Source organism: Shimazuella alba, from assembly GCF_009831235.1.
Lineage (GTDB): Bacteria > Bacillota > Bacilli > Thermoactinomycetales > Thermoactinomycetaceae > Shimazuella > Shimazuella alba.
In genome coordinates this window covers 115,343-173,013 of record NZ_WUUL01000004.1, presented here as the reverse complement: position 1 = coordinate 173,013, position 57,671 = coordinate 115,343, and the positions used below count along the sequence as shown (strand labels likewise).

At 39.1% G+C, this 57,671-nt stretch carries 59 protein-coding genes and 3 pseudogenes (1 of these 62 cut by a window edge); 20 read left to right on the top strand and 42 right to left on the bottom strand.

What is annotated here, in order from left to right:
- Positions 1–213 carry the 5' portion of a histidine triad nucleotide-binding protein gene (locus tag GSM42_RS07675; protein ID WP_160800967.1) on the bottom strand. 126 nt of this gene lie to the left of the window's left edge, so the window shows 213 of its 339 coding nt (coding positions 1–213); the start codon lies at positions 211–213; its stop codon lies off the left edge, out of view.
- A gap of 77 nt (positions 214–290) precedes the next feature.
- Here GSM42_RS07675 and GSM42_RS07670 point away from each other — a divergent pair, with 77 nt between their 5' ends.
- From GSM42_RS07670 to GSM42_RS07660, 3 genes are all read left to right on the top strand, one after another.
- A complete protein-coding gene (locus GSM42_RS07670) occupies positions 291–584 on the top strand; it encodes a hypothetical protein (protein WP_160800966.1) in 294 nt (97 codons plus the stop codon).
- A 100-nt stretch (positions 585–684) separates the two neighbouring features.
- Entirely contained in the window at positions 685–1,440 is a 756-nt protein-coding gene (locus GSM42_RS07665; RefSeq protein WP_160800965.1) for a P-loop NTPase family protein, read from the top strand.
- 130 nt (positions 1,441–1,570) lie between these two features.
- Complete coding sequence (locus tag GSM42_RS07660; RefSeq protein WP_160800964.1) at positions 1,571–2,494, top strand: Na/Pi cotransporter family protein; 924 nt, start codon at positions 1,571–1,573, stop codon at positions 2,492–2,494.
- A gap of 178 nt (positions 2,495–2,672) precedes the next feature.
- On the opposite strand, the gene GSM42_RS07655 is transcribed toward GSM42_RS07660, so the two are convergent.
- The 19 genes from GSM42_RS07655 to GSM42_RS07565 all read right to left on the bottom strand — a co-directional run bounded on the left by GSM42_RS07655 (position 2,673) and on the right by GSM42_RS07565 (position 20,834).
- Positions 2,673–3,104, bottom strand: a complete 432-nt coding sequence (locus tag GSM42_RS07655; protein WP_160800963.1) for an NUDIX hydrolase — start codon at positions 3,102–3,104, stop codon at positions 2,673–2,675.
- An 82-nt stretch (positions 3,105–3,186) separates the two neighbouring features.
- Positions 3,187–3,585 (bottom strand): type II toxin-antitoxin system death-on-curing family toxin, encoded by a 399-nt coding sequence (locus GSM42_RS07650; protein ID WP_160800962.1) that lies wholly within the window; start codon positions 3,583–3,585, stop codon positions 3,187–3,189.
- Complete coding sequence (locus GSM42_RS07645; protein WP_160800961.1) at positions 3,586–3,837, bottom strand: AbrB/MazE/SpoVT family DNA-binding domain-containing protein; 252 nt, start codon at positions 3,835–3,837, stop codon at positions 3,586–3,588.
- A 93-nt stretch (positions 3,838–3,930) separates the two neighbouring features.
- Entirely contained in the window at positions 3,931–5,268 is a 1,338-nt protein-coding gene (gene mtaB / locus GSM42_RS07640) for a tRNA (N(6)-L-threonylcarbamoyladenosine(37)-C(2))-methylthiotransferase MtaB (protein WP_160800960.1), read from the bottom strand.
- Positions 5,261–6,007, bottom strand: a complete 747-nt coding sequence (locus tag GSM42_RS07635; RefSeq protein WP_160800959.1) for an RsmE family RNA methyltransferase — start codon at positions 6,005–6,007, stop codon at positions 5,261–5,263. The genes mtaB and GSM42_RS07635 overlap by 8 nt, the downstream gene beginning before the upstream one ends.
- Positions 6,008–6,110: 103 nt before the next feature.
- Entirely contained in the window at positions 6,111–7,043 is a 933-nt protein-coding gene (gene prmA, locus GSM42_RS07630) for a 50S ribosomal protein L11 methyltransferase (protein ID WP_160800958.1), read from the bottom strand.
- A 65-nt stretch (positions 7,044–7,108) separates the two neighbouring features.
- The gene (dnaJ, locus tag GSM42_RS07625; RefSeq protein ID WP_160800957.1) at positions 7,109–8,221 is read right to left on the bottom strand and encodes a molecular chaperone DnaJ; all 1,113 of its coding nucleotides are present in this window, start codon (positions 8,219–8,221) and stop codon (positions 7,109–7,111) included.
- Between the two features lie 91 nt (positions 8,222–8,312).
- Positions 8,313–10,136: a molecular chaperone DnaK gene (dnaK, locus tag GSM42_RS07620; protein ID WP_160800956.1), complete on the bottom strand. Its 1,824-nt coding sequence runs from the start codon at positions 10,134–10,136 to the stop codon at positions 8,313–8,315.
- A 127-nt stretch (positions 10,137–10,263) separates the two neighbouring features.
- The gene (gene grpE / locus GSM42_RS07615) at positions 10,264–10,830 is read right to left on the bottom strand and encodes a nucleotide exchange factor GrpE (protein ID WP_160800955.1); all 567 of its coding nucleotides are present in this window, start codon (positions 10,828–10,830) and stop codon (positions 10,264–10,266) included.
- A gap of 14 nt (positions 10,831–10,844) precedes the next feature.
- Positions 10,845–12,380, bottom strand: a complete 1,536-nt coding sequence (locus GSM42_RS07610; protein ID WP_160800954.1) for a TCP-1/cpn60 chaperonin family protein — start codon at positions 12,378–12,380, stop codon at positions 10,845–10,847.
- Between the two features lie 129 nt (positions 12,381–12,509).
- Complete coding sequence (hrcA, locus tag GSM42_RS07605) at positions 12,510–13,520, bottom strand: heat-inducible transcriptional repressor HrcA (protein ID WP_160800953.1); 1,011 nt, start codon at positions 13,518–13,520, stop codon at positions 12,510–12,512.
- Positions 13,521–13,708: 188 nt separating this feature from the next.
- Entirely contained in the window at positions 13,709–14,851 is a 1,143-nt protein-coding gene (gene hemW, locus GSM42_RS07600; RefSeq protein ID WP_160800952.1) for a radical SAM family heme chaperone HemW, read from the bottom strand.
- Positions 14,852–16,657 carry a translation elongation factor 4 gene (lepA, locus tag GSM42_RS07595; protein WP_160800951.1) on the bottom strand — a complete coding sequence of 602 codons (1,806 nt, stop codon included), beginning with the start codon at positions 16,655–16,657 and terminating at the stop codon, positions 14,852–14,854. It abuts the gene before it with no gap.
- 220 nt (positions 16,658–16,877) lie between these two features.
- The gene (locus GSM42_RS07590) at positions 16,878–17,159 is read right to left on the bottom strand and encodes a hypothetical protein (protein WP_160800950.1); all 282 of its coding nucleotides are present in this window, start codon (positions 17,157–17,159) and stop codon (positions 16,878–16,880) included.
- A 256-nt stretch (positions 17,160–17,415) separates the two neighbouring features.
- A complete protein-coding gene (locus tag GSM42_RS07585) occupies positions 17,416–17,709 on the bottom strand; it encodes a hypothetical protein (protein ID WP_160800949.1) in 294 nt (97 codons plus the stop codon).
- 121 nt (positions 17,710–17,830) lie between these two features.
- Positions 17,831–18,553: a L,D-transpeptidase family protein gene (locus tag GSM42_RS07580; RefSeq protein ID WP_160800948.1), complete on the bottom strand. Its 723-nt coding sequence runs from the start codon at positions 18,551–18,553 to the stop codon at positions 17,831–17,833.
- Positions 18,554–18,728: 175 nt separating this feature from the next.
- Positions 18,729–19,064, bottom strand: coding sequence for a DUF3679 domain-containing protein (locus GSM42_RS07575; protein ID WP_160800947.1), 336 nt, complete (start codon positions 19,062–19,064; stop codon positions 18,729–18,731).
- A 12-nt stretch (positions 19,065–19,076) separates the two neighbouring features.
- Entirely contained in the window at positions 19,077–20,207 is a 1,131-nt protein-coding gene (gene spoIIP / locus GSM42_RS07570) for a stage II sporulation protein P (protein WP_160800946.1), read from the bottom strand.
- Positions 20,208–20,513: 306 nt separating this feature from the next.
- Positions 20,514–20,834 carry a hypothetical protein gene (locus GSM42_RS07565; protein ID WP_160800945.1) on the bottom strand — a complete coding sequence of 107 codons (321 nt, stop codon included), beginning with the start codon at positions 20,832–20,834 and terminating at the stop codon, positions 20,514–20,516.
- Positions 20,835–21,064: 230 nt separating this feature from the next.
- Here GSM42_RS07565 and GSM42_RS07560 point away from each other — a divergent pair, with 230 nt between their 5' ends.
- Complete coding sequence (locus GSM42_RS07560) at positions 21,065–21,685, top strand: hypothetical protein (protein WP_160800944.1); 621 nt, start codon at positions 21,065–21,067, stop codon at positions 21,683–21,685.
- Positions 21,686–21,945: 260 nt separating this feature from the next.
- On the top strand, positions 21,946–22,311 hold the full coding sequence (locus GSM42_RS07555) for a hypothetical protein (protein WP_160800943.1): 366 nt from the start codon (positions 21,946–21,948) through the stop codon (positions 22,309–22,311).
- Between the two features lie 81 nt (positions 22,312–22,392).
- Here GSM42_RS07555 and GSM42_RS07550 read toward each other — a convergent pair whose 3' ends face one another.
- The 4 genes from GSM42_RS07550 to GSM42_RS07535 all read right to left on the bottom strand — a co-directional run bounded on the left by GSM42_RS07550 (position 22,393) and on the right by GSM42_RS07535 (position 25,393).
- Complete coding sequence (locus GSM42_RS07550; RefSeq protein WP_160800942.1) at positions 22,393–22,776, bottom strand: GPR endopeptidase; 384 nt, start codon at positions 22,774–22,776, stop codon at positions 22,393–22,395.
- Positions 22,754–24,535, bottom strand: coding sequence for a recombinase family protein (locus tag GSM42_RS07545; RefSeq protein ID WP_160800941.1), 1,782 nt, complete (start codon positions 24,533–24,535; stop codon positions 22,754–22,756). The genes GSM42_RS07550 and GSM42_RS07545 overlap by 23 nt, the downstream gene beginning before the upstream one ends.
- 101 nt (positions 24,536–24,636) lie before the next feature.
- Complete coding sequence (locus GSM42_RS07540; RefSeq protein ID WP_160800940.1) at positions 24,637–24,807, bottom strand: hypothetical protein; 171 nt, start codon at positions 24,805–24,807, stop codon at positions 24,637–24,639.
- Positions 24,808–24,898: 91 nt separating this feature from the next.
- A complete protein-coding gene (locus GSM42_RS07535) occupies positions 24,899–25,393 on the bottom strand; it encodes a CAP domain-containing protein (protein ID WP_202404835.1) in 495 nt (164 codons plus the stop codon).
- A 611-nt stretch (positions 25,394–26,004) separates the two neighbouring features.
- Between GSM42_RS07535 and GSM42_RS07530 the strand changes: the two genes are divergently transcribed.
- The gene (locus GSM42_RS07530; protein WP_160800939.1) at positions 26,005–26,955 is read left to right on the top strand and encodes a hypothetical protein; all 951 of its coding nucleotides are present in this window, start codon (positions 26,005–26,007) and stop codon (positions 26,953–26,955) included.
- Positions 26,956–27,119: 164 nt separating this feature from the next.
- Here GSM42_RS07530 and GSM42_RS07525 read toward each other — a convergent pair whose 3' ends face one another.
- From GSM42_RS07525 to gpr, 5 genes and pseudogenes are all read right to left on the bottom strand, one after another.
- Positions 27,120–30,290, bottom strand: coding sequence for an ATP-binding cassette domain-containing protein (locus tag GSM42_RS07525; RefSeq protein ID WP_160800938.1), 3,171 nt, complete (start codon positions 30,288–30,290; stop codon positions 27,120–27,122).
- Between the two features lie 225 nt (positions 30,291–30,515).
- Positions 30,516–31,603: pseudogene (gene tnpB / locus GSM42_RS07520) on the bottom strand (IS200/IS605 family element RNA-guided endonuclease TnpB).
- A 368-nt stretch (positions 31,604–31,971) separates the two neighbouring features.
- Positions 31,972–32,364 (bottom strand): SRPBCC family protein, encoded by a 393-nt coding sequence (locus GSM42_RS07515; RefSeq protein WP_160800937.1) that lies wholly within the window; start codon positions 32,362–32,364, stop codon positions 31,972–31,974.
- Entirely contained in the window at positions 32,361–32,681 is a 321-nt protein-coding gene (locus tag GSM42_RS07510) for an ArsR/SmtB family transcription factor (protein ID WP_202404833.1), read from the bottom strand. The genes GSM42_RS07515 and GSM42_RS07510 overlap by 4 nt, the downstream gene beginning before the upstream one ends.
- Before the next feature lie 410 nt (positions 32,682–33,091).
- Positions 33,092–33,820: pseudogene (gpr, locus tag GSM42_RS07505) on the bottom strand (GPR endopeptidase); the annotation flags it as partial.
- Positions 33,821–33,959: 139 nt separating this feature from the next.
- On the opposite strand from gpr, the gene rpsT reads away from it, so the two are divergent.
- The 6 genes from rpsT to GSM42_RS07475 all read left to right on the top strand — a co-directional run bounded on the left by rpsT (position 33,960) and on the right by GSM42_RS07475 (position 38,438).
- The gene (gene rpsT, locus GSM42_RS07500; protein WP_160800934.1) at positions 33,960–34,220 is read left to right on the top strand and encodes a 30S ribosomal protein S20; all 261 of its coding nucleotides are present in this window, start codon (positions 33,960–33,962) and stop codon (positions 34,218–34,220) included.
- A 100-nt stretch (positions 34,221–34,320) separates the two neighbouring features.
- On the top strand, positions 34,321–34,827 hold the full coding sequence (locus GSM42_RS07495; protein ID WP_160800933.1) for a CcdC family protein: 507 nt from the start codon (positions 34,321–34,323) through the stop codon (positions 34,825–34,827).
- Positions 34,828–35,413: 586 nt separating this feature from the next.
- Complete coding sequence (locus GSM42_RS07490; RefSeq protein WP_160800932.1) at positions 35,414–35,953, top strand: RNA polymerase sigma factor; 540 nt, start codon at positions 35,414–35,416, stop codon at positions 35,951–35,953.
- Complete coding sequence (locus tag GSM42_RS07485) at positions 35,950–36,756, top strand: hypothetical protein (protein WP_160800931.1); 807 nt, start codon at positions 35,950–35,952, stop codon at positions 36,754–36,756. Before GSM42_RS07490 ends, GSM42_RS07485 begins: the two co-directional genes overlap by 4 nt.
- Before the next feature lie 61 nt (positions 36,757–36,817).
- The gene (locus GSM42_RS07480) at positions 36,818–37,804 is read left to right on the top strand and encodes a 2-hydroxyacid dehydrogenase (protein WP_160800930.1); all 987 of its coding nucleotides are present in this window, start codon (positions 36,818–36,820) and stop codon (positions 37,802–37,804) included.
- Positions 37,782–38,438, top strand: a complete 657-nt coding sequence (locus GSM42_RS07475) for a hypothetical protein (protein WP_160800929.1) — start codon at positions 37,782–37,784, stop codon at positions 38,436–38,438. Before GSM42_RS07480 ends, GSM42_RS07475 begins: the two co-directional genes overlap by 23 nt.
- A gap of 124 nt (positions 38,439–38,562) precedes the next feature.
- On the opposite strand, the gene GSM42_RS07470 is transcribed toward GSM42_RS07475, so the two are convergent.
- Together GSM42_RS07470 and GSM42_RS07465 are read right to left on the bottom strand one after the other, a co-directional pair.
- A complete protein-coding gene (locus GSM42_RS07470) occupies positions 38,563–39,246 on the bottom strand; it encodes a GHKL domain-containing protein (RefSeq protein WP_160800928.1) in 684 nt (227 codons plus the stop codon).
- A gap of 330 nt (positions 39,247–39,576) precedes the next feature.
- A pseudogene (locus GSM42_RS07465) lies at positions 39,577–40,280 on the bottom strand (LytR/AlgR family response regulator transcription factor).
- Positions 40,281–40,456: 176 nt separating this feature from the next.
- Between GSM42_RS07465 and GSM42_RS07460 the strand changes: the two are divergent.
- Positions 40,457–41,185, top strand: a complete 729-nt coding sequence (locus tag GSM42_RS07460; RefSeq protein ID WP_160800927.1) for an ATP-binding cassette domain-containing protein — start codon at positions 40,457–40,459, stop codon at positions 41,183–41,185.
- Positions 41,182–42,345, top strand: a complete 1,164-nt coding sequence (locus tag GSM42_RS07455; protein WP_160800926.1) for an ABC transporter permease — start codon at positions 41,182–41,184, stop codon at positions 42,343–42,345. Before GSM42_RS07460 ends, GSM42_RS07455 begins: the two co-directional genes overlap by 4 nt.
- Before the next feature lie 58 nt (positions 42,346–42,403).
- Here the strand turns inward: GSM42_RS07455 and GSM42_RS07450 are convergent, their stop codons facing one another.
- Positions 42,404–42,844 carry a 2-thiouracil desulfurase family protein gene (locus GSM42_RS07450; RefSeq protein ID WP_160800925.1) on the bottom strand — a complete coding sequence of 147 codons (441 nt, stop codon included), beginning with the start codon at positions 42,842–42,844 and terminating at the stop codon, positions 42,404–42,406.
- Between the two features lie 193 nt (positions 42,845–43,037).
- On the opposite strand from GSM42_RS07450, the gene GSM42_RS07445 reads away from it, so the two are divergent.
- Positions 43,038–44,321 carry a phytoene desaturase family protein gene (locus GSM42_RS07445; RefSeq protein ID WP_160800924.1) on the top strand — a complete coding sequence of 428 codons (1,284 nt, stop codon included), beginning with the start codon at positions 43,038–43,040 and terminating at the stop codon, positions 44,319–44,321.
- Here GSM42_RS07445 and GSM42_RS07440 read toward each other — a convergent pair.
- The gene (locus GSM42_RS07440; RefSeq protein WP_160800923.1) at positions 44,318–45,712 is read right to left on the bottom strand and encodes an alanine/glycine:cation symporter family protein; all 1,395 of its coding nucleotides are present in this window, start codon (positions 45,710–45,712) and stop codon (positions 44,318–44,320) included. The two genes, GSM42_RS07445 and GSM42_RS07440, sit on opposite strands and share 4 nt — an antisense overlap.
- A gap of 169 nt (positions 45,713–45,881) precedes the next feature.
- Between GSM42_RS07440 and GSM42_RS07435 the strand changes: the two genes are divergently transcribed.
- The 4 genes from GSM42_RS07435 (at position 45,882) to GSM42_RS07420 (ending at position 48,705) form a co-directional block, all read left to right on the top strand.
- The gene (locus GSM42_RS07435) at positions 45,882–46,517 is read left to right on the top strand and encodes a LysE family translocator (RefSeq protein ID WP_160800922.1); all 636 of its coding nucleotides are present in this window, start codon (positions 45,882–45,884) and stop codon (positions 46,515–46,517) included.
- Positions 46,518–46,687: 170 nt separating this feature from the next.
- Positions 46,688–47,743, top strand: coding sequence for a glycoside hydrolase family 6 protein (locus GSM42_RS07430; protein WP_160800921.1), 1,056 nt, complete (start codon positions 46,688–46,690; stop codon positions 47,741–47,743).
- A 204-nt stretch (positions 47,744–47,947) separates the two neighbouring features.
- Entirely contained in the window at positions 47,948–48,253 is a 306-nt protein-coding gene (locus GSM42_RS07425) for a hypothetical protein (protein WP_160800920.1), read from the top strand.
- A gap of 77 nt (positions 48,254–48,330) precedes the next feature.
- The gene (locus GSM42_RS07420; protein ID WP_160800919.1) at positions 48,331–48,705 is read left to right on the top strand and encodes a hypothetical protein; all 375 of its coding nucleotides are present in this window, start codon (positions 48,331–48,333) and stop codon (positions 48,703–48,705) included.
- Positions 48,706–48,875: 170 nt separating this feature from the next.
- On the opposite strand, the gene GSM42_RS07415 is transcribed toward GSM42_RS07420, so the two are convergent.
- The 6 genes from GSM42_RS07415 to dcd all read right to left on the bottom strand — a co-directional run bounded on the left by GSM42_RS07415 (position 48,876) and on the right by dcd (position 54,551).
- On the bottom strand, positions 48,876–49,334 hold the full coding sequence (locus GSM42_RS07415) for a hypothetical protein (RefSeq protein WP_160800918.1): 459 nt from the start codon (positions 49,332–49,334) through the stop codon (positions 48,876–48,878).
- A 258-nt stretch (positions 49,335–49,592) separates the two neighbouring features.
- Positions 49,593–49,853: a hypothetical protein gene (locus tag GSM42_RS07410; protein WP_160800917.1), complete on the bottom strand. Its 261-nt coding sequence runs from the start codon at positions 49,851–49,853 to the stop codon at positions 49,593–49,595.
- 70 nt (positions 49,854–49,923) lie between these two features.
- Positions 49,924–50,508 carry a hypothetical protein gene (locus GSM42_RS07405; protein WP_160800916.1) on the bottom strand — a complete coding sequence of 195 codons (585 nt, stop codon included), beginning with the start codon at positions 50,506–50,508 and terminating at the stop codon, positions 49,924–49,926.
- A 14-nt stretch (positions 50,509–50,522) separates the two neighbouring features.
- Positions 50,523–51,518 carry a DNA polymerase III subunit delta gene (gene holA, locus GSM42_RS07400; protein WP_160800915.1) on the bottom strand — a complete coding sequence of 332 codons (996 nt, stop codon included), beginning with the start codon at positions 51,516–51,518 and terminating at the stop codon, positions 50,523–50,525.
- 11 nt (positions 51,519–51,529) lie between these two features.
- Positions 51,530–53,917 carry a DNA internalization-related competence protein ComEC/Rec2 gene (locus tag GSM42_RS07395; protein ID WP_160800914.1) on the bottom strand — a complete coding sequence of 796 codons (2,388 nt, stop codon included), beginning with the start codon at positions 53,915–53,917 and terminating at the stop codon, positions 51,530–51,532.
- Between the two features lie 76 nt (positions 53,918–53,993).
- Positions 53,994–54,551 carry a dCTP deaminase gene (dcd, locus tag GSM42_RS07390; RefSeq protein ID WP_160800913.1) on the bottom strand — a complete coding sequence of 186 codons (558 nt, stop codon included), beginning with the start codon at positions 54,549–54,551 and terminating at the stop codon, positions 53,994–53,996.
- A gap of 600 nt (positions 54,552–55,151) precedes the next feature.
- Between dcd and GSM42_RS07385 the strand changes: the two genes are divergently transcribed.
- Positions 55,152–56,342: an ornithine--oxo-acid transaminase gene (locus tag GSM42_RS07385; RefSeq protein ID WP_160800912.1), complete on the top strand. Its 1,191-nt coding sequence runs from the start codon at positions 55,152–55,154 to the stop codon at positions 56,340–56,342.
- 85 nt (positions 56,343–56,427) lie between these two features.
- Here GSM42_RS07385 and GSM42_RS07380 read toward each other — a convergent pair whose 3' ends face one another.
- From GSM42_RS07380 to GSM42_RS07370, 3 genes are all read right to left on the bottom strand, one after another.
- Entirely contained in the window at positions 56,428–57,039 is a 612-nt protein-coding gene (locus tag GSM42_RS07380; RefSeq protein WP_160800911.1) for a helix-hairpin-helix domain-containing protein, read from the bottom strand.
- Positions 57,040–57,166: 127 nt separating this feature from the next.
- Positions 57,167–57,406 (bottom strand): hypothetical protein, encoded by a 240-nt coding sequence (locus GSM42_RS07375; protein WP_160800910.1) that lies wholly within the window; start codon positions 57,404–57,406, stop codon positions 57,167–57,169.
- A gap of 54 nt (positions 57,407–57,460) precedes the next feature.
- On the bottom strand, positions 57,461–57,616 hold the full coding sequence (locus GSM42_RS07370) for a hypothetical protein (protein ID WP_237446511.1): 156 nt from the start codon (positions 57,614–57,616) through the stop codon (positions 57,461–57,463).
- Between the last annotated feature and the right edge of the window lie 55 nt (positions 57,617–57,671).

Here is a 57,671-nt window from a genome sequence, read left to right as displayed (position 1 = left end):
AGCGATTTTTTTGATCCCAAGCATGATTTTTCCCATTAATGGAGCATCATCTGGTGTTATGTCTAAAATGGATGCAATATGTTTCTTGGGTACCACCAGAACATGTGTTGGAGCAGTTGGTTCAATATCATAAAAAGCATATAGATTTTCATCTTCATACACCTTTTTTGATGGTATTTCTCCTTTAATAATTTTACAAAAAATACAGTCCATTGTTACCCTCCACTATTCACCTTTACATCTTAACAGCATACACTATACCACGATTTTAACAAAGGGGAGAGTAACTTTTGGCTAAAAAATATACAGTAAGTGAAGCTGCATTACGTAAATTGGTCAAACAGATGGTATCTGAAGAAGTAGAAAAACAATGGAATCAACCGAACGGACCATTTATCGATGAAATTCAAGAAGATCCTTGGTTTTATCTCGGTGAACCAACACCTGCCGAAGAGAAAAAAGAGAAATATTTCAAGCAACAGCAAGTCCCTACAGAATTTCCTGGTTGGCAAGAACCATTCCATCCCGATTTTAATGAGTTTGATACCGCACCTTTTTTAAACAAACAGCCAAAAAAGAAATAACCCCTTTTTTCTAAACGATTCCTATTTTAGGAGTCGATTTTTTATTTAAATTTTTGTACAATCAGTTTAGTAACAGTTCCCAGAAGAAAGAGAGAAACAAATGGAACTCGGTACAAAGAGCAAGGTGAAAATCCTGCCCCCATTTATCACAGATCGATGGGTGATCTTCACTAGTGGAAATATTGCCGCTGGCAAGGACCAAGCAGGTATGATGATTCGGAACGACTTGTGGTACCGGTTTGGTCTCACTTCCATCGAGATCGACCCCGATGGACAGTTCCCTGAGGGATGGGATACTACTAGTAATCCGATGGATCATTTTACTAGCAATCGGGAACGGACGAGAGAACTGTTCCTCTTTGCACTCGATAACCCTGTCTCAGGACGAGTTATCATCTTTCAAAGTGGCGGCGCCACGCTGGACGGCGAGTTTGGTCGTCGGACGATGGTCGAAGAAGCTCTCAAGCGAGGCTATCGCGTACTCCACCTCCTGCTCGATACCCCGGCTGATGTATGTCGCGAGCGCAATGAAAATCGCAGGCTTGCAGGGAAGCGATACACACCACAGGAAGAGTTCGACCGTTGCGTGGAAAATGTAACAAAGAATTTCGAACTGCTTAGTCCTGATCGCTTTGGCGATGGGTCTAACTTCCCCAAGGGTGAGCTCTACAACACAGGTATGCGTCTTCGCTATATCAACGTGAAGAAGTATCAGATTGTTCGCCATACAGGTCGTGTGGTAACAGTTCACTACCACTGGGATCGAGCAACCAATGATCCCTATCTGACAAGGTGGAATTACTTCAAGGAGTTTTGGACATATCTGAAAAGGATGTTCAAGAAAACCAATAAGTAGTTCCCATGTGAGTCCGACAGCTCGTCGGACTCACCAAACATACATAACCTAAGCCTTGAGAAGGCTTTTTTGCGTTTCTCTAGCATGAGCCCGTCCTTTTCTCCATAAGATGGAGAGAGGAGGAAGATATATGATTACTATTTTACTTCCCTTTTGTGCGGGACTCAGCATCTTTCTGGTTGGAATGAAAGTAATGCGAAACGGTCTGGAAAGTTTAGCAGAGAAACATCTGAAAACCATCTTGCTCCGCTTTACGAAAACTCCTTGGCGTGGGATGCTATGTGGAACCATTTTAACAGCATTACTCCAAAGCAGCACTGCTGTTACCGTATTTACAATTGGACTTGTCGATACAGGGTTACTTACCTTCACCCAATCATTAGGTATTATCCTAGGAACGAATATTGGTACAACGGTTACCACACAATTACTTGCATTAAAACTCGATGATTTTGCATGGCCATTAATAGCGATTGGATTCATTCTAATCTTGATTAAGCAAAGAACTGGTCCCATTTGGCTTGGACTTGGGTTTATTTTCGCAGGAGTAAAATGGATGCAAAGTGTTGCTGCACCACTGGAAAAGGAAGGTTGGATCGATTGGTTGATGTCTGGAACGGATTACCCAATCCTGATGGGTTTCCTCACTGGTATGGTTATTACTGCACTGATTCATAGCAGTAGTGCGATGGTTGCGATCGCGATGGGTTTCTATGCATCTGGAGTCATTTCTCTCCCATTTGCCATCGCTGTTGTCATCGGAAGTAATGTCGGGACTTGTGCAACTGGACTTATTGCAGCATTACAGACCAAACCATCCGCTAAACGAGTTGCCATTGCTCATTTAGTGCTCAATGTCGGTGGAGCTTTCCTCTTCCTACCACTGATTCCGTTGCTCCTTGAAGTAGTATCAACTTTTTCTGCTGATCCTTCTATCCAAGTAGCTCATACACAAACTATCTATAATGTCGTTTGCTCCCTAATGGTGTTACCTGTTTGTGCTGGCTTTGCACGATTGGTGGAATGGATGGTTCCAGAGAGGCTTTATGATTGAAATCTGCAAAAAAGTAATGGTACTGATAAAGCACTATCCCCTTGTAACCACTTACAATTGCAAAACAAAACTATTAGTTCGATCCGTTTTAAACCAGCAACCATCGTTTACCTCGCATTATTGCTATTTAATTTCGACAGTTAAAGTAAGATCAATAAAAAAGTTAGGGTTTAAGTCATCATGTTAATTCTTTGTTGATGTATTGAATGGCGGCTTCCAAAATTGATTTGTTGTTTCCATAGCCTTTTTCAGCATGAAGCTCTTTCGCCTTATCTATCGAATACCAAGCTACTTCATTGATCTCCTCTAGTTGAGGGATGATGGTGCTTGTATTTGTTTGTAATACATAATATGTAACTTCTTTCTCTATCTTGCCGTGCTCAGGGTGTGTGAATACATAAGAAATAGTATCAATTTTGGTTACAATCTCCCCAACCACCCCCGTCTCCTCTTCGACCTCACGAATCGCTGTTTGTTCGATGGTTTCACCTGCTTCTTGATGGCCTTTTGGTAAAGTTATTTTTCCAAAGCGATCTTGTATGAGTAGAATTTGTATTCCTTCTGCCCCTTTACGAAATACTACGCCGCCTGCTGATCTTTCTTTTCGCATGTTCAATCCTCCTGTTACTTATACTAGCATCAAAAAAATCATCCATTTCAAGAAGGATGATTCCTATGTTTTCTCTCAAACTCTACACTATAGATTTAATTATTTCTCCTATATGTTTTGGTCCATCTTCCCCTTTTAATTGGTCGTCAGTTGCAAATCGTACCATTAATTCAACTGCATCCTCATTGGATAATCGAAGTGAATATCCATTTAATTCTAGGAAATAAATAAGTGCCAGAAATGCGGTTCGTTTGTTTCCATTTACAAATGGGTGTTCTTGAACAATTGATTGCACAAGAGCACCTGCTTTTTGCCACAGCGTTGGATGAATTTCTTCTCCAAAAACTACCGTTTTCGGGCCCTCCACCAGAGAATAAAATCGATTAGGAAATATAACTCCACGATGTTCCTTTTCGTCATATCTTTCCATTACAAGATAATGCAGAAACAACAATTGTTCAGCTGTTAAGGATCGAACCATTTATCTATCTCGTAATGCTTTAAACGCTTTGTCATAGCGTTTAAAGGCCCTTTCTGCTATCTGTAAAAACTGAGAATCTATTTCTTGAGTTTCTTGACGTTGAACCGTCAATTTCCCATCTTTTATGGAAAGTTCAACAACATCTCCTTGTTTCACATTTAGCTCTTCTAAAGCTTCTTTGGGTAGAGTAAAACCATAACTATTGCCAATTCGTCCGATTTTGCGATAGTGTTTCCTTGCTGTATTATCCATGTTAATCACCTGCTCGTTTCTTACTTTCTTTATTATATGCGTAATAACATGTTATTACAACTTTTTTAGTAATAAAAAAAATGCCCCTAATTACTAGGAGCATAACTGCTTATCTTCTAATACACGAACAAAAGAACCTTTATTCATTTCTGGTCCTACTTCGTCCAATTTAACCCGGCAAACTTTCCCAATCATTTCCTCTGTTGCTGGAAATGCCACTGGAAGATAGTTGTCTGTATAACCTGTGTACAATCCACTGTTTGGTTCTTCTTTATATGCTCTTTCGGGAATTACTTCTAATACTTCCCCAGTATACTTACTTGCATAAGTGGTAGTGAGTTTATTGGAGAGAGCAATCAAGCGGCTGACGCGGTCATTTTTCGCATCATCTGCTACTTGATCGGTCATCCGAGCAGCTGGTGTGCCTGTACGCTTGGAGTATGGGAATACATGCATTTGATACATACCAAGTTCTTCAACAAACCGGTAGCCATTTAAAAATTGTTCTTCTGTCTCACCAGGGAATCCTACAATCATATCTGTTGTGATCGCTACTCCGGGAAGTGCTTGGTGCAATTTTAAGATCGTCTCACGGTATTCTTCTACTGTATATTTACGGCGCATTCTTTTAAGGACTTCATTATCTCCAGCTTGAAGCGGGATATGAAGATGGCGACACATCTTATCTGATGAATTTAATACTTCAATCAAACGATCACCCACTTGACTCGCTTCAATCGAACTAATACGGATGCGATGCAGATCAGGGATTTTATCGAGATCGATCAAGAGATCTGCAAGTTGATAGTTTTCGAGGTCATCGCCATAGCCACCTGTATGGATACCAGTTAGTACAATTTCTTTGTAACCAGCTGCCACCAATTGTCTTGCTTGTGCCAAAACATTTTCCGGTTTACGGCTACGAGACAACCCTTTTGCCCAAGGAATGATACAAAACGTACAGAAATTGTTGCATCCTTCTTGGATTTTGAGTGATGCACGAGTACGGTCTGCAAATGTTGGAACATCTAGTTCTTCGTATTCTCGTTGTTTCATGATATTTCCTACCGCATTAATAGGTTGACGTTCCTTGCGATATTGCTCCACATAATCTATCAACTTATCTCTGCCTTGTGTACCTACTACAATATCAACACCAGGGATTGCGGCTACTTCACTTGGAGATGTTTGAGCATAGCAACCTGTAACAGCGATAACAGCATCTGGATTTTTTCGGATTGCTCTTCGTATTACTTGACGGCTTTTTTTATCTCCAGTGTTGGTAACCGTACAAGTATTGATGAGGTAAACATCTGCAGTATGATCAAATTCTACTCTTTCATATCCGGCTTGTTGAAACAATTGCCACATTGCTTCTGTTTCATAAGCATTCACTTTACATCCTAATGTATGAAAAGCAATTTTACTCATTTCGGTCACCCCCTAATTCGTTATGAACAAACATGATACATGTCAGCAGACTTATTGCTGCTGTTTCCGTACGTAAAATTCGATTTCCTAATGTGATCGGGATTGCACCTTTGTTAACTGCATCTTGGACTTCTGATTCAGAAAATCCGCCTTCCGGACCTATCATCATCAAGATTGATTTTGCTTCGGATAAGGATGGAATGGCGCTCAGAACCTGTCCACCTTTTTCGTACGCAATCATAGCCAGATCATAATTTGGTATTTCGGTTAACAACGTATTCCAATTAATTGGTAAAGAAATAGTTGGAATACGTCCACGATGAGATTGCTCTGATGCTTCTTTGACAATTTTGGACCATCTATCATGCTTCTTAGTTGATTTGGAAGCATCTATTTTAACAACTGTACGAGTGGATGAAAAAGGTAGAAAAGATGCAGCACCTAATTCTGTGCCTTTTTGAAAAATCCATTCTAACTTTTCTCCTTTTGGTAAACCCTGTGCTATCGTAACTTGTACTGTTGGTTCGCCAAGAGATTTAGATCGTTCAAGGATAAAGCATGTAATGGAATCACCTGCTATTTCCTTAATCTCCACCAAGTAATCCATCCCCATCATACAGCAAATAACTTTGTCTCCTAACTTACTTCTCATGACAGTACGAATATGGTGAACATCATCACCTGTTATATGAATGACATCTCCCATTAATTGATCAGGAGTGATAAAGTATCTTTGCATGAAAAAACCCTCACCATTTTACCATTTTTTTGGCAGGAAAGATAGAATAAATTCTATTCTCATCAACATAAAAATATGTTCACAACTAAAAACTACCTCATCTTCAAAACCTCTTTGCCGCTACAGCAACCCAGTCCTCTTCTGAAATTATTTCTATGATAGATAATCCCACTTCCTGTAATCCTTGGATAACATCATCTTTCTTATTTTCGATAATTCCCGAGCCAATAAAGATGCCTCCTGGTTCTAACACTCTGGGTAGATCATACATCATCTGTTGCAAAATTTCAGCTAGTATATTGGCCACGATGATTGGAGCGGTTGTCCCAATTCCATGTAGGAGATTGCCTTCTCTTACCACTATTTTTCTTGTTTCATTCTGTGCACAATTTTCCTCAGTATTTTTTACTGCCACAGGATCTAAATCTAAAGCAAGAACTTCGTTAGCTCCTAGCTTCTCTGCTGCGATACTTAGGATGCCACTTCCACAGCCTACATCAATAACTTTCTGATCAGCTTGTAAGTACTTTTCCATCAGCCTCATTGTCAATCTAGTTGTCGGATGAGTACCTGTACCAAACGCCATACCGGGATCTAAATAAATGGGCAACTCACCATCTTGGGGTACATATTCTTCCCATACTGGTACAACTACTAATTTCTCTGAGACTCGAGTTGGTTTGTAGTATGTTTTCCATGCATTTGCCCAGTCTTCATCATCAACCCATTTTGTTTGAATACTCCCTGGCTCCACTTGCAAACCATAGCTTTTTAACTCTATCAGGCATTTCTTGATCTGCTCAACCAACACGTCAGTTTGACTTACTTCTGAAAAATAAGATTTTAATACAACACCTGCATCAGGATAATCAGATGGATTTAAGGCGATTATTTCGCCATAATCGCCAGATTGTGTTTGAGCTAATGTAGCGGAATCCTCCATCGATACACCACCAGCTCCCATCTTATGCAACCGCTCCGTTAGAGCTTCTACGGATTCTTCATGCGTATGAATTGCGATTTCCAACCATTTCATTTCTTTATTCTCCTTTTTAAAAAACACATGCTTCATTAAAAAAGAAAACGGGCACCATTCGCCCGTTACTCTCCTTTAAACGCTTTTTTCATTTTTGTAAAGAAATTATCATTCTGCTCATGTATATATTCGCCAGAAAGGCGGTTGAAGTCACGAAGTAACTGTTTTTGTTCTTCAGTCAAATTCACTGGGGTAACAATTTTCACCTGAACACGAAGGTCTCCTTCGTATCCGCGTGCTCGTGGTACACCTTTACCTCGCAGACGAAATTCAGTACCTGTTTGAGTTCCTGCTGGTATTTTCAGCTTAGCTCTTCCATCTAAGGTAGGTACAACAATCTCATCTCCAAGAGCAGCTTGCACAAAAGTTAAAGGAATCTGACAGGTGAGATCATATCCTTCTCTTGTAAAGAAGTCATGTTTTCTAACAAAAATAGTAACATATAAGTCCCCAGGTGGCCCACCATTTACGCCAGGATTACCTTCACCTGATATTCGAATTTGTTCTCCATCATAAATACCAGCTGGTATCGTGACAGGGATTTTGAACTTTTTCTTCGTTTGTCCAGTTCCTGAACAAGAGGCACATTTATCACGAATGATTTTACCTTTACCGCGGCACTGTTGGCAGTCATGTCGATTAACAATACGGCCAAAAGGTGTATTTTGAATGGATTCTACATGTCCTTTTCCCTGACAAGTCGAACAAACTTCTGGCTTACTTCCTGGTTTCGCTCCAGTACCATGACAATTGTCACAATCAGCAGCTTTCACCATGATTATATCTTTTTGAGAACCAAAGATAGCATCTTTGAACTCAATATGCATACGAGCTTCTAAATCAGTCCCTTGTCTGGGTGCATTCGGATTTGCACGTCGACCACCGCCAAAGAACATATCAAAAATATCACCAAAACCAAAGTCTTGGCCATTAAAACCAGCTCCACCCATACCACCTGTTGGGTCTGCATGACCAAATTGATCATACTGAGCTTTCTTTTGCGGATCGCCTAATACCTCATAAGCTTCTTTCACTTCTTTAAATTTGGCTTCGGCATCGGCTTCTTTGTTTACATCAGGATGATATTTGCGAGCAAGCCTTCGATAAGCTTTGCGGATTTCTTCTTCATTAGATGTTCGAGGAACATCTAAAACATCGTAGTAATCACGTTTGCTCACAAGATCACCTCCTTCTCCCTAGAAATAGAAAACAAGCGGAGGAGGCCAGAGCCTAGTAGTTCTTCGGCTATGGCCATGAGGGCTGTGTGCTTTATTTTTCGTCTTTTACGTCTTCAAACTCAGCATCTACGACATTGTCATCATTTTTCTTATCAGCTTCACCTTCTGCAGCTGCTTCTTGTTGCATTTTCTCGTACAATTTTACAGAGAGTTGTTGTACTTTTTGCTCCAGATCTTCTATCGCTTTCTTCAATGCTTCTTCATCATTACCTTCCAGTGCTTTTTGTACTTCTTCTTTTGCAGCATTAGCAGCTTCTACTTCACTAGCATCTACTTTATCAGCCAACTCTTTTACGGTTTTTTCCGTAGTGAAAACAAGTTGTTCTGCTTTGTTGCGGAGTTCAACAGATTCTTTTTTGCGTTTATCCGCTTCTGCATTCTCTTCTGCTTCACGGATCATTTTTTCGATATCACTATCATTTAACCCGCTAGAAGATTGGATGGTGATCTTTTGGCTCTTGTTTGTTGCTTTGTCTTTTGCTGTCACATTTACAATACCGTTTACATCAATATTAAATGTAACTTCAATTTGCGGGATACCACGTGGTGCTGGTGGAATATCATGCAATTGGAAACGTCCAAGCGTTTTGTTGTCAGCTGCCATAGGACGCTCTCCTTGAAGCACATGAATATCTACTGCAGTTTGATTGTCTGCCGCGGTGGAGAAAACCTGAGTTCCATCTGTAGGAATAGCTGTATTACGATCAATAATCTTCGTAAATACACCGCCCATTGTTTCAATACCAAGAGAAAGAGGTGTTACGTCAACCAGTACAACATCTTTCACTTCCCCAGTGATAACTCCACCTTGAATAGCTGCACCCATAGCAACTACTTCATCTGGGTTCACACCTTTGGTTGGTTCTTTTCCAGTAAGGCGTTTAATTGCTTCTTGTACGGCTGGGATACGTGTAGATCCACCAACCAATACCACTTTACTGATTTCATTTGGAGATAATCCTGCATCACTCAAGGCTTGGCGTGTAGGAACCATTGTACGCTCAATTAGATTTTCACTCAATTCTTCAAATTTAGCACGTGTAAGCGTAACTTCAAGGTGTTTTGGTCCAAATTGATCCATGGTCAAAAATGGAAGTGAAATCGTTGTATTTAATACACCAGACAGATCTTTCTTCGCTTTTTCTGCTGCATCTTTTAAACGTTGTAAAGCCATTTTATCATTGGACAGGTCAATTCCATTTTCGCGGCGAAATTCTTGTACTAAATAATCAATAATGACTTGGTCGAAGTCATCTCCACCAAGATGGTTATCTCCACTTGTAGAAATAACTTGGAAGAAATTATCTTCTAATTCGAGGATAGAAACGTCAAAGGTACCACCACCAAGGTCAAATACCAAGATTTTTTCTTCATCTGTTTTTTCTAAACCATATGCCAAAGCTGCTGCAGTTGGTTCGTTTATAATACGCATTACTTCTAACCCAGCGATTTTACCTGCATCTTTTGTCGCTTGACGTTGGCTATCATTAAAATACGCAGGTACTGTGATAACTGCTTGTGTCACAGATTCACCAAGGTAGCTCTCCGCATCTTGTTTCAATCTCTGTAGGATCATTGCAGAGATTTCTTGCGGTGTATAATCTTTTCCTTCAACAGTTACTTTATAATCTGTCCCGATATGTCTTTTTACGGACATAACAGTATTTTCAGGATTGGTAATTGCTTGACGCTTGGCTGCTTCCCCTACCAATCTTTCGTTTTGTTTAGAAATTCCAACGATCGAAGGAGTTGTACGACCTCCTTCAGCATTTGGGATTACTACTGCTTCTGAACCTTCCATAAATGCCACACAAGAGTTAGTTGTTCCTAAGTCAATTCCAATAATCTTACCCAATGTTACACCCTCCTAAGATATTGCTATGTATATAATAGCTTAGATAACAGAATAGTTTATCTTAAAATTAGAGAAATAATTTGTCTATATAGGAATTTCCATTCGCGCCACGTAGAAGCTTTCGACACTACGTACTAATTTTGACCATAGTGGGGCGAATAACGCGTTCGCGGAAGCGATATCCTGATTGCAATTCCTCTACTACTATTCCAGACTCATGTTCAGTCGAATCAACTTGCATAACTGCGTTATGTACATGCGGATCAAAGGGCATTCCTACAGCTTCTACCATACTTAATCCTGAATCAGAAAGTGCTTGGAGCAATTGACGATAAACCATTTCTACTCCATCCAGTAAACCCTTTGCTTCTTCTTTATTGTCGGCTGCATCGAGGGCTCTTTCAAAGTTATCTAAAACAGGTAACAAAGATTCAATAAGAGGTACTGATGCATATTTTACCGCATCTTCTTTTTCTTTGCGAGCTCGTCGACGTGCATTTTCCAAATCGGCGACTGATCTAGCCAAATGATTTTTTGATTCTGCTAAATCTTTCTCAAGTTGTTCATTTTTCTCTTTCATAGCAACGAGTTGTGCTTGTAAGGCTTCCACGTCAACTTCTAAAGCGTCAGGCGAATCTTCAGAATGATGAACTTCATTCTGTTCGATTTCGTCTACATTTTGTTTCTCTTCCACACTATTCCCTCCTTTTATATGTTGTTCCTCATTTTCACTACAGTATGGATACGCAGAACAGCAGTAGCTACTTCGCCTGCAGCTTTTAATGCATGGTATTTTACCAACAAAGGATCAACTACACCCATTTCAATCATATCTGAAATAGTACCACGATCACAGTCGATCCCCAAGGAATCGGAATCACGTTTCACTTGATAGGCTTTCACCGTCTCAATTTTTTCCAATGGATTAAATCCAGCATTGGCTACAACTTGTGTCATCGGACGTTCTAACGCTTGAGCTACAACAGCCACACCAAAACGTTCCATCCCCTGTATACTATCTCGAAATCTCTCCACATCACGTGCTATAGACAATTCCAAAGCCCCACCGCCAGGAACAAATCCACCTTTGACAGCAGCTTGAACAGCAGAAGCAGCATCTTTACAGATGCGCTCTATTTCCCCTACCACTTCTTCTGTAGAAGCACTGACTAAAATCGTCGCAAACGGCTTCCCTCTCCCCCCACTAATAAGGACACGTTCCAAAATCCCATCATCTTCAATAATAGAAGCGTAACCTAAAATCGGTTCGATCTCTTCCATTGGTTTAAATAAGCTGCTGCGTTTGATAGGCTTAGCAAGTGTGTGATCGGAAACACGCGACACTTCATCTTGAGTGAGTCCTGAAACAACCATTACTCCAGAATCCGTAAGTATATCTTCTGCTAATGGGTCAATGTTTCCTGTAGTTAAAACAATACCTACATTTAAATGAACCATATTTTCTAGCGCTGTTAAAAATTGTTCACGAAAACGCTCCTGTTTTTTAAAACCAGCTTCTGTTCTCAGTGCTTCATCATCTACCGTTTCGGCAACCAAAGAATCTGCTAATAATAATATTCTCGCGTCTACCTTTGCTCTTGGCATTTGAGGATTTAATCTAGATCGATTGAGAAAAACGCCTGTAAAAACAGCGCTTTCCGCACGTGGATGAGCCACAACAGAACTCGACAGTCGAAAATTCTTATCCATTAATTTTTCATGTCCAATCAAATGAGCAGCTTCAATAACAGATACTGTAATATCCTCATTCTCTCGACTAGCGGTAAATGCAATACGCTGTAGCCATTCATCATCAAGATGTTGAATTTTACGAGATCGATCCTTCATTTTCTTCAGTGCAAACCGTATTCCTCGATTGATTCCTGCAATCACTTTCACCACAGGTACTCCTGAAGCTACTTGTTTTACACCTTCGCTTACAAGAGCCGCAGCCAAAAGAGTAGCTGTTGTAGTTCCATCACCCATTTCATCTTGTTGTGCACGAGCTACATTTACGATCATATGGGCAGCTGGATGCTCTACTTGCATTCGATCTAAGATTGTTACGCCATCATTGGTAACAATTACTTCTCCTCGTTCCCCAACAAGCATAGTGTCCAATCCTTTTGGCCCTAGAGTAGTCTCTACCGCAGAAGCCACTGCTCTCACAGCATTTACATTCGATTGTAACGCAGATAGGCGAGGATCTACTCGATCTGCATCAAAAAATTCACTTTCAGCCATTGAACCCTTCCTTTCCATATGGGGACCGAGGATATCTTTTATTGTAGATAAGCGAAATTTGTTTTATCTACCTGCAAACCACCAGACCTCTGTCAAGTAAAAATAGGCAAGAATACATCGCCAGCATCTTTAATTCCTATTGGATAAAGACTTCGTAAAACCTTCGATAAGAGAAATAACTTTCCCATAGTCCATTCTAGTAGGACCTAACACACCTATTGTGCCAACAGGATCATTTTCCAGTTCAAAAGATGCAGTGATTACACTACACCCTTCCACTCCCTCGACAGCGATTTCACTTCCGATACGCACTTGTACACCTGTGAACATCGGTTCTATTGGCTCTAGCAATTGGAGGACTTGTTCATTTGCCTCAACAAGATCAAGCAGACTTCGTACTTTGTCAACATCGCGAAACTCTGGTTGTTCCAACATACGTGTAGTACCGCTTAAGAACAACTGCTCTGGTTGTTCAAACATAAACAATTGCTCTAACATAGTTGAAATAAGCGGTTTTGGATATAACAAATGGTGTAGATCATCATTTATCTGTCTTAAAGCTTGTTTTCTTAATTGAGAAAGTGGAATTCCGATGGCACGGTAATTAAGCAAGTTTACTAATTCCTCAATCATAGAAGAAGATATCATCTCAGGAATAACGATTTGATGTTGTTCTACTTGTCCTTTATCACTAACAATCACAGAAACAGCGATTTGCTCTGTAATTGGTACGATGGACAAGTGTTTTAAATGACCCTCTACCAATTTTGGACTTGCTATCATCGTCATATAATTGGTTAATTGAGAAAGCCTTGCAGAGATTCGCTGCATCTCTTGCTCTAATTTTTCAGCCTGATCAAGTAGAAAAACATCATGATCTTCTTCTTTGGGGACATAAGAATGCAGAAGATGATCCACGTAAAAGCGATATCCCTTTTCTGAAGGAATACGTCCGGCAGATGTATGCGGTTGCTCCAAAAAACCCATCTCTTCTAAGTCAGCCATTTCATTCCGCACTGTTGCAGCGCTAAAACCAACGCCTTTCTTTTTGGAAACAGTACGAGATCCAACTGGTTCAGCTGATATGATGTATTCATCAACAATTGCCCAGAGAATCTTTTTTTGCCGCTCGGTTAACATCTGCCTCCCCCCCTAACTTGGTAGATAAGAAGGAATTCATATCTTATCTACATATGTGCAACTAGACCTTTGTCAGTGTCTTGTTAAAGCCAAGACACTTCGTCAAGTTTCTTTATTAGCACTCGTTTGTCATGAGTGCTAAAATCTAATCTATAAGTTATCAAAGGTCTGATACGGTGTCAATGTTATCAATAGAGAAATTGTACGAAAACATCATTTCCAAATAATAATCCCTGTTCTGTCAGCCGGATAATATCTCCTTCAACACGAAGAAACTGTTTGTTTACTAATGTTTCAATCGCATCTCCAAAAACGTGATCAGCAGGTTGGCCATATTGCTGCTTGAATTGTTGTAAACTGACTCCCTCAAGCAATCGTAACCCGAGAATAAAATAATTTTCCATCTGCTCCTGAAGGGGAATCTTTTCTTGTTGCAAAATGGGCCGTTCTCCACGGTCAATCCGACTAACGTATTCTGATATCCCTTTTACATTTACATGTCTAGTACCATGTACATACCCATGAGCACCAGCACCAAAACCATAATACGACTCATTTTTCCAGTAGGTTGAATTATGCTTGCTTTCTCTGCCTTGTTTGGAAAAATTACTCACTTCATATTGGGCATAACCTTGCTGGAGCAGATAATCACGAATAAGTTGATACATACCATATTCTACTTCTTCATCTGGTAAAGGTAATTGTCCACGCTCTTCCAGATGATAAAATAGTGTCCCTTCTTCCACTTTTAAACTGTAACAAGAAAAGTGGTCTGGTGATAAAGCTACTGCACGCTCTAACGTATCCCGCATTTGATCGAGGCTTTGATTTGGCAAGCCAAACATCAAATCCAAAGAGATATTGGAAATCCCCGCAGTCCTCGCTTCTTTTACACTTGTAGCAATCTCACTGACTCCATGCGATCTTCCAATTTCCCGCAATAAATGAGGTTCAAAGGTTTGTGCTCCAAAGCTTAGACGATTTACCCCTCCATCTCTTATTACGGCGAGTAACTCAGGAGTGGTCGTCCCAGGGTTTGCTTCCATTGTATACTCGATGGCGGGAGCTCGCTCAGGAAAATATGTTTGTATGATATCGAGCATTTTTTTCATCTGAACCGGAGTTAAAACAGTAGGAGTTCCACCACCAATAAAAATGCTTTCTAACTGCTCTGGAGGAGCATCACGAACCGTCATCTCGATCTCTTTTGCTAACGCGTCCAGATAGTCATCAACAGGCTGTCCCTCGACGACATAAGCGGTGAAATCACAGTAGTGGCATTTGGTAGCGCAAAATGGGATGTGAATATATACCGCTTTAGGAGGAGTCACTTACTTCTCCTCCATTTTTAATACTGCCATAAATGCTTCTTGTGGTACTTCTACGCTACCTACCGCTTTCATTCGTTTTTTCCCTTCTTTTTGCTTCTCAAGGAGTTTCCGTTTACGACTGATATCCCCACCATAACACTTAGCTAATACATTTTTGCGGATCGCACTGATATTTTCCCGTGCTACAACTTTGTTTCCAATCGCAGCTTGGACTGGAATTTCAAACATTTGCCTTGGGATTAATTTCTTTAATTTCTCAACTAATAAACGTCCTCGATGTTGTGCACGATCACGGTGAACGATGAAGGATAGAGCATCTACCACTTCCCCATTTAACAAAACATCCATCTTCACTAAGTTTGAAGTTTTGTTGCCGATTAACTCATAATCAAAAGAAGCATACCCTTTGGTACTCGATTTCAACAGATCAAAGAAATCATAAACGATCTCCGATAATGGTAAATCGTATTGCAAATTAACCCTATTCGTATCCAAGTACTTCATATCAATATATTGACCTCGTTTGGTTTGACACAATTCCATCACAGTACCAACGAAGTCATTAGGAACCATAATACTAGCTCGGACAAATGGTTCTTCTATATGATCGATTTTTTGTACTTCTGGCATCAATGTAGGATTTTCAATTTGCAAAACCGATCCGTCTGTTAGATATACATGGTAAACAACACTTGGTGCGGTAGTGATAAGAGATATTTGAAATTCTCTCTCGATTCTCTCTTGAATAATCTCCATATGTAGCAACCCTAAAAACCCACAACGAAATCCAAAGCCAAGCGCATTGGAAGTTTCGGGTTCATATGCCAAAGACGCATCGTTTAGCTCCAACTTCTCCAATGCTTCTCGTAAATCTTCATATTGAGATGAATCGACTGGATATAGCCCGCAAAATACCATCGGGTTTGTTTTCCGATAACCAGGCAGCGGCTCCGCAGCTGGGGTAACTGCATCTGTGATTGTATCTCCAACTCGTGTGTCTTTTACATTTTTGATACTAGCTACGACAAATCCAACTTCTCCCACTGATAATTCATCCATTGCGACAGGGTGCGGATTATATGCCCCGACTTCCAGCACTTCAAATGTCTTACCAGTTGCCATCATTTTAATTTTCATGCCTTTTCGAATGGTACCTTCGACTACTCGCATGTAGACAATGACACCTTTGTATGCATCATAAAAAGAATCAAATATCAATGCTTGAAGAGGTGCATCAGGATCTCCTTTTGGTGCAGGTACTTTTTCCACGATCTGTTCTAAAATTTCCTCGATCCCAATCCCTGCTTTTGCAGAAGCAAGTACTGCATCGCTAGCATCGAGTCCAATTACTTCCTCTACTTCATCTTTCACTCTTTCTGGATCAGCACTTGGCAAGTCAATCTTATTGATCACTGGAATAATTTCCAGATCATTTTCCAATGCCAAATAAACATTTGCTAAAGTCTGTGCTTCCACTCCTTGGGCAGCATCGACAACTAACAGTGCTCCTTCACATGCTTGTAAGCTTCTTGAGACTTCATACGAAAAATCGACATGACCAGGAGTGTCGATCAGATTCAATATGTATTCTTGTCCATCTTTTGCTTTATATGGTAAGCGAACAGATTGCAACTTAATGGTAATCCCGCGTTCCCTCTCCAAATCCATCTTATCTAAAAACTGATCTTGTTTTTCTCTTTCGGATAATGCCCCCGTAAAATCAAGGATTCGATCAGCTAATGTCGATTTTCCATGGTCAATGTGTGCAATAATTGAGAAATTACGTATTTGTGTTTGTTTACTCATCCGTTCCTAATCCTCCCTGCTAGCCAAAAAAGCAGACTGCATTGTATCATTATAGCAGTCTGCTAGGAGCGCAAGCAATGGTATTCCATTAATGGGTTTATTTAAGATCATCAAATGGAACTTCCAAAAAAAAAAACATATATATGATAGATCATTCATGGTTCCGTGTTGGAGCAGTAAACATAACACCATGCTTACCACTCCAACAGGAGTTACAGGCTTACTTAAATCGAATCACCACACCGCTAGTCGGAAGTATCTGCTTCCCGCGTGTAAAGTTCACACTATGGGTCCGACGACCATCTGCGTGTTCCTCGGCAACCACCCTATCAGGGTAAATCTGGATCTCGAATCCATTACGGAAGTTCGCGTCATACTTAGAAACCTTTTCGAGCTTCTCAGCGAAGATACCCGCTTCAGGAATTTCGATATTAATCCCATTTGGAAGCTTTTCGACAACGACACTCGCGTTCACCGTAGAGTTGTGAGTTCGATTTGCCATGCTTACTCCATTCTCTCTTTGTACTCCCTTTGAGTACTATCCAAATGATACCATTATCTTTTATAAATGCAAATAAAACATTAAACAAATAAGATTATTACTTCTTCTACTCAAAGAAAAATAGTCCAAAAATAGAAAAAACGCCACATTCGTTTTGATATCTTCCAAACAAAATCTATATGATTGAATTCAAAATTTTTCATGGGCTGAAGCAGTCAGCATTAATTGCTAACTACTCCAGCTGGAGTGATTGGCATTACCTCTTATAAATAATCTTTACCCCACACTTGAGCGTATAGGTCTCACCCGGCTTCACATAATGATCCTTGTAACCATTATGCCTTTCAGATACTCGCACTTCCCCTCTCCGCTCAGGAGCACTAGAACTCTTCACAGAAATGAGCACAATCTGAAACGTCAGAACCGCTGGATTACCCTTAAGCTCTTTAAAGTCCTCAGAGTATCCTGTATACCTATTATGAATGTATTCACGAGGAAGGTTTTCGATCGTAACCTTTTCGTTTTCTTCGCACTTATGTGGCTTACCCATGATCCACTCCAATTTTCGATAAGGACACTCCAGATGAGTGCCTCTCTTCCTTATCTTAATTTATATTAGAACAGTTGTAAAACAAAAAACGCCCTTTTATAGGAGCGTTTTTTCAGAATACTTATTTTACTACTGATTTGTGCACATAAGCATATGCGCCGCTTTTTAGCTTGATTTTGTGGAAATCGCCAGACACACCAACTTTGTTCAAAACAGTACCACGAGGTACTACTTGCAATACTTTTGCTTTTAAAGATGCAGCCGCACGAATATTAGCAGCACTTACAGATACAGTTAGTTTACTAGTACTTGGTTTAGAAGTACGGTGTCTGCCATGCCACACACCATCATGCTTATTTTTGGTAATCCATACCAAGGTGCCAGTTCCTACGGTGTTGTATAATTCGATTACTTGGTCGTTATACATACGAACACAACCACTGGAAGCATAAGTACCAATGGAAGCAGGGTTGTTGTTTCCATGGATCCCATACATACGTCCGTTATCTCCACCGACTTGCAGACCCAGCCATCTTGGACCTAGTGGATTTCTTGGATCTCCTCCAGGAATACCTTTCCATCCAGGTTGGTTGATCTTAATGATAATTTCAAACGTACCTTCAGGAGTCAAACTAGAAGTTCTCCCTGTTGCAATTTTGTACGTTTTGATTACTTTACCGTATTTGTTATACAAGTAAAGTCGATTGTTGGACTTGTTGACTTCAATTTTGTAGTCATCAGGACCTCCAGCAGCGTATGAGCGATTAACCGCTCCAAAGCTAAACAATCCGGTAAAGACCAAAGCCAAAGCGGTGAGAATACTTACCCACTTAATAGCTTTCATCTACCTCACCCATCTCTCTATAAAGAAGTAAAAACTGTGCTACTTATGTTCATCATAAATCATCTATTGTGGTCTGTATAGATATTTCACCATGGAAAAATTAAAAAAAGTTGACTTTTTCAAGAGTCAACTAGTCCAAGTTAAATACAATTTTTAAAAATCAGCATCTAATCATTTATTTATCCCATGAAAATATGGAATTCAACATCATTCGAGAGTAATAACGCATATTGGAACCAATCGAGTTGCCAATATTGGATAAGATATTCTCACTATGAACAAGCGATTTTTGCACTTTTTCTACTTTGGCTGTATCCAGCGGCTTGGTCTGAACTACTTGTCCTAAAACATTTAACTCCAACTTATTGCCTTTGGTGCTTAATTCTACAGCTCTTGGAGCGCCTTCTATCCCTTGCATCTTTTGTATATTCTTTTCCGCAGAGTCAATTCCCACAAAAATACCAATTAACAATACAAGACATAATGCCATGATCTGCATCGAGTAACGCATTTTCCAACCTCCCTATTTTTGAACCGGAACAGCATCCGAAAGTTTGTCTCTTAACACTTTTGCCAAAATATCCGTCGATCGAAACACTTCTTGGAAATTATTATCAATTCCGCCCATTTCGACAAGAAAACTCCCTTTAGATAGAGACTGGTTATATTCTCCATTTGTTCCTGTTGTCCGAGGCTTGATAAAGACACCTCTGACCAATCCTGGAGCAAGTTTATTAATCTCTTTATAGAGCGAACGTGCCAATTTTAGGTTTTCTGTATAATGTTTACTAGCTCCACCTACAACAAATGCCAGCCTTGCATAAGATTTTCCTTTTATCTTGATCGTTGTTACTTTGCGACGCTGCGAGTCTCGGTGTATATCAATCAGATAGGTTAAGTTGTCATACTTTTTCAGTGCTTGCACTACCGTTTTACGAGAGGATCGATATGCTCCTCGATACGAATATGGCACATGTGAGGCCACAGAACCTATTCCCATTTTTGCTAACTGTTCTGCCAAGTGTTTTCCAACTAGCGTAATATTTTTATTGGCGTCGTTTGCTTTCATCCCACGAGATTGATCTAATTCTGGTATATAGGATTCAGAAAAATGAGAATGATAGATAAATACGCGTTTCACTTTTGGACTGGTTATTGTTGTAGATGGAACTTTCTTTTTAGATTGTTCTTGTTTCTTTATCTGTTCCATCAATTGTTCTTCTAAGTTTGCTGGCGGCGATGATTCGATTGGAACATCGGAAAATGTCACATCTTTACTAGCTGTATCAATATCCGTATCAAATAAAGCAAATAACGGTATTTCATTGCTTAAAAAAGTTCGAGGATCATGCGGATCAAAACTCGTCATCACTTCAAAAAACAGACGAGAAATCATTTGCTCGCTTCCTGGTCTATGGATCGTTTCTTGTAAATATGGAATATTATCTCCCATCACTTGCAGGAGCGTTTTCTCGGTTAGATGAGAAGTCACTTTACTCAATTTGGAGTTACTATTTGACTCTGTTTGCAAGACAAAAATTGCTCCCAGCACTAGAAAGATAACTGCAGTACTTACCATAAAAATAACAAATATACGTCTATATCTAGGATCTGATAGGTTATATGTTTCCATGCGAAATTGCGACCGTCTCATCCTAACTCCCCCATCTGTGCACTTTCTTTTCTATCAATACCTATGTGGGAGATTGAGAGAGTAGAACGAGAAAATAGATTAACAACAGAGAAATACATTTATTGTTAGACATATTCAAAATGATAGAATAATTGCAAGTGAAAGTACGTCTATTTGAGAAGCATAGGCGATTCACTATCACCCCTCACCCTGGTAGGACTAGTATAGTAGAGATGACCGCCATCAAGAACGGCATCACCAAAATCGGGATCAACGAGCTCATCGGAGCCATCGTTTCCATGAGTATGGATTCCCTGTACAAGTGGGTCAAGGTTCAGGTGACGTTGAAACAACAGAGAGGAAAACACACATCTCCTTTATCTCGTCAAGGTACACATCGAGAAGAGGTATGCTTATCGGACAGAAATTCAGTGAAACTATGGTCACCTTTCTGTCAGGACTTGCTCCAGTGGAAATCCCAGATATTTGGTAGCAGCAGCTGAAAGACTGCTCCAGTGTGGCGAACTCCAGCAAGAGGGGCTCGAAGGAGTCGAAGCGATTCAACGAGGTCACCTCCAGAAGTGGTTCGACTGACTGAAGCATGCTGGAGCTGCTCGAGAACTTTTCTCCTTTGCGATTCAAGTTCATCGATCTGCACACCTTGCGTGAATGATGCTGTTCACCATGAGTACGATCTGACTTCGTGAGGGCGTTCGAGGGCAGTTTCTCTAGCTGCTTCCCCCGTCGAATAAAGCTTGTATGAAATATAAATAAAGGCTATCTTTCGGTAGTCTTTTTTATTTTTATTGTTTCGAATATATTCCCTGATATAATAAATGTAATGTAATCAACCACTCTGCCTAGAAAGGGCAACAGAGATGGATGACACCATGAATGACGTCACCAAGCTGAACGAGCAGGAGTTCCGTAAGTCATTCTTCGAAGTGCTGGGTTCCAAGAATCTGACTGAGATCACCGAGTGGGTCACCGCTATCCAACCGAATGAACGGACCACACTGTCTCTGGGGCAGCAGCTCGAACAGTGGCAGAGAAACCCGACGACCGAAGGACGAATCCAGTTGCTTGCTCGCTCCCTTTATGAGCAGGTCAACTACGGAACGATATACGAGTGGAGTCTCTTCCAGAACCTCTATGCCATCCGTATCCTTCTGGAAGATTCTAAAGGGGAGATGGAGGAGGTGCAGTTCTCATGCCTGATGGAATGGGTACTGCGTCTCGAAGAGATCATCTGGGATGATATCCGCTTCGTCTGGATCCCGAATCCGTACGAGTACACGTTCATCTTTCGCCGGCACAACTGGGAACTTGGTTCAGTGTTCTCACGTGCTCTGGAAGCCAAGCCGAACGACTGTGCACAGATGTTCTGGAGTGACATCTTCCAGCTCGCAGATGCGATGACCAAGGTCAAGGGTGCAAGAGTGGATGGCACCCTCGTTCCTGACTGCCAAGCTGTGCTTCTTGCCTACCAGCAGTGCTGACGGCATTCGTGTGGGTTGGCAGGTTCTACTTGCCAACCCACACGCCGAATAAAACTACTTTCCTATAGAAAAAGGAGTCTCTTTTATGAGACTCCTTTTCCACATCTACTCTAAGAACTTAAATGCCCATCATTTACTGGAATAACAGACTATAAAGTGTTACACCTCTGAATTCAAATATTTTATATTTTCATTTCAGATAATTTCCTATATACTGGTTTTACATTATCAGTCCCCTACCATAGGAAAAGGTCTATATCATGACTGTTCAGGAAAAGAGTGAAACCGAACCCCTCCCCTCACTGCCAGATGAGCTGGATGCTGAACGCATTCGACTTCGCCAGATGCTGAAGAATCAGTTGCCAGAAGTACGTATCCGCATGAAGGGCACTCCAATCCATGAAATGCGGGGAATTCTTCGCGTTGCTCCAGAGATACTTGCATGCGGGATGAAGCTGGATGAGCTGAAGGTCACGCATGATGAAGTCAAGCTGATACTCGATCATGCTAATGCTGTTTCGAATGGAGCAGCACTTCCCAAGGACAAGTTCCTCTTCAATGGAAGTCTCGAGATCATCCATCATCTTGCCAAGCTCATCAAGTACAACCAGTCGAGGGATAAGTAGGGGATGACGGGGTTTTCCTGTGGGTTCACCCACGGGAAAACCCCGCTCCTATTATAAAATAAATTTGTTCGTCCTAACTGCCTAATGCAAGTGTGTTACTACATTATCCATCGTGACAGATTCATGCAAAGCACAGTTAAGTCCTGTTGCTATCACCTTTGCCATGTCAGCAATAAAATCATCTACTTCTTTGGGTGTAACCATCAAATTTTGCCCCAATGGTGCTAATATCTCATGAATCAGCTGTCTTTTCTCATCATCTTCTAATTCACCAACTAATCCCAGCATCTTTGATTTGGTTTCGCTCGGTATTTCTTGTTGTTCCAACTCTTTTAGCTCTGGACGATTTAACGGATCAAGTGGATTTCCCTTCACTCCTGACATCTCTCGGCTCAAGTATGCTAGCAAATAATTAACTGTATCAAAGGCAATGGTAACTGCATCAACTACTGTAGGAACTCCCATAGTTGCTATATTGCAAGTTTGATTCCACCTGTGCCTCTCTTCGTTTTACTAGACTAACAGCAGTTTCTCTCGCACAACTTACTGCTTCAAAAAATTTCGGAACATCAAAATGCAGTTCTATTGTCACTTCTTCTCCAGCAACTTTCACCTCGCTGACAATACTTTTAATCATTTCTCTTTTTTCTTCTATTGTTGCCGACTCAAATAATCCTCCCCAATCTGCAAGCACATCTTGGAGTTTCAATACATCTACTTCTGATAGACCGTTGCTGTCTTTCAAAGCTTTCATCTCTTCGAATAGTCTCTTCGCTTTCTCCAACTCCGTAACAGAACGTTCATACAGCTCTTTTAATTGAGATTCAGAGAAAGATGAATCTTCACCCATTAGAATTCGAAGCAAGTGATTGTTTGCATTTTCTTTTGCCCTCTGCCATTGTTCCATGTCTTGTTTGGCTTGCTTCAATTTTGCTTCAATTTCTTTAGAAGCATGTAGAGTCTTTTGCTGAATCTCGCTTAACACATTGGAGGTTATCAATTCTTTGGTATACTCTTTTATTTTTCCAATCACTAACGCATCTAGTTTTTCAGTCTTATGGGTTCCTTTTCTAGACCCGCAAGCCTGTACACCTGATTTGAGTCTTCTCAAACATCGATAAATACCATATAAATCTCCTTTTTTTGTCCGTTTGGAATCTAACCAATCCCGTTGACTTCCATACGTCATAGCACTGCCACATTCACATGTTAGAACACCTACTAGTAACCCTTTTCCCGTCCCTTTTCTCTGTGGAGCCTTCCCTCCAAATTGATTACTTGTAACTCTTGACTGTTTCATCTTTTGTGCTTTTTCCCAAATCTCAGCTTGAATGATTTCATATTCTGGCCAAAACTTCTCAGATACAAGCTCTTCTCCTTGTTTGGTGTACTTTTGATAGGAACCAAACTCTCCTTCTACTGTCTTTGTCTTCCCATAAGACAAAAAACCCTTATAAACCGTGTTCCGCAGGATTTTGCGAATACTCTCAGATCTCCATTCTCTACCTGTCCTCGTTTGTAATCCTCTATCATTTAAAATACCTGCAATACGTAGCATCCCAAAACCTTCCGAGACATAAAGCCGATAGATTTCTTTCACCACTTCTGCCTCTTTCGGATCTATTTCCAACATGTTCGACATCTCATGATGATTCCGATACCCATAGGGAGGATTTCCGCCAGTCCAATAGCCTTCTTTGTGAATTAATCTCATCATATCTGTTACACGTACTTTGGTATCCATGGATGATTTTTTGGCAGACCAAAATTCAATGAAGTTCAAAATCTCATCTGCATCACCATTATTGGTAAACTCTCTATTTTTATCTACTACCCAGATACGGCAGTGTCTCAAAAAACGTATCGCATGGTTTAAACTCTCTGTTGATCGACGCCCAATTCTATCTAACTTATACACTAATAAAATATCAAACAAACCCTTTTTTGCATCTTCAAAAGCATGATTCAGTCCAGTTCTCTTGCTGGTATGTGTATGAAAACCGGAAACACCAGCCTCTATATATTCCAGTTCTGTAAACTCCCAATCTGGCTGATTCGCTATATATTCCATACACTTCTTCTTTTGAAGCGGGAGGTCATTTTCATCTGATGCAGGTCTAGCAGATACTTTGCCTGAACGAGAAGCCAGTTTCATTTTCCCTTGACTCGTTTGTTTATTGGTACTAGCACGCATAAATAATGCTACTCTTAATTTCCCTGCCAATGAAATCTACAACCTTTCATGTTCTACCGTTGTATTATTACAGGTATTATACACGGTTTACCATTCCATGAACAAATGTTTTATCTCACACAAAAAGAGGCTTATTTCGCCTCTGAATTACCTACTATTTTATTATCAGCTTTACTTTTGTCGTTATAATATCTGGAGGCAATGGTTGCAAAAACACTCTGAAAATCAGTAATTTTATTTTCAATATCTTTAGTAGGAAGTTTATACTCTGATACTACCACTTTGACTTTGTAATCGGACATTCCAAAAACTACATCCTTTATCATCTTTTTAAGGAGTAGTATCTTTCTAATAACCTTTCCTTATTCAAATTAAAAACTTTTCAACTATAATTTAATATTTGTCGCTGAAAAATTGTTGGGTCCAATATATGCCGTATCGTCCCCCACCTTCTGCATAACCAACTCCAATGTGTGTATACTCCTTTCTCAAAATATTTTTTTTATGTCCTTCACTCTTCATCCAAGCTTCCATGACTTCTTCTGGTGTTTTCCATTGGGCAGCAATGTTTTCCCCACAGTACTTCTTTTTCATATGTTCACAAGGCTTCCCATAGGTAGGCGATTCATGATCAAAATAATCTTTATCTCTCATATCTTCTGATTTTTCCCGTGCTGTTTTACTGACTTCTAAACTTAATTGTAACGGCTCGATATTCCGTTTTTTTCTTTCCTCATTCACTAACTCGAATACTCTTTGTTCAAATTTGGAGACGGTATACTCTTGGACAGGAACCTTATTTGTTTGTTGGGCAAAGGTAGAAGGAGCGGAGACAAATAAACAGACCGCTAGAGAAAACACAAATAATGTAAGAAAATTTTTTTTCAATTCGATAACCCCTTTCTAAATTCATGGGAGAATTATCTTTATTCTAATAAAAATAATTGCGAAATGGGATGTCAAAATAAATAACAGATTCATTTTATTTTGACATTTATTTTTATGTATATGGAAATAGTAAAATAAAAAATAGATGCTAGTTTTGAAAAACCCATTGTTTCATCCATTTGAATAATCTACCTGTTTTCTAAATAGAACCTCCTAACTTTCTAATCTGTTAGAAAAGGAATTTTCCATCTATCTTCTCCTCCATTTTAGGTTACAAAAGTATAGTTTTGTAACCTAAAATGGAGAACCCTTGATATATAAGGCCTTTTCAAATCAGAAGTTTTACACCAAACCCACTTATATTTACCATATATTATCATTTATTTATTTGATAGTTGAAAAGAAACTTATGCGTGATGTTAACTGCCATCATAATATTTGACTTATCCTTTCACTCATCCCCATCCAGTTAAAGGAGCAAAAGGAATGAACAGATCCAAGGAAAAAGTTGTCACGCTCAAGAGATTTCAATTGAATTATTATTTTCAAAAATATTCTAGTGATCTATAATAGTTATAAGCGTTTCACCTATTGGACACGAGGAGAAAACAATGTCCCTCATTTCTACGATCCGTACGCAGGTAGAGAGCAGTATCAATTCTGTTGCCTATCGTGTGTTCAGCTCCTACGGGAGTGATTCGCATGGCTACGATCACGTCAAGGAGATCGTCACGCAAAACCTCTCGCAGATCGTCGATCCTGCAAAGGTTGTAGCATTGACGAAGGAGCAGGTTTCTGGAGAAAAGCTTCAGAAGCTGGTCGAATCTTACTTCGGCTATAACGGAGAAGGGAAGGCACTTGTCTTTCAGCGCATTAAGGAGATTCTGCCTCACATCTCGGAACTCATCGACCCGGCAAAGGTCGTAGAGTACGCCAAGACAAAGCTCTCGTCGGATCACTTCCTACAGGATCTGGTCGATTCCTTCCTCCGTGAGAACAAGGAACGACTCTCCAGTCAGATCGAAGCACTTCTACCGGATTTCACTGATCTGATCGATCTGGAAAATGTAAGAGAGACCGCTAAGAAGATCATTGCTGATCGATTCACTTACTTCAGTCTCTCTGATCATCTGCGAAAAGGGGAGCCGGCTAAGCTCCTCAAGGAGCATGCTGATCGTATCTTCGCCGAACTCATCCCTGCTGTTTCCGAACTAATCAACACAGAGCAGCTGATGGAGGAGTTGAAAAAGGATGTGATTCGACAGATCAACTGGGCAGCTGGTGACTTTGTCTATGGACCTGGGAAGCAGCTGATTCGGGACCAGGTCATGAAGGTTCTGGGGCCTGAGCTGAAGAGGCAACTGACACCGGAGCGCGTCCGAGAGTCGATCGAGAATCAGCTTCCGTATGCCCTCGAAGCCGCAGCATCCACCATGCTCAAGCGTAGTGGTCAGCCCGGATACGAGGCAATTCTGCAGACTCTCTCTCCCATCATCTCGCAGATCGCCACTGAGGTGGTCACCGAGATGATCGAAGAAGATAACAGTTCAAACGAAGACTAGTTCTCTTCCTTGTGTCACCCGATCGGAACACATGGTTGCATCCATTGCACCGTTGCGTTCCGATCGGTCCCTATCGAATTAAATTTCCTTCATATAAAATAACATAAAAGCCCATTTGCATATTGCAAATGGGCTTTCTACACTAACTAACATCGTCCTCTAATTTATTTATTTTGCTCCAAGCATTGATAAATAGCCATCATATCTTGCTTATTTAATTCACGAATCCGATTGAAAATGGGAATATCAGCGACAGCTTCTGTATATAAGCTACCATCAACAACATCTCTTACTGTTCCAGTTAACCATGTTTTTACTGGTGTGCCTTCTACAAGTTCCTGAAGACCCTCATCATTGATACCACTAGCATAACAACTTACACATGGAATGGTTAATTTAAACACACCATCATGCAGATTATCTTCTGATATAACTTTCTTTCCTTTGCAGAAGGGACAAGGATGGCTTTTTTTCATTTTATTTATTCGGGTAACCAATTTTTTGTAACCAAAAGCTTCATAGACATATGTTAGTCTTTTGTATTTTCCATTCGTGAAATACTTATCGATGATTGTTTCTCTTGTCTCATTGATATTAGGAAAATCACAGATGGTCACTTTATTATTATTACTGATAGATTCGATACTGTCTTTGATGTTGTCCCAGAAGGGTAAGACATTTTGTAATACCATTTCATAACTCATAAAGCTCGCTTGTTCCAATTCATATATTTTCAGTGCAGCTTGTGTTTTTCTAGGAAGTAAAGAGACATCTTCCGTCAAAATCAGATCGCCGCCTACAATAGATCTCAGTTTGACGAGCGCAGGTACATCACCTACTATTTTTACTACTTCGTCAATCGGCAGATGGATAATTTCACGAATATCTGTATCTCCAAATTTAAGCGGTTTATGGTGGTTTAAAACAGTACCCTCACATACTGGACAGGAAATCATCTCCTTTGATGCTTTCATATGCTCTTTTATCATTGATTTCGAAATAGACATATAACGACCAATGATTAAATTAAAACCTTCCCATATCCGACGCGCCTTGCCTGCTTTATCATAAAATGACTTTTCCCAGTAGCCATATAAAAACGTATGTCGTTCTGCTTCCGTCATCTCATTGTAGCTTTTACTAATATCTTGACCCAATTCATTCTTGATCTCATCAAAAAGAAATTGTAATTTTGCATATTGATAATATTTTAATACTTCCATTACATCTGGATGTAATAAGCCATCCCAAAATGGCACTGTTTTGTCTTGTATCACAACATCTATATCAAATTTTTCAATCACCCTGCGACCAGAACAGGACGGACAATGATTTACTTGATGATAGAAATCAAAGCTTCTTGTATCTCTATTGGTTGGATGCGTAGCTACGATATGGTTAATCAAGCCGCCAATTTCATAAAGGAAACTATATTGACTATACAAATGTCTTTCCAAATCGATAGCAACGACAGGTGCAATGGTATTTGATTCGTATTCACCATAAATCAGACGCGCCATTGAAGTTAGACTTTTTAAGATCCCACCCTTATAGACATTTTCTGCATTTTTAAAATAGGCAATATGATTTTCTTCTAAAAACGTAATGCCATTTTGCGATTTCAGTGTAGATGAAATAGGCGAAGGCAGCACGGTATCTTCCGTCTTATTAGACTCATAATATTCATCATGACGAACAACATCAAGATGTGTGACAGGTTCGTTCTCTCTTTTACCAAAATCAACTATAAAATCAGAACTTTCCATCATATAGGCATTATGTTCAATCATCATGATGGAAATGGATTCATCCTGTAGAATGCTCCTAATACTATCAATAAATTGGTTTAAAATATTTTGTGATAAACCTTTTGAAGGCTCGTCAAAAATAAAAAGGGTATGAGGATTTCTTGCGTTCGAAAACAGCTCAGAAACTAAATGGACACATTGAAATTCACCGGTTGATAATGTTTGCGTCTTTCTATTTAAAGTCAAATAACCTAGTCCCAGTTTGATCAGTAAGCTCAAACGTTTATGTGCGATATCTTCATTTGGAAGTTCATCGATGATATCTTCAATGGAGCGATCAAAAATATCATCAATTTCGTCACTATATTTGGTGAGTTTCTTTTTGATATCAAGAAACGTCGCAACGGTTGACCGACTGGTAATTGATTGGTTTCGGTCTTGTCCAACCATAACGAGTTTATCTTTTTTGTAACGCTCTTGAAAATCTTTTGCAATACATTCGTTGACAAGTGTTGATTTACCACATCCAGATTCACCTGTAAAGGTTACCAATCTATTTTTGGGAATCTGAATTTCAGCCATTTGAATATTCCGGCAATACAAATCATGAAATTGATAATAATCTGTTGGCTCTTCCTCATTTCGTTTTGAGTATATTGGTTGTGGACGCGGTGATTCATTCACGATTTTTCCACCATATTTTCCACTACCAGGGCCAAAGAACAATTTTCCATCCGTTGTATCCAGCACTGTGTCTGAATGATCAATGAGCCAAATCTGATTCTTATAACCCAATTGTTTAATCTGTTCTAAAATTTTCAATAGGGTCTGGTAGTCAAGGCCAACAGAGATTTCGTCAATAATAATCACGGTATTTTCACTAGCTGTCATAAATTCTGCCAAGTAAAGTCTTGTTAATTCTCCTCCTGACAATGTACCCATGATCCGATTTAAGGTTAAGTAACCAATATTCATACTGATAATATTTTTAAGAATATGTTGTTTCTCTTCACTAATATGCAATTCCTTTGAAAGGGAAAGAATGGATTCCATGCTTAAGTTATTGATATCGGAAATACTATAGACTTGATTGCCTAATTCCATCTTATATTGCAAGACTTCTGGATTATATCGCTTGCCCTCACACTTTTTACATTCGATATTTTTAGTAGTACCGCGTCCCTTACACGCAGGACACCAGCCTAATGCATTATTAAAGGAAAAAACTTCTGGTGAAAGCTGATATTTTTCAGCAAACCGTACACGTATCTCTTTAAAAACGCCTGTATGAGTACCAATCGTCGAACGTGGATTAGAAGAAATCGATGACTTTCCTAGAAAAAGAACAAAAGGCATGTCTTCCATCTTAATGGCACTAAAATTGGTTTCCATGATATTAGAAAACAAATACTGATATTCAGCCTTGGGCAATAAAGAAACGAGACGCTTCTTCGATTCTTCACCAATAGCTTGACAAAAGGTAGATTTACCGGATCCAGATAAACCGGCAATTCCTAACGATTGATCTTCCGGCAAATCAGCATCTAAACAGTGAATATTGTTGGCAATTAATTGGTTGATCTTCATTGAATATCCTCCCATCTCCTATTTTAAATGTTGCAAGGTTGTTCAACTAGATTAACTTTCTTTGTATGTAATGCTGCTCTCCTCAATAGTAAAATAACCGAAATGATTTAAAGTTGTGTTGTTGTTATACCTTACACACGATTGAACACTCCCACCACCTGCGCTATCGCTTAGAGGTGGGGGATTCTTAGGAACTCCCATCTATGGACGGGATATTTACTAAGCTTAGACCGCAGTCCCTGCGGCAAGCAGTCTTCTACCTTCTTGCAAAATGTTCGTTGCTGCGTTGATGTCCCTGTCGTGTTCTTTGGTACATTTGGGACATGTCCATGCTCTCAAGTTTAGATTCTTCACGTCTTTGTTGAGGTAACTACAACAGGAACAAAGTTTGCTAGACGGGAATGTTTTTCCTACCTTCACCATTGTTCTTCCAAAGCACTCTGCCTTATTACGCTAACAGACTTGTGATTTCTGACCATGAAGCATCCGTAATCGATTTAGTTAACTTATGGTGGTTTTTGACCATGTTCTTCACTAGCAAATCTTCGATCTGATGACTTGGTTTTCGTGAATCAGTTTCGAAGACAATTTGTGAAGGAAGTCGTGGCGAGCGTTGACAATCTTCTCGTGATTTTTCGCTACTTTGATTCGGGCTTTGTTCCAGTTGAAACCTCCTTTGATGCGTCTAGGTAGGATGCGTTGTGCTTTTTCCAGTTTCTGTTCATATTGACAAAAAAATCGATTTGGTTTGACTTTTGTACCATCCGAGAGTATTGCGAAATCTTTTAATTCCAAGATCAATCCCTACCGTTTTTTTCTTACTGGAACATAGGATCACATAGAACAGAAACGAAATACTTTCGGATGGATTACGTTTGACTGTAGCGGAAAGAATAGTCCATCGATTTCACGAGACTTCGCAAACCTCACGCAGCCTAGTGATTTTATCCTCTTCTATTTGGATATTTTGATTTACACATGGACTCGTGTAAGACTGCACCCTATTTCTCTTGGATTTCAATTTGGGTTGCTCATTCTGTTTCTTGAAAAACCGCTTAAAAGAGTCATCCACATTTCGCAGTGCTCTTATAGAGAAGTGGAATCCACTTCTTTTAGCCATTCTATTTCCTTTTTAAAGCAGTACGTAGTTTGGAACAAGCGTGATAGGTCAATCCTTTGCCCGTTTCTTTGTACGTATCCTTCCATTTGGCTAGGAAGTGGTTGAAAACAAATCGACTACAGCCCATCGATTGGTTGATGAGAATTGCTTGGTCTTTATTCGGATAGAGTCGAAATTGGAATGCTTGGTGCATCTGCTTTTCAGCCCCCTTTTCCTGTAGTATATACTATAGAACGTATGTTCCAATATAAGGTTATACGATATCCCGTAAAAAATTCACCACAACAATAGAAGAAGAAAAACAACTGAAAAAAATGGCAATTGACCAAAATACAGATACAGGGAAGATGATTGGAATACTAGTCAAAAAATCTCTACAAAGATTATCAGACCTTACGAGAGGCGTGAATACCACCCCACCCTCGTCTGACGCTCCGATTCATCTCTCACTTATGGATGATGAGGGTATTCTCGGCTCACAAACTAATAAAAAAGAGCATTACTTCCTGCTTGCCACAGTAATGCTCTAATGAAACAAAAAATCGATTTTACATGTTCGTATTACTGCTCAGCCAACACTTTTTCTAGGTCGCCAGCCATTTTCACCCAACCATGTTTTGCACCATGGAACGCTTGATCTTCTTTTTCGAATCCTGTTTGTTCCAGATGTAAGTTAGTTGTTCCATCCTCATGCTTCAACGTCCATGTGACTATTGTGTTGATTGGACCACCCACCCAAGTGTAAGATAACTTATAAGGCTCGTCCACTACTAATACTTCACAATCTACAACTAAATTCCACTCATCATTACGAAATTGACATTTATGTCCTACAATTGGTTGAAAGTTATTTTCCATTATCCATTTCGCAAGCGTATTTGAATCCGTTAAGGCGCTCCATACCTTCTCGATAGAGCTCTTAAAATGAAAATCTTGCGCTACTGTTAAATTCATTCTTGTTCCTCCTGCAATATTTGGTTTAAAAGTAACATTCTTTCATTCCAAAATTTCTTGTAGAACGATACCCAATCCTCAATTTCCATTAATGGCGCAGCATTTAACCGGTAACGCGTTTCTCTGCCGACCTTTCGGTGGGTTACGAGTCCAGCATCTTTCAGTATTGTCAAATGTTTCGAAACCGCAGTGCGACCCATTTGAAAATGAACCGTTAACTTGTTGAGAGGCAATTCTTCGGCATCTGCCAACAATCGAAGCAATTTACGACGGGTTGGATCAGCAATGGCGTCATAAACATCTCTTGTGCCGTTCAATATCACTCTCCCCCTTTATCTTCACAACTCGAAAAGATACCAAATGGTGTCATATTCACCATTCATGATACGATACTAAATGGTGTCATGTCAAGTTTCCTCTCGCAGAACAAGAAATAACATTTAGAAATAACATTTCCGTGCGAGATCTTACTGAAAAGAAGTCACACTAGGAGGGGGAACACTTCACCTCTGTATGGAACGTTTTCGATACACTGGAATGGAAAAGCTCCCATGCATGGTATTCGAGTCTCGGTCTTTCCCTATAATATTTGTTACATATTTCATAGGGTTATTCCTTGAAACAACAGATTATCTAACTAATTTGGTATCGATCCGTTTTCTAATGGAATTAGGGAAAGTTCTTGCAATCTTTTGAAGCAAACTAGGAATCAATATACCTGCATTATTATTACAATGGGAACTCCTACTGCTATTACAGGAACACCTAGCGTTTCTTGATTCAGTTGCTTACGTTTATTTCCCACTCCTGCACCCGGACTTATTCCTGTATCGGTTACTTGGATCGTGGTGTTTACCCTAGATAGTGCTCTGGAAGCTAGGGAATCAAATGCGATCACTAAATCTGGTTTGGTTTCTTGGACAACTCCATAAATAATCTCACTTGTTTCGATACCTGTAATTCCTAATACTCCAGGGGACACAGCTGAAACGGAGCGATATCCGTCTGCTACTTGATCTGGAGCTAGTTCAAACAAATGGCGAGTGACCATAGATTGCTTGATCACATGCGGTCCTAAAGCATCAGGGGTTACATTCCAATTACCTAGACCTACAAGCAAAACTTTTGCATTTGCATCAATCCCAACATCTTGTAAAAACTGTGAAAACTCGTTGGCAAAATGCGCTGCAACTCTTTCTTGTAGGTTTGAATCTTTTGTACGAAGTGCAGGGACTTCCACAGTCAGATATGTCCCTGGCGCTTTTCCGATTTGCTCGGCACCTTCTTGGTTTTCTACCTTAATCCAACTCGTACGAATTCCGTCTGATTCTGTTTCATCTATCCTGACGCCTGGAATGCCATCGATCTGTTGCTGTTCTCTTGCCATATCATGTGCTTCTACTGCTAGATCAGTACGAATGTTATATTGGCTAAGGTCAATCTGGTGTTCTTGCATACTCGTCAACTCCCCATATATTATCCTCCTATTTTTTACTACTATCTGGCTATTATTCTTTACTTTCCTAGACGTGCATGTTACAATTGTGCATGTTGTTTTATCGGGAACAAACAGTTTTGCTTTGGAGGTGAATATCTTGGCTAACATTAAATCAGCTATCAAACGTGCAAGAACAAACGAATTACAACGTGCTCACCGTTCCGCTCAAAAATCTTCGATGCGTACTGCTGTGAAACGTTTCTTAACTGCTATCGAAAACAATGATAAAGAACAAGCATCTGGTCTTTTGAAAACTGCAACTCGCACTTTAGATAAAGCAGTAACAAAAGGACTTATTCATAAAAACGCAGCTGCTCGTAAAAAGTCTCGTTTAACTCAAAAATTACAAACGCTATAAGATCGACCCTCCATTGGGGTCGCTTTTTCATACTTACGCACTTTTTTCATATACTAAGGACAAGATATTCCATTTTCGCGTGGATTATGAGGTGTTGAATATGGAAGCTTTCTTTACCTTACATCTGCATACAATCGCATCTATTGTCTTTGTTTTAGGAGCATTGTCGATGATTTATATCCGTATCAAAGCAGCTGCAAAACCGACAAATGCTAAAAAAATCCTGATCCCTCCACTTGGAATGAGTACTGGGTTTTTTATGTTTTTCTACGAACCTACTCATATCTCTTGGACTTGGGCAGGGATTGCTTTTTTATGTGGAGCAGTATTTTTTTCCATCCCACTCATCAAGACATCAAAGTTTGAACTTCGATCAGGTCAAGTATTTCTCAAGCGCTCACCTGCGCTGATATTTATTTTGGTTGGTCTATTGACGATACGATTCGCCCTGCACAGTTATATTGAAGAATTTCTTTCCATTCCTCAAACTGGAGGACTCTTTTTCATCTTAGCTTTTGGAATGCTCTTACCTTGGCGGATTGCAATGTATCTGCAATATCAAAAACTCCTAAAAGATGAGAAAATAGAGCCTTTGCCAACGTTATAAACACCCAATCTCTATAAGAGATTGGGTGTTTTTGTAAGGAAACGTCATTATTCTTCTGAACAAAATATTGGGTTTTTATTTTAAAATTATGATATTTCAGTAAACAACTTGTTGAAGCATTTTTGTAAAAATAGTTAATCAGCCATTCTCCCGCACTCTTCTACACATTGACGACAACATTTCAGCACATTTTTGGCAGTGCTCTTCACACATTCAACGGCACATGCCCCCCAGATGCCCGCACAAAGAGGACAAATTCGCATGCATTTCGAGACATATCTCAGGTAGCGGTGGAACAAATTTCCGTTCAATCTCGAAGCATGTTAATGAATGCAACCGAATTTGTACATCAGCTTCATGTTAAATAAGATCTTCACAAACCTGTAAGCATCTATTGAAGTGTCCCTACATGCTTAAATTGTAGAGTTTGCATATTCACTACAAATACACTTGCTTCTATAAAATGATATTTCATCCATCTATAAAAAAGAAAAATGAGTACATGTAATATTCTCTAAAAAAATTCTACTCAGATGAAAACTTTTTGTGAAGTTAGCAGGTAATTTATATAGAAGGGAGGATGAAGATGAACAGTTCTGTTATACAAGAAATTCAAAAAGGCAGTCGAGAAGCTTTCAAACAACTCTATGATGAGTATTTTGAATATGCATTTCGGATTGCAAACGCTGTAATCAGAAACGAAACGTATGCTGCAGACGCAGTACAAGAAACATTCATTCGAGTTTATCAACATGTACATTTATTTGATATATCAAAACCCTTTAAGCCTTGGTTTTATCGAATACTCATTAATGAATGTAAGCGAATATTGATTCGTTCTTCAAAAGTCATCCCAATTGATTATACCTGGGAAGACCAAAAAAGTTTATCGAAGCAAGATACTTATAGGTTTGAGCAATTCAGTGACTTATATCAAGCTATTCAATCTTTGAAAGAACATCAGCGCATTCCTATTATTTTAAAATATCTACATGATCTAACGGATAAAGAAATAGCAGAAGTGCTGGATACCAACATAAATACCATTAAATCGAGGTTGTTTAAAGCAAGGAATCATTTAAAAGAAGTCCTTGAATATCTGGAGAAAAAGGAGGGATCAGTGTGAATGAGAAAAAAATAGATGATTTGGTGAGAAAGAGTTTACGAAATAATACCGAATCAGCAATAGATAGCAAGGAACATATCTGGAATAACATCCAAAACCAGCTAAACAAAGTAGAGAAACAAAACTACCAAAAGCGTAAAACCTTTTCCCAACACCATGTACGAAAAAGAAAAAAATGGATTTCCATTACTGCTACCATCGCCTGTTTATTTTTAGCCATCTTCTTTACAACCACAACCAAACAAGGTCAAGCTCTGATCACTACTGTTCGTCAATGGTTTGAACCGAAAAAATCAATTCAACAAGAACTAGAAGGTATGAAAGAAAATACAAATGTAAACCTGCAAGGAAAAGATCAACAATCGCCGCAAGAAGCCAGCTTTATCTTATACGTTGATGAACAGCGTTATCATGTCATAAAAGAAAGGGATCAATTTCTCATCACTGTCGATCTTCCTGAAAAATACCCAGAGGTTTACATGGATATCACACAAAAGACAGGCGTCAAACCACAAGATGCTATCCAACAAATACAACAGGAAATGACTGCGAAATATTCACATGTTGGAAAAATCAAACAAGTAAAAAGTCCTGTGACTGGCTATCAACTAAGAGCGGATCAAGGCAACAAAAAATGGAATGATGAAGTGGTTGTCTACTATGTAGTCAGCAACAAACAAAACGGCAGCTTTATTATTAAGCAAAAATATTTTTTAGAAGCATCGGAAGGACATGGCGTTCGTTTTGATAACATGCTAAAAGACTTTAAAGTCATCCCAAATGCAATAAAGCCCAAAAAATAATGATCCCATCCTTTCATGAAAGTATATGGATAATCAACAACAAAGAAAAAGGAGATAGATCATGTATAAAAAAACAATTGTTATTTCTGCTAAAGGCGAAGATAGTTTCACTTCTGCTCAATTAAATAAACTAAAAACAATACCAAACATATCTTTTATCGCTCAAATGGATCCTTTAACTGAAAAAGAACTCGTTTCGTTTACACACGATGCAGAAATCGTTGCTATTACTCGTCGCAGTGCAAAACATCTGCCAGCAAATGTTTTAAAACAAATGCACAAATTAAAAGGTTTAGTGGTATATTCCACAGGGTGTGAATGGATCGATCATTACTATACGAAGCAACACGATATTCCTGTCAGTTACTTAAAACATTATTCTACTAATTCAGTTGCAGAGCACACGATGGGACTTATGCTCACAATGAGTCGAAGAATTCATATCAGTTATGACAAAGTAAGAAAAATCATACCAGTGCATATCTCTAATAGAGGTTGGGAACTAAATAACAAAAAACTCGGTATCATTGGTTATGGAAGAATCGGACAAAGAGTCGCCAAACTGGCTGAAGCTTTTGGAATGAAAGTATTCTACTATGATGAATCACGGAAGAATGCAGGTGGAGCCGCCTATCTCCCACTGAATACTTTACTATCTACCTGTGATTTGATCTCCTTACATGCTTCTAGACAGTATCAAGAACCTCCGATACTAGATAAAAAGCGAATAGCAATAATAAAAAAGGGAGCTTGTATCATTAATTCAAGTCGACCTGAACTGATTCACACCCCTTCTCTTATCTCTGCTATAAATGAGGGGCAAATCATGGGTTACGCAGTAGATGAGATACTAGATCAATCTGATCTCGCTTCCCTTTCTGATTATGGAAGAGTACTCGAAACCGCACACTCTGCCTGGTACTCTAACGAAGCAATAGAACTCGGAACAGAAGAATGGACGAATAACATCTATGCAATGGCAATAGGTCAACCGGAAAACATTTTAAAAATAGGAGAGTTATTTCATGCAACCACAAAAATGGCGTAAAATAGAGATATTTTCTGCTATTTTGGTTTTTTTGTTATCTTATCTTTTTGTAGCGGTAATATTTTTTGCAAAATGGCCTAATTGGTGGGAATGGACAGTTCCAGAGCGGTCACCAATGACTTGGTTGCAGTCTCTTCTTTTGTTTTCAAATGCATTAGCAGCTTCTATATTAGTCATCTGGAATTATTTGCAAAGTGATAAATCAAAAATGTTTTGGTGGGCATTACTAGCTCTTGGTTTTGCATACCTCATGCTAGATGAAAGATTTGCTATTCACGAAAGAATACGTGATCTGTATTTAGCACCCAACCAAATAAAAATTCCAGTGTTTTTTTGGACTAGCGATGGAGATTTTATTTTACTTTTATACGGACTCATTGCTATGCTGTTTATATTTCCATATTTTAAACTTTTCCAAGTAAGAAAAGCAGCTGTTTATTGGGTTATCTCCAGTTTTTCCGTCGCTGTAATATCGATAAGTATGGACTCCATTTCTTTCAAGAGCTATCCTCGAATCGTACAGAACATACAACAATTTTCCGAAGAAATACTAGAAATATTTGTAATGAATTCTTTTCTAATCGCCTTGTTATTCGTTTTATCTTTTTCTATTCAACAAACATGGAAACGATAAGAATTTTCAAAACACAAAAATCCTCTCAACCAAATTACTAGAGGATTTTTTGTTTTGAAGTGGATAGAAAAACTAAACATCTCTTCCGTTTAAATCGCTCATCTTTTTGTGGTGTACTTACATTCTACTTACCACTTATTTTGTTAAGTTCCGCTATTATAGGTAGTTTGATTATTATCTTCAACTCATCATTTTGAAATTGGTACGTTAATATCCCATGGTGTGATTTTACCAAACTGGAGATAATATATGTACCAAGTCCTTGATGTTCACCATGTTTAGAGGTAATCTCAAATTTCTCAAATAACGAATCCAATATATGCCTATTTTTGAAAAAAGCACTATTTTCGATCTGAAGAATATAAATTCCACTATGGATTGCTGTCGAAACAGAAAGAGAAGATTGAGAATGAAGAGCATGATAACCACATATTGCATCGGTTGCATTTTCTAATAAATTTTCGAGTAATTGGACTTGATTTATTTTTTTCAAAGGTAATAACGAAACAGGAACGTCTAACTTATATGTAACGTTCGTACCGATTCGATTTAAAATTTTTTTGTATTTAAACAAAATCGAGGCAATTGGAGTACTCTCCCCTTTTAACGTACTATTTATTCCTTCATACTCTCCTACTAATTCTTCCAAATATTCCTTCGCACCTTTATTACTTTCTTGTTCCATTAAATGGCCAATCGCACTCACATGTTTTAGAAAGTCATGCCGTTGAGAACGAATGGTAAGTAAATAACGATCCATTTCTTCCATTTGCTTGGATAACTTTTCTAAATTTTTTTGGTCTTTCACTAGACCTGGAAAGTTTTTTATTCTTATTATTTCACATATGATACTCCCAGATAATGCCAGGATTTGAACAGAGTACTGAACCGATAGGAAGATCATGATCAGAAAAAGAACCTGTATCCATATGAAACCAGCTGTTTTTTCAATGACAACACGGTTAATAGAAACGGATAAAGTTTTAGAACTTTCACTTCAGAGAAAAGATAACCGATAAATCCAATCAAAGGGACATAAGCCCACAGACTAGGATGATCGTAAATGAACTTACCCCAGATAACGAAATGAATCATTACAATAAAGATCGGATAGAAATAATACTTCATAGACTGTCTCCTAGTTAAAAAACTGAGCTTGTAATACATCTAAATTAGCTTTTGTTATAATTGCTGTACTTTTTGTATGTTTAAAATGAACTGTATAGGAATTCTTTGTGTACAAAGAAAAATTTTTCACATGATGAATGTTGATAATAAATCCCCTATGAGCTCGAAAAAAGTACGATCCTGCTAACTCTTCCGCTAATTCGTTTAGCGTTTGATAAGAAGAATAATCTCCAGTAGTCGTGTAAATCGTAGTAGACCTGCCAGTCCGTTCAATATAAATAATATTCTTTTTCTCTATAAGAAAGACTTCTGACTTTGTTTTTAAAATTAACTTCGTTTTATCTCTTCCATCCCTTTTCTTTTGTAATCTGCTTATCCCCCTCAATAATCGATCTTTTGAAAAAGGCTTCATAATATAATCTAATACATCCAAGTCAAAAGCATGGACTGCATACCCGCTATGACCAGTCACAAAGATTACTTTTATTTCCATTCCATAGCTACGAATAAAATCCGCGAGTTCATAACCTGATAACATAGGCATTTCAATATCGGTAATGAGCAAATCAATTTCGTTTTCTTTAATTAATTTATATATGCTTCCTCAGAATTATTTGTTGAAAAAATGATCTTTATATTTGCTTCGTTTTCCAGTGTAATGATAAGCTTCTCCAAGTCATATTTTTGGTCATCAACTAAACCAACTCGAATCATATATTCAACTCATCTCACGAAATATGTTTATTACACTTCAACATGTTCATGAAATGCATGGGTACATTCACAACCGAAAAGGCACGATTCGCGACAAGATCGATGTATTCATGTCTGTGTATCTATATGATAAAAACAGATCAATTGAAGGAGGCACAACATGATAGACATACAGCATGTATCAAAAATTTTTCCAGATAAGAAAAAAAAACATTGAAGCAGTAAAAGATATCTCTTTTCAAATAAAAAAAGGAGATGTTGTAGGACTTCTTGGGGAAAATGGAGCGGGAAAAACAACCTTACTCCGTATGATTTCAACCATCATGCAACCGTCTGAAGGCAATATCTATATAGATGGAATCAATATTCACAAGGAGCCAATGAAGATCAAAGGAAAGATAGGGGTTTTATTTGGAAGTGAGACAGGGTTATATGATAGATTATCGACGCGAGAAAACCTTGCTTATTTTGCAAAACTTCATGGATTAAGCAAACACGAAACACAAACGCGAATTGATTATTTATCTGTCCGTTTTGGAATGAAAGAATACCTTGATCGAAGAGTTGGCGCTTTTTCCAAAGGGATGCGCCAAAAAGTAACTATTGCTAGAACATTAATCCATGACCCTGAGATCATCCTGCTAGATGAACCAACTACGGGACTTGATATTACTTCTGCTAATATGTTTCGGGAGCTTATACACCAATTACGGAAAGAAGGAAAAACAATCATTTTTTCCAGTCACATCATGGAAGAAGTAAAACAGCTTTGTCAGTCCATCGTCATGATTCATAGAGGTCAGATGATATATAACGGAACCACTGAAGATTTATATAAACAAGAAGAAAGCAATGATTTGAACTATATCTTCATGTCTTTGATTGTAAGGGGGGTTCATTCATGACTTGGTATATCTTTCAAAAGGAATTGAAAGATTCACTACGCGATAGCAAAACGATTCTATTGAGTGTCTTATTACCGATTGTATTTATTACCGGTATGTTGTTTTTCACGGAAAAAATGATGAGTGACACAGATGAGCAAATAAAAGTAGCGGTAGCGAATAGTACAGATAAAGAGATATTAAGCTGGTTAAAAGAAATCAAGGGACTAGAGTTGATCCCATCTGCCAATCCGTTAAAAATGGTGGTGGATGGGAAAGCAAATGTCGCTTTTTCCGCCGATGCTGATTTCAGTCTTCAATTAAAAGACAAAAAAATACCAAAGGTACTCTTTCAAGCAGACCCCACTAGTACGAAAGGTGGAAATGCACAAGAAAAAATAGCAAATGCATTTACACTAAAAAAAGATAAACTTGTTCAATCACGCTTATTGGAGAATAACATAGATCCAAAAGAAATTAATCCATTTCAAATCAACATGAAAAGTATCAGTAAAGGTGACGATCAATCGCTCTATATTATTTCCATTATTGCTCAACTGATTATTGTACTTGCTGTTTTAATGGGTGGAATCCCAGCAGCTAACGATTTATTTGCAGGAGAAAAAGAACGAAAAACGATGGAAACATTGTTGATGACCCCAGTCCATCGCATTCATCTTATCGTTGGTAAATGGTTGACTATTGCTGTCTTAAGTATGATAAGTGGAGTTTTCTCCGTCATATCGTTCATTTTAGGTGTAAATTTATTTACCGAAAAGCTTGCAATTGCTTTGAAATTAGATCAAAATGTCAGCTTTTTCACTATCAGTCTATTAGTTGGAATCATCTTCTTTGCCTTATTAGTTTCAAGTGTACAAATCATAATCAGTTTATTTGCGAATAATTTAAAAGAAGCACAAAACTACATTACCCCTATTACAACAGGTGCAATGATACCTTATTTCCTATTAATAGGTGTTTCTGTAAACGAGTTGACAACAACGCACTTCCTTATCCCATTTTTAAATATTTATGCTCTGATCAAGCAGCTAATCTATGGGATTTATGATATCAATAGCATACTTCTAGTCTCTGGAAGTTCTGTTGTCTTCATAGCCCTTTCCTTCTTTATCGCCTATACCATGTTTATGAAAAGCAAATGGGTGCTTGGAAAAAACTAACACAAAAACAAGTTCCAGAGATCACACTACTCTGGAACTTGTTTTAACAAAATTTCAATCATGTTTCTTCGTTGCTCACTTTGATTCCATTGCGTTCCAATAGTGCTGCTGTTACCCCATTGCCAGCCTGTTTCTTTCCTTGAAATGTTCCATCATAAATCATATGACTACCACAAGATGGACTTCTCTCTTTCAGAATCGCCTCTGTAGCACCAATTGATTTTGCTATGCGGAGTGCTTCTCTGGCTCCACGTATAAAGGCTTCTGTTACATCTTCTCCTTCGATCGTTATCACTTTGGCTTTGCCATCTAAGACGTCAAAGCCGTCCCCGCCAACTATTTCTGCTGGAAGACGCGGAGTAGAAAGTCCTCCCATCTGCTCCGGACAAACCGGAACTGCTTTCCCCTCTTTTACCAATTGCCTAATATCTTGATCTAGGCTACTCTTCCCATCAAAACGGCAATGAACACCCATCAGACAAGCGCTCACTAATTTCATTTGCCTCACTCTCCTATCTTTTGTCGTAAAATTAAAAATATGATTGGAGTCTACCGAAAATCAAAAGAACTTGTTACAATGTAGGGGATGAAGAGAACCATAAGTATATGAAATCCCTTTTTCGCACAGGAGAAGGGAAATTATCTATGTCTACGATACTGTTGAAAAATGAAATTTGTAAAGGGAGTTATCTATGTCCTCGTCAGTCGTTGTGGTTGGTGGAGGTTTGGCTGGACTTTCTGCAGCAGCCCGACTAGCATACCACGGATACCAAGTAACCCTATTGGAAAAAGCGCCCAAATTAGGTGGCCGTGCAATCTCCATCCCGATGAAAGGTTTTAACTTTAACTTTGGAGCACACGCTATCTATGCTCGTGATAAGTCTATCTTACGGAAATTCGAAAAAGAAATAAAATTAGAAGTGGATTGGCGCGATTTCTCTTCTTCTAAAGCTTTTTACGACATGGGAACTTTTACAACTCCTATGCCGGCCACTTTAGAAGGATTGTATAAAACCAAAGTACTGGATGCAGAAAACAAAGTGCGGTTTGCAGCTGAGATTTTAAAAACATTGAGTGCTATTGAACGTGGAGAAGATGGAGTACTCATTGGTGATTATTTAAAAAAGCAGCCTGAGCAAATTCGTGAGTTACTTTTAACCGTTGCATCATCTAACTTTTTTACCAATGAACCAGAAAATATTCCATCGCCTTTGTTCTTTGCTTATTACAAAAGATTGTTCTCCACCCAGCGGGCGGTTTCATACATCGGTGGTGGATGGCAAGCTATCGTTGAATCGTTTGCGAGTATTATTGAAAAGAATGGCGGTAACATTATAACCAAAGAAAAGATCGATAAAATCGAAGTGAATCATAACAAAGTAACTATGATTCACGGAAAAGAACAATCTTATCAAGCAGATGCTTTTATCTTTTGTATCCCGCCAAAAGAGCTGAGCAAACTGTTTGCAGAAACCAAACATGAATCGTTATTTACGACGTATACCAATTACCAACCAACACAAGTAGTCGTATTTGACATTGGTTTATCCGAACGAATTGCTAGTCCATATACCTATATCTATCATAAAGGTGAAAGAGTATTTGTTACCGATATCTCTCATTATGATAAAACCTGTGTACCTGAAGGCGGACAACTCTTACAAGGTGTCGCTTACTTAAATGAAGAAGAGATCAAAGAAGGCCAAGCGGATGAGAAAGTAGCTATCATCGAATCCGTTTATGATAAACACTTTGCTGGTTGGCGAGATGTACTGGTTGCAAAACGGCTTTCCAAAAAAGCAACCGTACAAGAGATTAAAAGTATCCACGACCAACAACTGATGCCTGTACAATTTTATAGTTTAAAAGATGTATACTTCGCTGGTGACTGGTGTCATGGAGAAGGGCAGCTATCTGAGCTTTCCTTTACCTCCGCCTACGAGGTTACAAGTCGGATTATGAAGCATGAAAATTAACGACTTTCAAGGGCAGTCTTATTTTGTGGGCTGTCTTTTTTTCTCTGCTCTATATATTGATCTGTTAATTGAGAAACTTTTTTTCCAAGAAACAAAATAGCTAATACATTTGGTACTAATATAATCGCAAGCATCAAATCGAGCAATTTCCACAAAAATGCAAGCGCACCAACAGCCCCTAACACGATCGCGACAAAATAAACAAATCGTATCGTCAACTGTAATTTTCGACCGGAGAGTATCGTGGCTTGTTGCTCCCCATAAAAAATAATTACATTTAACGTCGCAATCACAAAGAAAAAGAGCAATGCTGAAATAAACCAATCGCTCACGTTTTTGCCAAATACACCTTGAAATGCATGGATTACCATACTTGGTGCATCTTTAATAGGTGTTTTGGTCCAGACTCCAGAAGTGAGAACAACAAAACCGCTTAAGGTGCATATGAGAAGGGTATCAATGGAAACCGTAATGATTGCCCAAAATGCTTGTTGTGGTGGATACTTCACGGATGCAGTGGCATTTGCGATAGATGCGGTTCCAAGTCCAATCTCAGATGTATACAATCCCCTTGCAAACCCCCATCTCATAGCCAAAACCATGGAAGCACCTGCGAAAGTCCCGACAGCTGCCGATTTATGAAACGCTTGAGAAAATACCATACCAAAACTGGGAATGATACGCTCATAATGAACTCCAATCACAATCAAACAGGCCACCACATAAAGAACAACCAAAATAGGCAGCAGTTTTTCATTTACTTTACCCATTCGTTTCATTCCTCCAAAAACAATCAAAGCCGTAACGGCTGCGATCGCTAATCCAACCCAAATAGATGAAATAGAAAAAGCTCTTACAATCGGCTCTGTAACAGAATTGGCTTGTACCATGCAACTTGGGATGATTTCTAATAACAGCCCTACTCCATACACGATGCTCATCTTTTTCCAGCCAAGCCCTTTCTGCATATATGACATCGGTCCTCCTATCCACTCATCCTTTTTATTTTTTTCTCGATATGCCAATCCCAAAACAATCTCCGCATATAACAAAGACATTCCTATGAGCGCTACGACCCACATCCAAAACAATGCACCTGGTCCCCCAAGGCTTATTGCTACAGGAACACCCACAATATTGGTTGCACCCGCTGTTGCTGCCAAAGAAGACGAGAATGCCTGAAACGGCGTCAATGCACCTTTTTCCTTTGAGGCTTTTTGTTTCTGAAACAATTTTCCGATTGTTTCTTTGATGATGATGAAAAAATACCGAATAGGTAACACTTTCAGCCTAATCGTAAAATAACAGCCCGCTAAGAGTAAAAAAATGATCATGGGAAAACCCCATATAAAATCCGCGATCTTCTCTATTACATGCTCAAACTTTTGCATACTAGTAGCCCCTACTTTTTTCTTATCCTTAGTTTTTTATCAAAGCGATTTTCTTATTCTAAATTTGTCCAACTGCTCATTTACTAAATAGAGGATACAGTTAGATTTTGCACTCTAGTTGCACTTATATAAATAAGAATTCTTATCTATCAAGAAAGGATTATCAAATATGGAACTGATGTTAAGTCACTTTTTGCTGGGAATTTCCTTTGCAGTTCCCATGGGTCCAGTAAATTTTGAAATTGTGCGAAGAGGCATCGGACAAGGTTTTCTTTGCGCTTGGATGGTGTCTCTCGGAGCACTTACTGCTGATTTGGTATATTTGATCGCTATAAATCAAGGAATTTCTGAATGGATGTCCATACGCTGGATACATATCATCCTTACATGGTTAGGAGCCTTATTTTTCCTCAAACTTAGCTACTCGAGCATAAAAAGTTCCTTTGAAATATCCAATGATCCAATCTTGCAGATCGCTTCGATTGAACCAAGTAAATGGAATGCATTTTGGTCAGGCTTTCTGATTGCGATCATAAATCCTATCACTTTTCTTTTTTGGTTAGGCGTTTATGGTTCCCTCTATGTTTCACTCGTTCAAAATAACGATACAAATCTTGTTTTGATTTGCATTTTTTGTCTATTTCTCGGTATCGCTATTTGGAATATAAATGTGGCTACCACTGTACACATCAGCAGACGTTTTCTACATCAAAAAGGAATTCGGATTATTACCTTTCTAACGGGTTTGATCTTACTTGGATTTGGGATCAAATTTTTATATAAAGGAATATCGTTCTTTTTTTGAAACTACTAGCAACAGAAGGGATTCTTTGTTAGATAGACAATCAAATTAATGTTCAAATAATTCCCAATTTAAAATATTGAATCCCTTTTCTTATTCCAGTACTATTATGATTAAGCAAATTATTGCAAAATGTAAACACAACATGATTGACATGTAGGGAGGCAATGCAATTGGTAAAAACAGTACTGGGTTTGTTTATCCTTAGTAACGTTTGGTGGACTTCGCAAATTCAAACATTATTTCCCGATTTTGCTCCAATTACGGTTACAGAACAGCAGCCACACCATCAAAATAAAGTATCTGCTGAGGAACCATTTGCAACAGATAATCCAGAACAAGTAATCGAAACAAACGATCCTTATCTTCAAACAGATGGCTTGTATCAAGAAAAAGATTCCCCTGCCATTCAATGGGTGAAACAAAATCCCAAAGACAAACGTTCAGAACAAATCAATAAAAAAATAGCTACTATTCCTACCGCGAAATGGTTTGGTGAGTGGAATACAAGCGAAGTAAATGACTATGTTTCCCAAGCAGCTAAAGAAAACAAGCTTCCTATGCTAGTAGCTTATAACATTCCGTTACGTGACTGTGGTCAATACTCTGCAGGAGGAGCTAAAACACCTGAGGAATACAAAGACTGGATTCGAAAAATTGCCTCAGGGATCGGCAACCGTCCTGCAATTGTTATATTAGAACCAGATGCACTCATCCATCTCGATTGTTTATCCGACAGAGATCGCCAAACTCGATTTGCCTTGCTCCAAGATGCAACCGAAGTATTGAAAAAAGAGGCTCCACATACATGGACCTATATGGATGCTGGAGATGGAAAATGGAAATCTCCGGAAGACATGGCTGGTTGGCTAAATCAAGCTGGTGTCAAAAATACACGCGGTGTTTCGTTAAATGTCTCTAACTACAACAAAACAACTGATGTTGAAAAGTATGGCCAAACACTGATCGATCAACTAAAAAAGAAATACAACGTTTCTGCACATCTTGTCATTGATACCAGTAGAAATGGCAATGGTTCCAATGGACAATGGTGTAATCCGTCTGGTAGAAAACTCGGAGAAACACCATCAACAAAATCTACTTCCATTACAGATGCATTCTTATGGATTAAACGACCTGGCGAATCAGACGGTGATTGTGGAATAGGGAAAGGAACAAAAGCAGGTGAGTTTTCTCCCGACCTCGCAATAGCACTTATCAATGGATAAAAAATAGAGTAAAAAATCCTTGATCGATAAAACCGATTAAGGATTTTTTATGAAAATCATTTCGTTTTTTCTACTACTTTCTTTCCTAGGGGTTTTCTCGCTCACAAAGATATAAAAAAGAGCAGTCATGACTACTGCTTTTTTGGCTCTTCACTTACTTGGATGGGGCTGATTACCTAAGTAACCAGCCCTAGAACTCAGAACATGGAAAATCGCAGATCACTCATCAAACGGATTGATCTTTCCCATCCAACGGAAAATAGCAAGCCAGTCCTTATCACTCAGATTGTCAAGCACTTCATCTGTCGCATCACAGACACCCCTTCACAACCTACTGGGAAGGCTCTGATGATGCTTCTGTCGCTTCGCTGCTGGCGTCGCCCGAAGCTGACGCTTGATTTCCTCATTGCTAGGCGGCTTCTGTTCTCCCACTTTTCCTCCATTCATGAATTCCAGTTTGCAACTTTATTCTATCCTCTTTCTTGCTACTTGAAAAGAACTATCAGATAAAGGAAATCTATTAAATCCTTTTCATTTTGAGTAAATTCATATTAAAATAAAATTAACCGATCAAGAAGGAGCCGCAATTGCGCGAATTCATCCACCAGGTCCTTACCTGGGTGCTTCACCTGTTCTCTTCCAACAAGGAGGTTTCCTACAACCAATTCTACTATCCTCCGGAGACGCATCAGCCTCTCCCTGTCGATCGGAAGATCGAAGACCTTTCTGAGCTGACGTTCACAGATGTTCATTTCGTCGATGGCAAGCCAGTTCGTCTCATTCTGATGGGCTTCGCTTTCTTGTACACCGACTTCCAGCCTATCGGCAACGGGATTCACCAGTTCAGCTACGATGGCTACGTCATCCTGAGGGGAAGTGGAGGAGAAACGATTCCCGTGAAGTGTGGTGATCGATTCTACATCACTTGGGCAAGAGAGTTCCACCTTCTCCCTCGCGGTTGAGAAGGTAAACTCTACCGACCTGAGTGAGGGCCGGTATCCACATGGATACCGGCCCCTGCAATTTCGCGAATTTATTTATGTACAAATAGTTATATAAGTTTTTCGTAATATTTTTGTGGGTGGTCGAATTTGCAACCACCCTGTTGATGGTGTACACCATCAATGTTTATCTACTTTTTCACCCATACAAGGTAATCCCAGATACACCAAGGAAGGACCTCGTAAAGTGATCGGTGATCCCTGTTCCCATTCTTGGCTTCATTAAGGACTGTCAGAGCAAATCGGAAGATTACGAGAAACTCATCTACATAGTTCTTATTATTCTTCGCAATCCTAAACATATTTACTCGATCGTCCCAGACAAGAAGTTGAGTGAGTTCTCCATAGACCTTCTCTTCAAAGAAGCCACCCTTTTCCGGATCGATCTCCTTAGCTTCACAAATTACACCCCTACAGAGATAGTAATTCAGCCCCTTGATCATCTCATGAGCCTTTTGATACTTCTCAGAGTCTGTATTCCCCCGAATCTTCTTCAAGTTCTCGAAGACCTTAATTGCGTCTTCTACACCTCGGATAGCGAGACGAATCGCTACTGGGGAAATCTTTTTGTCTCGGTGAAGAAACTTCATGCTGATCTCCAAAGTGTCCTAGATTTCTTCTTTCCATACTAGGATAGCATTTTATTAAGTTTAGTAAAAGAATCTTTTTCATATATTAATCCATACATTAGAAGAGTACTTTTTTGAATGTCTACTACCCAAATAATTTGTGGAGTAAAAATAGAAGAGATCTCTTACACATTTATACCAATGAGCTCTTGAAAATATATCAGCTACAAAATGTTGCACCCTCCTTCTCACTCAGGAAGGAGGGTGCAGAAACAGCACTCACTTATCAGTGTTGATGAAACAACCAACTCGAATACCGCTGGTGTCAAACTTGCTCGAAGGTGTCCCATTCGGGTAGACATCCCACTCACCAGCAGGGTTCTGCCAAAGCACGTAACCAGCCTTACGTAGCTTATTTCGAGCTTCCTCTGCCTTTTGATGAGTGATCGGAATGCCGTATGCAGGACCCAAAGGATCCTTTTCAAGCCCAGCGATTTCAAGGACTTTGTTCTGAAGCCAGTACCGTTCATGATTGCTCATAGTGCACTCCTTCTATCTGTTTAGCACTATTGACCCTTCCATTATAGCAATATTAAGTATGAAATACACTTCATATAAACTTCCGCGACATAATACTCACGACAAAAATCGCAATAACCGTCATCACCAACGCAACAATCGCGAACACCATCGCAAATGTTCGACGATCCGCTGCATAAACCTTTAACTGTTCATAGGTTTTATTATCCAATCTCCGTGCATGAAACAGTTGGTTTCCATTTCCGATCCATAAAAGAATAGCAGAAACGGCGAAGATGATCCAATAAGGGATTCCATCAATAAAAGCTAACTTAGGATTACGGATAAATGCTTGGATGATAAAAAAGATAGTAGCTGCGACTTGAAGAATAGCAAAAGTAATATGATAGGAGAACCATGCATCTTTCAGTTTATTTTTTTCATAGGTTTGCAGTTCCTTCATCCTTGGAAACAAAAGATAGAGTGGTTGTGGTGATCGAAACATAAAAAAGCCAATTGGCGAGATCAGAAAGATAGCAGCTAGTACTAGATAAACCACTAAACCAGTGGCCCTGCTAAAAATAACACCATAGGCAAGTATGCCGTACAATAGGAAAATGATATTGGTATAGAGTAATTGTTTTTTTCGTAGACTCCGTAAATGTGCTTGTTCCATCTTTACACCCTTCTTTATGCTGTTATCCTATGTATTTCCATAAATATTTGTTCTACTGCTTGTACTTTTTCTATTTTACCAGATTTGATATCTTGATCTGCTGTAATTGCCATTGCTAAACATTTTTTCAATTGTTTCTCTGAGAATGCACTTGAATGTGAAACAGCTAATTTGATTGGATAAGGGTGCACCCCTAGCATTTTGGCAATCTCACTTGCTCCCATTCCACGAGCAGAGAGCACTTTCGTTTGATATAATATGCGAAATTGTCTTGTCATCAAAGCTAGTATGCGAATAGGTTCCTCTTTTTGCGTGAGTAAATCCTCCCATATCTGCCATACATCTGCAATCTTTTTCTCAGCTAATTTTTCGGTAAGTTGAAACACATTGCTTTCTAATGTACGGGGAATAAGTTGAGCGATGATTTCTTCTGTAACAGTCCCTTTTTCTCCTACATAATTCGCTAGTTTTCTACATTCTTGATCCAAAAGCCGCAAGTCATTTCCTACTACTTGAATAAAATGGATACATACTTCACGCTTTATCTTAACCTCATAACAACGAAATCGGTTTTCCACCCATTTTAGTAATGCTTGTCCTTTCAACATATCAAATTTGGTTATGGATGCTACTTTCTCCATCTGTTTCACTAACTTTTTCCGTTTATCTAATTTCTCGTTTACAACAGTAAAAACAAGGGCAGTTCCTTCACTTGGTCTAAGAAGATAAGCAAGTAGAGCATCTATGTTATGATTTTGTTCTCGTTTTGGCTTGGCTGTAGTAAAGAAAGCAGCATTCTTTGCTAGTATTAATCTTTTTCCACCAAAGAAAGAGGGAGTTTCTGCTTCTTGGATTACCTGTTCTAAAGGAATATCATCTAGATCGAGTATCAGCAGGTTCCAATCCCGCTCTTCCTCTGGTACTTGTGATCGCAGTTGATTACATGCTTCTTCCATAAGAAAAGATTCTACTCCATAATACAAAGAAACAGCAGGCATTTTTTCTATCACGCAGTTGGTCATCACCTTTCATTGCTTTCCAGCTGATATCCTCTTTGATCCACTTTTACTAGGATAGCCCCCTGTTGATCTGTCCTCCAGATGTGAGCCCCAATCTGGCGCAGACGCGCAAGCACTTCCGCTTTTGGATGACCATATCGATTATGTTCTCCAACAGATATGAGAGCTTGTTTTGGTTTCACAGCAGACAACCAAGCATCATGGGAAGATGTATTGCTGCCATGATGGGCTACCTTTAAAATGTCGATAGCTGGCAAACGAAACCGAGCCAGCACTTCCTCTTCCACAGGCAGCTCCATATCCCCAGTAAAAAGGAGTTTGGTTTTATATATTGATAGTAACATAACGATCGATCCATTGTTGGTATTTCCTGAAGAGACAGTAGTCAAAGGATGCAAAATTTGAACATGCATCCCACTCTCCATCCACCACTGGTCAGAAGAACCAACTACTCTTATGGGAATATGTTTTTTCTGAATCGTCGAGAGCAGTTGTGATTCAAATTTGTCTGCTGGCGGTGCTCCGCTGTGCAATACTTCACCAATCGAAAATCGCTTCACTACCGCCTCCAGTCCTCGTATATGATCTCCGTCACCATGAGTCATGATCATCGTATCAATATGATTAATTCCTCGATAACGCAAATAAGGAACCACTACATCTCTGCCAACTTCAAAAGACTTTTTCCTCTTTTGCCACGGTTTTTTTTGACTCGGCAGCGTTCCTCCACCATCCATAAGGATTATCTTTCCTCCAGCTGTCTCGATCAGTGTTGCATCGCCTTGCCCCACATCTATGATCGTGATCAAGGTAGTCTCCATCGAGCCTTTTGCTCCCACAGTGATTATAACAAGCAAAAAACAAAGTGCTGGTAAGGTAACAAATTTTAACCTTCGTACAAATAGGAGATCCGTTACGATGGTGACATAAGTAAACCAAAAGAGAAAGAAATAGCATAGAACCCATCCTAATGCAGGAGGAGAAATAGAGTATGTCAAATGAGGCAATTTAGATATACCAGTTAATAACTGATCCATGCCAGACATGATCCATGAGGTGAGAGTCGCGAGTGCTACTCCCCATTCGATAGAAAGATAACTAACCAGTAAGGACAGGGTGGAAAATGGCAAAATGACAATGCTATAGACAGGGACAAAAAACAGATTGACTGGACCGGACAACCATGAATATTGATAAAAGGTGCAAATAATCACTGGAAAAGATACCACTTGGGAGACTATCATTACAGATAGTGCTTGTCGAAACCGATACCCAGGAACAGGCAGATGATGCGTGAGAGGTTCTACATAAAGAAGCAATCCCAATGTTACCAAAAAACTAAGCTGAAAGCCCGGTTCCCATAACTGATAGGGATTCCAAAGTAATTGAATCAATAAAGCAAGCGCGAGGAAGGAGACTGCATCTGATGTTCGACGTAAAAGTACCGCTACTAACATCATGCCAGCCATAATAACAGAGCGAACCACTGGCGCACTGCTACCAGTTAAAATAGCATAGAATGGCAAAAACACGAGAATGATGATAGCTACTCGCTCTCTGGTAATCCCACAAGAAATCAGCAAAAAATAAAGACTTCCCACTAAAATAGAAACATGAAGACCAGAAATAGATAAGACATGAACCAAACCGAGTGTAGAAAAAATCTCTTGTGTATCTTGGTTTAATGTTTGCTGTTCTCCAAGTATCATCGCTTGCAGAAGTCCTGCTTGTCCAGAAGATCCTGGATACAACAGTGCCAGGCGATCATGTAAAGATTGACGCAACTGTGCAATCTGCGAAGTGAGTGTTGCTTTGCAGGACAACACCTGAAATTGTGAGACAGATGGCACTTTTGCCAGCCAATGGATACCATAGTGGTGTAAATATTGGGCATAGTCAAATGCTCCTGGATTTTTCGCGGTTGGTGGTCTTTCTAGTTGAATGGGAACTTGTACATAACAGCTCGTTTGCCACTTGCGAATTTGCTCGAGCTCATGAGGATGCTTTGCAGTGCTGGTAACACGTATCGTTTCAGATGAAATTTGTTGTATTTTTCCATTTTCTGTCAGATACTGCATCGCAAAATCAAAACGAATGGTATCTCCATCTATCACAGGAGAAGTAGTAATTTGACCAATCGCATTTATGGAAGTAGGATGTGAAAAGGAAGAAATATTTTTTTCATGGTAAAAGGAAAAATAGGATGACCCAGTAGAAATACCTATGATTAATAAAATAAGGGGCATCCCTTTCATGAATTTTGCATAAAAGAGACACCCCATAACCCAAAAAGAAATAGTGATCTGCCAGTAGCTATCCAGCTGCATTTGATTTGCAAACCATTCACCAATCACCCAACCAAATGTAAAACAAACCAATGGTCGATACACTCCATCCGCTCCTATACCAATTGCTAGATTAGAGTGAATTTACCATATATTACAAAATGCGTCAAACATCTATTCGCTATACTTTTGGTAGAGTGATCCCTTGTTGATGCTGGTATTTTCCTGATTTATCTTTATAGGATACTTCACATACTTCATCACTTTCTAGAAAAAGCACCTGACACAATCCTTCATGGGAATAAATTTTCGCAGGTAATGGTGTCGTATTGGAAATTTCCAATGTAACATGCCCTTCCCAACCAGGTTCAAACGGAGTAACATTTGTGATAATTCCACACCGAGCGTATGTAGATTTCCCTACACATATCGCTAACACATTGTCAGGAATGCGAAAATACTCGACTGATCTTGCCAAGGCAAAGGAGTTTGGAGGAATGATACATACCTCTCCTTTGTAATCGATAAAAGATTTCTCATCAATCGCTTTTGGATCGATAATTGGGTTTAATGCATTATGAAATATTTTGTATTCGTCAGAAACACGTAAGTCATAACCATAGCTGGATAATCCAAAACTAACAGATTCTCCTTTTCCGATATTTCGTTCTACAAAAGGTTCAATCATTTTCTGTTCTACTGCCATCGTGCGTATCCATCTATCTGACTTTATTGTCATAGACTATCGATCCTTCCTTGTACCTATTTATTTGTTCATATGTAGGAGTGACGAAAAATTGCAAAATCGAAGACTTTCACCAACGAGAAAAACCTGGATCACTTCGTATATTCTACTCATTGTAACCTTTTTGGTCTACTGGTTATTTGTAAAAGAGCATAGCTTTCTATCCGGAGTCTTTATCAGTTATTTTGTCTCCTGCCTTCCTCACAATTGGTTTCTATATAGAAGATACACCCTGCCATTCGTGATCAGAATTTGGCAAAAACATTTTCCCCATTCTGAAGATACATTTATTGGCAAACTTTTGACTCGATTTATCTTTCATTATGTTCACCTCTTTGCATTCTTCTTTCTTTATTCTTTTGCTCTACTGATCTGTTATTTTTTATGGTTAGTAGAAAAACAAATACAACTGACAAGGTGATACATATGTATTTTTATTCATTTCTTTTCTTTTTTAAATCAAAAACGACTCATTATCTATTTTTTTCTGTACATAATAGTATTCATGATCATGCTTAACTAAACATTTCATTGCGCTTGTGAAAACGTTTCCGTTAAAATAGAATTATTAAATATTTTTATGGAGGAATAACAATGTCAAAAAATGCAGCTATTATTGATCTAACAGATAAATATGGGGCAAAAAATTATCATCCTCTTCCTATTGTACTAGTTGATGGAGAAGGAGTTTGGGTTACGGATGCAGATGGAAATCGTTACATGGACATGCTCAGCGCATACTCAGCTCTTAATCATGGACATCGTCATCCTCGATTGATTCAAGCATTAAAAGACCAAGCAGATAAAATCACCTTAACATCCCGAGCTTTTCATAGTGACCAACTTGGACCATTTTACGAAAAAGTAGCGAAAGTCACCGGCAAGGAAATGGTTCTGCCGATGAATACAGGTGCAGAGGCAGTAGAAACAGCAATCAAAGCCGTCAGGCGTTGGGCATATGATGTAAAAAAAGTAGCAGCAGATCAAGCAGAAATTATTGTATTTGCAGATAATTTCCATGGAAGAACGGTCACGACCATTTCCATGTCCTCTAATCCAGATTATCAACGCGGATTTGGTCCTTTGACTCCAGGATTCAAAGTCATTCCATATGGGGATATGGAAGCGTTAAAAAACGCGATCACTCCAAACACCGCAGCAATTATATTGGAACCTATTCAAGGAGAAGCAGGTATTATCATTCCTCCAGAAGGATTCTTAAAAGAAGCATACGATATTTGTAAAGCAAACAATGTACTCTTTGTTGCAGACGAAATCCAAACCGGTTTTGGTAGAACAGGGCAATTATTTGCATGTGATTGGGAAAATGTAAAGCCAGATATGTACATCATGGGGAAAGCACTCGGTGGAGGAGTAATGCCGATCTCCGCAGTAGCTGCTGACCGTGAGATATTAGGAGTGTTTGAACCTGGTTCTCATGGTTCGACTTTTGGAGGAAACCCACTTGCTTGTGCAGTTGCGATCGCGGCATTAGATGTATTGGAAGAAGATGATCTGCCTACACGTTCCCGTGAGCTCGGTGAATATTTTATTGGTGAACTTCGCACGATTGAAAATCCAGTAATCAAAGAGGTTCGGGGTAAAGGTCTATTCGTCGGAATGGAACTGCATGAAAAAGCACGTCCTTACTGTGAAAAACTGATGGAAGAAGGACTGCTCTGTAAAGAAACACATGATAATACCATCCGATTTGCACCACCGCTAACCATTACAAAAGAAGAGTTAGATCAAGCAATCGCTTTGGTAAAAAAAATATTACAGTAAAGCTTGAAAGCTCCTATGCCAATAGGAGCTTTTTTATCTAATGAAGCAAAATAGGGGAGATCATTAAACTCCCCTTTCATCTTTCCTAACTTACATAAAGTTTTTCCTTGATTCGCTCCAAGGTACGTTCCCCAATACCAGACACCTGAAGTAACTCCTCGACTGAACGAAAACCACCATGCTCACCACGATACTGAATAATCGCTCTCGCTTTCGTCGGACCCAATCCTTCTAACGTTTCTAACTCTTCCAAAGTAGCAGTGTTCAAATTGATTTTCTTATCTGCTTCCTTATTCTGAATCGGAGAAGCTTCGGTTGGAATTTGCTCTCCCTTTTTAGGGATGTAAATCATCGAACCATCTACTATCACTTTCGCTAAGTTTATCCGATTTACATCAGCAGACTCTGTAGCTCCTCCAGCTTTTTCTAACACTTGATACAGACGAACAGGACTAGTTAATTTATAGATCCCAGGCTTTTTGACTGCACCTTTGACATCAATAGTTGCAAATTGAGGCTCTTTCTTTGCCTCCACTGTTTTCACTTGTGATTGCTGTTGCTGATACATTGGTAAAGAATTATTTTGCAATGGTAGATCTTCTTGATTCCAGAGCAATGCACCAATTGCAAAAACTAATATTGCCACCAAAGCGATTGCAAATTTTTTTTCCCGTGGGGACCACGTAAAAGGACTCATATACCAATAACCTCCAAATATAACTCCTTTATCAATTCGCATTTGGATGATCAACTTCCTACCAAAAAGGAATATTATCCCAAAAAATGTTACGAGCGGTAGTGATAATTCACTACCGCTCGCTTACTCACATGTCCTTCCGCTTTGTCTCCCAATACTCAGAACTTGCAGGATGCTTGGGATTTAGACTCACACCATCCCTATTATAGATGGGAATGCCATTGCGTACTGCATCCGTAAAAGCATCCGTTATTGCTTTGTCTGTGATTTGTGGTGGAACAATTTTGCCAAGTCGTCGATACTCTCTTCGGATACTCTCCTTGACAGAAAGAAGTGAGCTCTTAACCCGATCTTTGGCGTTTGCCATGTTAACTCCTCTATTGTCGGGTTGTTATAGGATTGCATTCAGTATAGCAACAAATCAAGTAGCAGGGAAGTTCTTACCCTGCACTTTTTTCTCTTTGTTTGCTTCTACTGCTTCACCGAGAGGGGTTCCTTTTTTCGCTAAACGTTCATCTCGTTCTTTGCTAGCACCTTCTGCATGTAATGTTTCATTTTTTTGCTGTTCATCCATCATTTTTCCTCCTTTTTTGCGTTCAGTATTTCCGGTTTCCATAAAAAATACCCATCCG

Excerpts from the sequence above, each read along its gene's own strand:
- GSM42_RS07665 (WP_160800965.1), top strand. The coding sequence starts at position 685 with ATGGAACTCGGTACAAAGAGCAAGGTGAAAATCCTGCCCCCATTTATC.
- GSM42_RS07660 (WP_160800964.1), top strand. The coding sequence starts at position 1,571 with ATGATTACTATTTTACTTCCCTTTTGTGCGGGACTCAGCATCTTTCTG.
- GSM42_RS07655 (WP_160800963.1), bottom strand. The coding sequence starts at position 3,104 with ATGCGAAAAGAAAGATCAGCAGGCGGCGTAGTATTTCGTAAAGGGGCA.
- GSM42_RS07650 (WP_160800962.1), bottom strand. The coding sequence starts at position 3,585 with ATGGTTCGATCCTTAACAGCTGAACAATTGTTGTTTCTGCATTATCTT.
- GSM42_RS07645 (WP_160800961.1), bottom strand. The coding sequence starts at position 3,837 with ATGGATAATACAGCAAGGAAACACTATCGCAAAATCGGACGAATTGGC.
- mtaB (WP_160800960.1), bottom strand. The coding sequence starts at position 5,268 with ATGAGTAAAATTGCTTTTCATACATTAGGATGTAAAGTGAATGCTTAT.
- GSM42_RS07635 (WP_160800959.1), bottom strand. The coding sequence starts at position 6,007 with ATGCAAAGATACTTTATCACTCCTGATCAATTAATGGGAGATGTCATT.
- prmA (WP_160800958.1), bottom strand. The coding sequence starts at position 7,043 with ATGAAATGGTTGGAAATCGCAATTCATACGCATGAAGAATCCGTAGAA.
- GSM42_RS07610 (WP_160800954.1), bottom strand. The coding sequence starts at position 12,380 with ATGGCTGAAAGTGAATTTTTTGATGCAGATCGAGTAGATCCTCGCCTA.
- hrcA (WP_160800953.1), bottom strand. The coding sequence starts at position 13,520 with ATGTTAACCGAGCGGCAAAAAAAGATTCTCTGGGCAATTGTTGATGAA.
- lepA (WP_160800951.1), bottom strand. The coding sequence starts at position 16,657 with ATGAGTAAACAAACACAAATACGTAATTTCTCAATTATTGCACACATT.
- GSM42_RS07590 (WP_160800950.1), bottom strand. The coding sequence starts at position 17,159 with ATGGCAAATCGAACTCACAACTCTACGGTGAACGCGAGTGTCGTTGTC.
- GSM42_RS07585 (WP_160800949.1), bottom strand. The coding sequence starts at position 17,709 with ATGGGTAAGCCACATAAGTGCGAAGAAAACGAAAAGGTTACGATCGAA.
- GSM42_RS07580 (WP_160800948.1), bottom strand. The coding sequence starts at position 18,553 with ATGAAAGCTATTAAGTGGGTAAGTATTCTCACCGCTTTGGCTTTGGTC.
- GSM42_RS07575 (WP_160800947.1), bottom strand. The coding sequence starts at position 19,064 with ATGCGTTACTCGATGCAGATCATGGCATTATGTCTTGTATTGTTAATT.
- spoIIP (WP_160800946.1), bottom strand. The coding sequence starts at position 20,207 with ATGAGACGGTCGCAATTTCGCATGGAAACATATAACCTATCAGATCCT.
- GSM42_RS07565 (WP_160800945.1), bottom strand. The coding sequence starts at position 20,834 with ATGAACTTGAATCGCAAAGGAGAAAAGTTCTCGAGCAGCTCCAGCATG.
- GSM42_RS07560 (WP_160800944.1), top strand. The coding sequence starts at position 21,065 with ATGGATGACACCATGAATGACGTCACCAAGCTGAACGAGCAGGAGTTC.
- GSM42_RS07555 (WP_160800943.1), top strand. The coding sequence starts at position 21,946 with ATGACTGTTCAGGAAAAGAGTGAAACCGAACCCCTCCCCTCACTGCCA.
- GSM42_RS07550 (WP_160800942.1), bottom strand. The coding sequence starts at position 22,776 with ATGGGAGTTCCTACAGTAGTTGATGCAGTTACCATTGCCTTTGATACA.
- GSM42_RS07540 (WP_160800940.1), bottom strand. The coding sequence starts at position 24,807 with ATGTCCGATTACAAAGTCAAAGTGGTAGTATCAGAGTATAAACTTCCT.
- GSM42_RS07530 (WP_160800939.1), top strand. The coding sequence starts at position 26,005 with ATGTCCCTCATTTCTACGATCCGTACGCAGGTAGAGAGCAGTATCAAT.
- GSM42_RS07525 (WP_160800938.1), bottom strand. The coding sequence starts at position 30,290 with ATGAAGATCAACCAATTAATTGCCAACAATATTCACTGTTTAGATGCT.
- GSM42_RS07515 (WP_160800937.1), bottom strand. The coding sequence starts at position 32,364 with ATGAATTTAACAGTAGCGCAAGATTTTCATTTTAAGAGCTCTATCGAG.
- GSM42_RS07495 (WP_160800933.1), top strand. The coding sequence starts at position 34,321 with ATGGAAGCTTTCTTTACCTTACATCTGCATACAATCGCATCTATTGTC.
- GSM42_RS07490 (WP_160800932.1), top strand. The coding sequence starts at position 35,414 with ATGAACAGTTCTGTTATACAAGAAATTCAAAAAGGCAGTCGAGAAGCT.
- GSM42_RS07480 (WP_160800930.1), top strand. The coding sequence starts at position 36,818 with ATGTATAAAAAAACAATTGTTATTTCTGCTAAAGGCGAAGATAGTTTC.
- GSM42_RS07475 (WP_160800929.1), top strand. The coding sequence starts at position 37,782 with ATGCAACCACAAAAATGGCGTAAAATAGAGATATTTTCTGCTATTTTG.
- GSM42_RS07460 (WP_160800927.1), top strand. The coding sequence starts at position 40,457 with ATGTATCAAAAATTTTTCCAGATAAGAAAAAAAAACATTGAAGCAGTA.
- GSM42_RS07455 (WP_160800926.1), top strand. The coding sequence starts at position 41,182 with ATGACTTGGTATATCTTTCAAAAGGAATTGAAAGATTCACTACGCGAT.
- GSM42_RS07450 (WP_160800925.1), bottom strand. The coding sequence starts at position 42,844 with ATGAAATTAGTGAGCGCTTGTCTGATGGGTGTTCATTGCCGTTTTGAT.
- GSM42_RS07445 (WP_160800924.1), top strand. The coding sequence starts at position 43,038 with ATGTCCTCGTCAGTCGTTGTGGTTGGTGGAGGTTTGGCTGGACTTTCT.
- GSM42_RS07440 (WP_160800923.1), bottom strand. The coding sequence starts at position 45,712 with ATGCAAAAGTTTGAGCATGTAATAGAGAAGATCGCGGATTTTATATGG.
- GSM42_RS07435 (WP_160800922.1), top strand. The coding sequence starts at position 45,882 with ATGGAACTGATGTTAAGTCACTTTTTGCTGGGAATTTCCTTTGCAGTT.
- GSM42_RS07425 (WP_160800920.1), top strand. The coding sequence starts at position 47,948 with ATGGAAAATCGCAGATCACTCATCAAACGGATTGATCTTTCCCATCCA.
- GSM42_RS07415 (WP_160800918.1), bottom strand. The coding sequence starts at position 49,334 with ATGAAGTTTCTTCACCGAGACAAAAAGATTTCCCCAGTAGCGATTCGT.
- GSM42_RS07410 (WP_160800917.1), bottom strand. The coding sequence starts at position 49,853 with ATGAGCAATCATGAACGGTACTGGCTTCAGAACAAAGTCCTTGAAATC.
- GSM42_RS07405 (WP_160800916.1), bottom strand. The coding sequence starts at position 50,508 with ATGGAACAAGCACATTTACGGAGTCTACGAAAAAAACAATTACTCTAT.
- dcd (WP_160800913.1), bottom strand. The coding sequence starts at position 54,551 with ATGACAATAAAGTCAGATAGATGGATACGCACGATGGCAGTAGAACAG.
- GSM42_RS07385 (WP_160800912.1), top strand. The coding sequence starts at position 55,152 with ATGTCAAAAAATGCAGCTATTATTGATCTAACAGATAAATATGGGGCA.
- GSM42_RS07380 (WP_160800911.1), bottom strand. The coding sequence starts at position 57,039 with ATGAGTCCTTTTACGTGGTCCCCACGGGAAAAAAAATTTGCAATCGCT.
- GSM42_RS07375 (WP_160800910.1), bottom strand. The coding sequence starts at position 57,406 with ATGGCAAACGCCAAAGATCGGGTTAAGAGCTCACTTCTTTCTGTCAAG.
- GSM42_RS07370 (WP_237446511.1), bottom strand. The coding sequence starts at position 57,616 with ATGATGGATGAACAGCAAAAAAATGAAACATTACATGCAGAAGGTGCT.